The sequence below is a fragment of the uncultured Mucilaginibacter sp. genome (assembly GCF_937859865.1).
Taxonomy (GTDB): Bacteria; Bacteroidota; Bacteroidia; order Sphingobacteriales; family Sphingobacteriaceae; genus Mucilaginibacter_A.
In genome coordinates, this window is record NZ_CALMAT010000003.1 from 14,477 (window position 1) to 72,147 (window position 57,671).

Below are 57,671 nucleotides of genomic sequence, written 5' to 3' on the forward strand. Positions count from 1 at the left end.
GTGTAAGCAGATCGAACGTTTGGAAGTTTGCAAACAGGATCATGATGCCGATGAGCAAGCCAATATCACCAATCCGGTTCATGATAAAAGCTTTTTTATTGGCCTGAACTGCTTTTTCTCGCGTAAACCAAAAACCGATGAGCAGATAGGAAGCAAAGCCGACCAATTCCCAGAAAGCGTACATCAACAACAAGTTATCAACCACCACCAAAGCCAGCATTGCGAAGCAAAAAAAGCTGAGGTAACGGAAATAGCGGCGGAACTTTTGGTCGCCTGCCATATAAGCCAAAGAATAAAAATGTACGGCCAGAGCGATTCCAGAGACTAAAACCAGCATCAACACCGAAAGGTTATTGAGCAGTAAACCGGCAAAGATTTTTACGGTGCCGATTTGAAACCATAAAACCTGTTGGTGCAAAGGTTCCTGGTTCCAAATTTTTGAAAAGAGAACAGCCGAGCTAATCAAACTCAGCAAAACACAAACGGTGGCCAGCCAGCCTTCTGCTTTGCCCGATGCTGTTTTTAGCACTAAAAAATTGGTGGTAAAAGCAGCAAAAGGCAACAGCACGGCAATTAACGCAAGCTGGATTTCGAGCGTATGATTTTGTAAAGTGTTGATCTGTTCCAAATATCTAATCTTTTAATTCGTCAATTTTACCGGGATCAATGGTTTTGAACCGACGGTAAACGTTCAAAATAATGGCCAATGCAACCGCAGTTGCAGCAGCGGCGAGAACGATGGCAAACAAAGCAAAAATTTGTCCGCTGTTGTGGTAGCGGTCGTATTTCCCGAAAGCAACCAGGTTGATTACGCCTGCATTGATGATAAATTCAATCCCAATCAAAACCTGGATCGCGTTACTTTTGGTCAAAACCATGTACAAACCGGCGGCAAATAAACACGCGCCAATCAGCATAAAAGTTTGCAGGTTAATCAAAAGAGCGCTCCTTTCTGGCCAAATGTGCGGCACCAATCAGCGCCATCATCAGCAAAATGGAAATGGCTTCAAAAGGCAGCAAAAAAGTAGTCATTAAATTGGTGCCGATGTTGGTAACGGTGTTATCTTGGGGACGAAAAGTATTATTAGTTGCCTGCAAAATCCATCCCAATTGATCGGGTTTGAGTTTGAAAATAGCATTCACCAATACAATCAAAAACGCTGCTGCCACCAGCAATGCCGGAAACTGTTTCAAAGTAAAAACCGGATGCCGACTCTCCTCCAACTTTTCCAGCGTTTCTTTGCTTGACAGCATAAACGTGAACAGCATCAGCACCAAAACGCCACCCACATAAATCACAATTTGGGTTACGGCCACAAAATCCGCCAGGGCAAAAACGTACAGGCCGGCAACGGCAAAAAGCGTTACAAAAAACATAAAAACCGAGCGTACCAGGTTTTGGCTTGCTGCCACAAACCAGGCCGAAGCAACCGTTGTTAAACCCAAAAAAATAAATATGCCTTGCTCCATGCTTCTTTTACCCCTATTTTTTTTGTGCGGCCGCTTGTTTGGCGGCCAACTTTTCGGCCTGCTGCTTTTCTAAAGCCAAGCGTTTTTCTTCTGCTTCGGCTTCGCTCATCGGCGAAAAACGGTAAGTCAGCAAATCCAAATCCTGCACGCTTTTATCGTATTGATTGGTCATCGTGATACATTCCGTTGGGCAAACTGTGGTGCACAAACCGCAGTACAGGCATTTGGCCATGTTGATGTCGAACTTAGCGGCGTACAAACGTTTGGTTGTGCCGTCGGAAGTTTGGCCGATGGCTTCCGTTGATTTGATGGATTCGATTTCGATACAATTAACCGGACAAATTTTGGCGCACAAATCGCAGACAATACAATCGTCCATTTCCACAAAAAGCTGGTAACGGCCAACTTCCGGAATGGGCAATTTTTGGTGCGGATATTGGATGGTAACATTCCCCTCCTGCTGTTTAAAATAATTATCTGATTGAATGCCAACCACTTCCCTGCTGTTTTTAGCAGCCAAAAAATGTTTCAGGGTAAGGTTGAAACCTTTTCCTGCTGATTTAATTCCGTTGATGATATTGTTGAACATTTTGATTTTTTAATTTTTGATTTGCGTAGAGACGTTGCATGCAACGTCTCTACGCCTGCAACGTCTCTACACCTACAACGTCCCTACATTAACCACAACCGCCAAATTCCTGAAATCAACATACACAAAAATGCAAGCGGCGTTAAAACTTTCCAGCATAAATCCATCAACTGGTCAACCCGGAAACGCGGCAACGTCCAACGAACCCACATTTGCAAACCAATTAAAAGTAATGATTTCAGAAAAATCCAGCCAATTCCCCAGATATTTCCGGTTGTCCAATCGGCCAGTTTTACGGCTCCAATGTTTGGCAAAGGCGTATTCCAGGCACCGAGAAACAGGATGACGCCAACCATTGATACCAAAAACATCATTGAATATTCGGCCAGAAAAACCAGTGCAAAACGTATTCCGGTGTATTCGGTATGAAAACCGGCAACCAATTCCGATTCTGCTTCCGGGATATCAAACGGCGCACGGTTGCTTTCGGCCAAGGAAGCGATAAAGTAAATCACAAAAGCAACGATCAAATGCGGTGCGCGAAAAATGTTCCAAGCCAAAATTCCGCCTACTTCTTTTACCGGTATAAATCCTAAAAACTTTACGTTTTCTGCGGAAAGGATGCCTTGCTGTTTGGAAATCTCCTGTAAATCCAAACTTTGCGAAATCATGATGACAGAAATAATGGCAAAACCAGCCGGGATTTCATAAGAAACAATTTGTGCCACTGAACGCATGGCCCCAAGCAAAGCATATTTGTTGTTCGATCCCCATCCAGCCATTAAAATACCAACGGTTTCGATGGAAAGTACGGCCAGAATATAAAAAATCCCAACATTGATACTGGCCGGAATTAAACCCGGTGCCCAAGGCAAAGCGGCAAAACCTAAATAAACGGCAACAAAAATGATGATCGGAGCTAAAGCAAAAAGGATTTTATCAGCAGCCAACGGCGTGATCAGTTCTTTTTGCAGCATCTTTAGCATATCCGCAAAAACCTGTAACGAACCATATTTTCCGGTTTCCATCGGCCCCAACCGGTCTTGTATAAACGCGGAAACTTTGCGCTCAGCATAAACGCCAAACGTGGTAAACAGCGCCACAAAAGTAAACAGCGCCAGGGCAACCAAAATGTTGAGGAGGTAATGGTTCAAAACAAATAATTTACTAAGCCTACAAACTTACTTATTTAGAACGATTGCGGGAAGCAAAGGATTTGAGCGTGTAATCTTAATCCCAAATTTGACGAAGGTTTAACCCGATTTGCTGACCGAAAAACAACTGCGTGCTTTTTTCAAAAGAATCGGTATAATCAGAAACGTAAAAACGGTGCGGTGCTGGTTCTTCGTCGTTTAACAAATCCATTTGCTGCAGTTCTTGCCGGAGATGACGGGCAACAATTTCAGTATTATCAACGATGGTTATTTTGGGATGATAATAAGCTGCAATCTCGTTTCGGATTAATGGATAATGCGTGCAACCTAAAATCAAACTGTCAATTCCCTGCAAAACAGGGTCGGAAAGATAAGTGTGGATGAGCGTGTTGCTGATCTGATCGTTAAAAAAACCTTCTTCAATCATCGGCACCAGCAAAGGTGTGGCGAGGGAATGCACGTTTAATTCCGGCTTTTTCTGTTGAAGTTTTTGCGCGTAGATATTGGATTTGATGGTTGCACGCGTAGCAATCACACCGATATTTTGAAAATGATTAGCGGCGGTCATAAAATCCACCACCGGATCAATTACGCTGTAAATTGGGATTTGGTTCCCCAAAAACAGTTTCAAATCCTGGTAAGCCAAAGAAGATGCGGTGTTGCAGGCAATCACAATAGCTTTGCAACCTTCGTCCATTAAAAACTTGGCGATTTTTAGAGAGTAATATTTGATGGCTTCCGGCGATTTATCGCCGTAAGGCAAGTGCGCGGTATCGCCAAAATAAACCAATGCTTCTTTTGGCATCAATTTATTGATGGCGTTGGCAACGGTCAATCCGCCAATTCCCGAATCAAAAACACCGATGGGCTGATTTGCTGGCATCCGGCTAAAATAAAAAAAGCGGTGTCTTATTTAGCTAAAGACACCGCTTTTTAGTGGATAAAAGAAGTATGTTACTTTAAACCTAATCTTGCTTTCACGGCAGCCATCATATTGTCAGCTTCCGGGGAAACGATCAAGTCTTGATTAGTTGTATCAAGAACATAAGCATAACCTTTTTCTTTGGCTACAGCTTGTACAGCAGCACGAGCTTTATCCAATAATGGTTTTGATAATTGCTGCGTTTTGTCGCTAACTTGTTGTTGTGCTTTTGCCTGAAAATCCTGCAAACGTTTGTTCTGATCTTGCAGTTCGGCTTCTTTAGCGGTACGTGCAGCATCCGTCATGGTTGCTTTTTTAGCATCATAACCTTGCGCATTCGCCTGTAACTCATTGTTCAAAGCTGTTAATTGATCAACAAAAGTTTTTTGGTAGTCTTGAATTTGTTTTTGCACATTTTTAGTGTCAGGCATTTGATCAATTAATTGATTGAATGCAATGTGGCCAATTTTAGATTGTGCCTGGGCAACATTTCCTGCAAAAAATAAACAGCCGGCAACTAAAGCAACTTTAAATAGTTTTTTCATTTTTGTTATTGAGGGTGATTTTTATATACTGTTTTTATAAGGTGTTTTTTGTTATTGGGCAAATACGCCTGGTTTTAAACCCAAACGGGTAATTACGGCAGCACTTTTATCATAACGCGGATTTGCGTAAAGCATTATCACTTCGCTGTTTTTATCAAAAATCATATCCAAGTTTTCACTTTCGGCAATAGCTTGAACGGCTTTTGCAATTCGGTCTTGGATTGGTTTGACCAATGCTGTACTGCGTTGCGCCAGTTCGCCGTCTGGCCCGAATTTTTGGCGTTGAAAATCTTTTGCTGCTTTTTCTTTGTCAATAATTTCGTTCTCGCGGCGTTTCTTCATATCTGCCGTCATCAGCACCTGGTCGGCCTGGTAAGCTTTGTACATCCGGTCAATTTCCTGAAAACGGGCATCGGTTTCTTTTTGCCACTGATCTGAAATTGCAGCCAACTGCTTTTGCGAAGACGCGTATTCGGGCACGTGCTTCAAAATATATTCAGAATCAACATAAGCAAAACGCTGTGCAAACGCGGCTGTTACGGCAAGCACAGGGATCAATAATGTTAAAAATAATTTCTTCATACTGCAAAACTACGTAAAATTATGATTTTGAAATCTTACGGAAACCAATTTGATTTAGTGTTCAGGGTTGAATTAAAAACAATTAGCTGACAATGCTTAGTTAAAACTTCCACTTAAACTTTGTGCAATGGAAAAGTGGAAATGGCCTTTGTTGGCCGATGGCAAACCAGGGATTGCATCGAAACCATAACCATAATCCAAACCCAGCAAACCAAATATCGGCAGGAATATCCGTGCGCCAACGCCGGCCGAACGCCTCACGTTAAAAGGTGCAAAGTCATTAAACGAGTTCCAGGTATTTCCGCCTTCGGTAAATGCTAACAAAAATATAGTTGCCGACTGGCTTGCAATAACCGGATGACGCAATTCTAACTGAAATTTATCAAAAATCGGGCTTCCGGAATTACTGGCAATATTAACATTAGAACCTAATGGCACAATATCAAAGTTTTCATATCCCCGCAAACCGATAATTTCAGACCCTTGCAAAAACTGGAAGCTTTGCATACCATCGCCACCCAGTTTAAAACGCTCGAAAGGCGATTGCCCGACTACTTTATTGTAAGAGCTTAAAAAACCAAATTGTGTCTGGGCTTTCAAAACCAGCTTGCCATAAACCTTCTGGAACCACTGCGCCTCGAACTTGGCTTTGTAATACTCTACAAAATGATAACGTTCTTCGGGTGTTGCAATGGCATAATTAACATTGTTAAACAAAGAATATGGTGGTGTAAATTGAGCGGTTAACCTGATGTTAGAACCAGAGGTCGGATATATCGGTGCATCTAACGAATAACGGCTGAATGTTTCGGTCAATTTAATGTTGATAGATTTTCCGTTAGAAAACAGATAACCCGGATATTCGGTTAAGTTATAATGGTCAAAGCTCAGCGTATGGCTTAAGTTAAAATAATCATCGGGCCATTTTAACTGCTTGCCAATTGTTGCCGAAATACCATTGATGGTAATGCCATAATAACCTACATCACCTTTTTTACGTTGAAAACCAATCACATTAGAACCGTTTGATTGCAACTGTGTGTAAGCTGTTATACCAAAGTTAACCGGCTTTTTACCGCCAAACCAAGGCTCAGAATAAGTAAAAGAAAAATTCTGGTAGTTTTTGCCGTTTGCCTGGCCACGCAAACTTAACTTCTCGCCATCGCCTTTTGGCAATGGTTTGTAAGCTTTTAAGTTAAAAATATTGCGCAACGAAAAGTTGTTGAATGTTAAACCCAACGTTCCGACAATACTGCCACCGCCAAAACCACCGGAAAGCTCGATCTGATCAGAAGGTTTTTCTACCACATTGTACAAAATATCCACTGTCCCATCGTTCGGGTTGATGTTGGTTGGCCTTGGGTCAATCTTTTGCTCATCGAAATTACCTAACTGCGTAATGGCTTGTGTACTTCTTATAATGGCTTCTTTTGAGAATTTTTGGCCAGGTTTGGTGCGGATTTCCCTGCGGATTACCTTATCGTTGGTTACTTCGTTCCCTTTGATTACCACATTGTTGATCGTATATTGCGGGCCTTCGTAAACACGCAAGTCCACATCAACGGTATCGTTGTGGATACGTTTTTGAACGGGGTCAGTTTGATAAGTCAGATAACCGTCGTTCAAATAAAGCGAAGAAATATCATCACCGTTTGGCGAACCGCTTAAGCGCTTGTTCAGTTCCTCTTCGCTAAAAACATCACCTTTTTTAATCCTTAAAAGTGTGTTTAAAATCTTGCTTGGATACTTGGCATTTCCTGACCATACGATATCACCAAAATAATACTTCGGGCCTTCGTAAACTTTGATTTTGATGTTTACCGTTTTGTCGTCGTGTTTCCAAACCGAATCGCTTAAAACCTCGGCATCGCGATAGCCGTTGGCCTGCATTTTGGCAACCAGGGTTTGCTTGTCTTCTTCGTATTTGTCCCGCAAAAACTTTTTGGAACCAAAAACATTATACCCTTTTTTCTCTCTGGTTTTTTTGAGGTACTTTTTTAGCTTGGCATCTTTAAAAGCACTGTTTCCTGTAAAAACAATACTGTTTACCTTAACTTTAGTCTTTTTATCTACAAAAGCATCCAGGATGAGGCTGTTTGCTTCGCCATTGTCCTTGCGTTGTTTAATGTCAACTGTTGCGTTGAGGTAGCCTTTTTCGGCAAAATGCTTTTTGATGATCGCCGTAGTTGTATTAATCAGGTTTTCGTTTACAATTTTACCCGTTTTGTCTTTCAGTTTTTTCTGTATGTCTTCCACCTCGCCTTTGCGCAAACCTTTTATATTCAGTTTAGACAGCCGCGGACGTTCTTTTACATTGATCTCAAAATTGATGGTATCGTTGCGCAACGTATATAATAATTTCACATCGTCAAACAATCCTTGCAACCACAGGTTTTTAATCACATTAGAGGTTGCATCACCCGGAACGGTTATTTTATCGCCTTTGTTAAGTTGGGAGATTTTGATCAACACATCTTTGTCCAGGTACTGCGATCCGGTAACGGTAACTGTACCAACGGTCAATTCTTTCGGGTTAAGATAACTCAGGCTATCAGCAGGCAAAATTGGTGTAGCCGTTTGCTGTCGGCCTGCCTGTGCCAAAGCAACAGAGGATATTGCACAAAAAATTATAGCTAAAAAGTACCTGTTCATTCGTAGGATTTGGAGGCTAAAGTAATTTAAACAGTTGTTAAAAAGTGTTAAACATTAAAATTTAGTTCACTTGCTCGCTTGTCTTGCCAAAACGACGTTCGCGGGTTTGGTAATCTAAAACGGCTTCAAACAAATCTTCTTTGCGGTAGTCGGGCCATAACTTGGCTGTGAAATAAAGTTCGGCATAAGCAATTTGCCATAACAAATAGTTGCTGATCCGGTATTCGCCGCTCGTCCTGATCAGCAGTTCCGGGTCAGGCATTTCCGATGTATGGAGTTCTTTTGCAAACAGTTCTTCACTGATGTCTGCTGCTTTCAGTTCGCCTTTTTCCACCTTTTCGGCCAGTTTGCGGGCAGCGCCCACAATTTCCCTTCTCGAACTATAACTTAGGGCCAATGTTAAAACCAAACCAGTATTGGCAGAAGTTTTATCAATTGCATTTTGCAGTTCCTGGTGGCACTTTCCGGGCAGCATGTCCAGATCGCCGATGGCATTTAAACGCACATTGTTTTCCATCAGTTTCTTGATTTCTTTGTTGATGGTGGAGATTAGCAGTTCCATAATGGCGGTAACCTCGTATTTCGGCCGGTTCCAGTTTTCCGAAGAAAAAGTATATAAAGTTAAATAAGCAATGCCCAGTTCGCCCGCGCCTTCTACCACATCGCGCACCGCCAAAACACCGTTGTGGTGGCCAAATACGCGCAATTTGCCTTTGCCTTTTGCCCATCGCCCGTTGCCGTCCATAATAATGGCCACGTGTTTGGGCAATTTTGCTTTATCTATTTGTGCTCTGAAATCCATTGATCAGTTTCGTGCATTTAATATTGCAGGCCAATTTTTTATGTTCAGGTTGAAGTTTGCCAAACTGTTTTTTTTGATAAAAAATTCAGGCTGCAAAGGTAAAATTAATCTTTAAATTATGGTGTCCGGGACGATTATCATTTTGAAACCGAAATTGAATTTGTCCGATGCTTCTTTTACCATATAAAATCATTGCGCTGCAACTAAACATTATTGCCTCAACAATTTGAATTTGACCGATGCTTCTTTTACCATATAAAAATTATTGCGCTGCAACTAAATATTATTGCCTCAACTACTTTTTGCCCAACAATTTTAAATTTGGCCAATGCTTCTTTTACCATATAAAAATTATGGCGACACAACCGGACATTTTTGACTTAAAAAAGTGTACGAAAGCGTAAGCCCGGTAATCATATAAGTGTCCCGCCGAAAATTTCCGCGTTGCGAACCGGGCGAACCGATGTAAACGCCGGTTTTTTCTCCGGAGCGGTCTGTTAAAACCCTTGAATCAACATTAACCAAACCTGCTTTATCGGGATAATAACTGCTCACATCATCCAGATAGTTGGTAAAAGCCGTGCGGTAGCCCAGCTCGATACCCAAATTCCAGCTTCCCGAAAAATTAACTTTTACACCAACGCCGTAAGGAACACTTAAAGCATTGTACGGATATTCTTTTTGCTGGCCTTCTGTTTTTAATGGCCGAAGCACGTACGTATCGCCTTTGTAAACGGCTTTCGGGTTATAGTTTACCAAGGCCACACCGCCAAAAATATATGGTGTCCATCTTTTAAGGCTAATGCCCGAATAGTAATTAAAAAAGTTAAGCTCGCCGGTGAGCGATACTTCGTTTATCGGCGAAAAAAAGCTGAGGTTGCGGTTGCGCAGTTGTGGGTTGGACGACAAGCTGTCGGCACCGCGGATTTTACCATAAGTATAACCGAGTTTGGCAGAAAAATAACCGTTAAAGTTTCGTTTTACAAAAACACCGGCCGAAAAATCGGTAAATTTAAAAGGGTTCACCTCGTTAAAATCACCCATGTAGCCAGATGAACCTGCAAAAATCCCCGGTTCCCAGGTTTGGGCAAAACAGGCCGAAGAAAGCAGCAGTAAAAGAAGCAAACCATAAAGTTTACGCATCCGTATCAAATTCAGTAATTGCGGGCATCCAGTCCCCACATTAATTTGTTCCTTAACGTGGATAAATAACTTTCATTATTTAAGCGGACGAGATTAAAACCATAACCCGCTTTTCGGATGGTAAAAACGCTCGGACTATCAATGGTCTCTGTTTTAGAATCGCAGGAAACCAAGTAGTTTGTGCTTCGGGTTTCTACTTTAAAAGTAAGCGTGTGGTCATCAGATATTATGATGGGGCGTACATTTAGGTTATGCGGAGAAATAGGCGTGATCACGAAATTGCCGGATTGCGGAAAAACGATTGGGCCGCCGCAGCTTAAAGAATAAGCCGTAGAACCCGTTGGCGTAGAAACAATAATGCCATCGCCCCAGTAAGAATTCAGAAACTCATCGTTTAAAAAAGCATGAATGGTGATCATGGCCGCATTGTCGCGCTTGTGGATGGTAATATCGTTTAAGGCAATATTGATGTTTTTAAAAACCGGTGGGTTTGATTCTAACTCTAACAGCACCCTTTCGTCTAGCGTAAACTGCTTGTTAACCAAAGCTTTAATGGCTTCTTCAATATCGTTTTTGTTGACGCTGGCCAAAAACCCCAAGCGGCCAAAATTGATACCGATAACCGGGATTTTTGAATCCCGGATGAGGTCTACCGTTCCTAATATCGTTCCGTCTCCGCCTAGTGTCAGCATGACATCTACTAGGCCATTGATGTCTTCGTAACTGCTAAAGTGGGCGTAGTTTTTTGAAAAATCCGGTTGCTCTGCTATAAAATAATACAGATCAACATGTACAAAAACTTCCGAGCCATATTTTTCCAGGCAATCAAAAACCTGTTTGATAAACGGAAGTACCGATTGGTTGAAAGGTTTGCCGTAAACTGCAATCTTCATTTTTAAAATTATAGGTTGATGAAATTCATCAGTAATTCGTAGCGGTTCATAGAATCGTCATCAACCTGGGCCTGGTTAAATACTGCTTTTATGGTGTAATCGTAGCGGATAAAACTGGCCTGGATAGCAGAAATGTCTTTTTTATTGATTTTTAAAGTAACTTCCAAACGGGTAGAATCAGCAAAAGAGCGGGTGTACGAACTCAATATCTGTGCTTTGTCCGATTCTACAATCTGTGCCATTTGTGCCAGTGAATTGTCGCGGTTGTTCATCTCCAAAACAATGATGGCGCCCGGCTCGTTGGCTGCAGTAAGGCTGGCAAAATAACGGTTTAAAGCATGGATATTGATAAGGCCGAGATAATTGCTTTTTTGATCGAGCACTGGCAAAATGCTTAATTGCTGTGCGCTGAACATCCGGACAACATCATAAACATGCTGGTTTTCGCGCACAAAAGTTTGTGCTTTTAGGATGGATAACGTATTAACGGTACGTTCTTCATCGGTAATTTCGATCAAATCATCTTCGGCAATCAGCCCTAAAAACAAATCGCCATCCACAACCGGCAGTTCGCTTACCCTGAATTCTTCCAGCAGTAAATTTACTTTTTCAACCGTATCGGTAAGTTTAACCGGCGGGATGATATCAGAAATCAGTTCGGCAGCAACCATATTAAACTTTAATTTTTTTCAAAAAATCTTTTAACAACCGGTTAAATTCCTGCGGCTGCTCCATCATTGGCACATGCCCGCAATGGTCAACCCAGGTAAGTTCGGCATTGGGTAGCAAGTGGCTAAATTCTACCGCAACTTCCGGCGGCGTAATTTTATCACTTTTGCCCCAAATTAAAGCAACTGGAATTTTAATCTTATGTAAATCTTTTGCCATGTTATGCCGGATCGCTGATTTTGCCATCGCCAACAAACGGATGATTTTATGCCGGTCGTTCACGGTTGCATAAACTTCATCTACCAGCTCTTTGCTTGCTGTTTTTGGGTCATAAAAAGTATGCTCTACCCTTTCTTTAATAAACGCGTAACTCTCTCTTTTAGGAAAAGAACCACCAAAAGCATTTTCGTACAAACCAGAACTTCCGGCCAGCACCATACCTTTTAGCCTTTCAGGATGAGACATGGCATAAATAAGCGCCACATGCCCTCCCAAAGAATTTCCCAAAACACAAAAATTTTCCAGCTCTTTAAACTTCACAAACTTATGGACGAATTTAGAAAGTGTTTTTACACCCAGGGTTAACAAAGGCAATTCATAAATAGGCAGCATCGGAATGATTACGCGGTAACCTTTACTAAATTCTTTAATCACATGTTCCCAATTACTTAACTCACCCATCAAACCGTGCAGCAACAACAGAACATTACCTTTGCCTTCTTCTATATATTTAAAACCTTTTTCTTCTTTTACCACAAAGTCCATAAACGTGTTTTGAAAATAATGCTGTTATCGGAAAAAATAAAAACCAAAAAAGGCTAACCGTATAAAACCTGTTGTAACGGCTATAAAATTAGCTTTTTTAAAATGGCTTTCTACCAGTAACTCTAATTATATTATTGCAACAGCTGCTTCACAATTTCAGAAATTGTTTTGCCATCGGCCTTTCCGGCCAGTTCTTTGTTGGCAGTGCCCATGATCTTGCCCATATCTTTTACCGAAGTTGCGCCTGTTTTTTTGATCACCTCCTGCAAATAGGCCGCAATTTCTTCCCGCCCCATTTGCTGCGGCAAATACACTTCGATCACCTGCATTTCTTCTTTTTCGATCCGGTACAAATCGTCGCGGTTTTGCGACTGGTAAATTTCTGCGGATTCTTTGCGCTGCTTAATCAGCTTTTGCAACACTTTCAGTTCGGTTTCTTCGGAGATATTTTCGGATGCGCCTTTTTCTGTTCTGGCCAGCAACAAAGCCGATTTAATGGCCCGCAAGCCGCGCAGCCTGGCCTCCTCTTTTGCCAGCATAGCTTTTTTTATATCCTGGTCTATGGTTTCTATTAACATGCTTCTTTTATCGGTATTTTTTTAGTGTTGATGTGTTTTATTTGATTGCTCCAAATCACCCGCTCCCCGCTCGTTCTCTTTTCCCGCTCCCCGCTCTTTTCTCTCCGTTCCCCTACTTCCTCACAATCGTAACCGCATTTGCCTGCGCGGTTGGCATAATGGTCAAATCGTTGATGTTGACGTGTGCCGGGCGCGAAACGATAAAGTAAATGGTTTCGGCAATATCCATCGCAGCCAGCGGCGTAAAACCTTGGTAAACTTTTTTTGCCCTTTCAGCATCGCCATTAAACCGGACGTTGGAAAATTCGGTTTCCACGGCACCGGGATTAATGGCCGAAACTTTAATGCCATGTTGCACCAAATCCAGCCGCATCCCTTTATTCAGTGCATCAACTGCATGTTTGGTAGCGCAATAAACATTGCCGTTGGGATAAACTTCTTTTCCGGCAATTGAACCTAAATTTACAATATGCCCGCGGCCATTTGCAATCATCCAGTTGGAAACAATTTTGCTGGTGTACAGCAAACCTTTGATATTGGTGTCAATCATCAAATCCCAATCGTTCGTATCGCCGGCATTGATCGGTTCCAAACCTTTGCTCAAACCAGCGTTGTTGATCAGCACATCAACTTTTTTCCAGGCTTCGGGCAATTGCTCTAAATTTTGGATAACCGAAGCTTTGTTGCGGATGTCGAAATTGGCCACGGCAACTTCCGTATTGTATTGCACATTTAAAGCGTTGGCCAGTTTTTCCAGCTTTTCTGCACGGCGGCCGGTCAGGATCAAATTAAAACCTTCGCGGGCAAAAACGTGTGCACAAGCTTCGCCAATGCCAGAACTGGCGCCCGTTATCAATGCAATTTTATTCATATAAAAGAAGTATTAACCAAAGCACAAATAAATGCTTTTGAGCCGAAATTGTGTTTTTTAATTTTTATTCAAAGATCAAACTAAACACAATAGTATGCAGGTATAGTTTTTCGAGCGGGCTGGCGTAAGGATGGTTTTCGGGATATAAAACGCTGCCAAATGAGTTGGACAGTTTGATTTCGGGCGAAAGTTTGAAATATTCCAGGTAAATATCGCAACCAAAACCGGCGACATAAGAAGAAAAGTTGGGCACGTTTTTAAGCTTTCTTTCCAGTGGGGCCAAATCTGCTTCATTAGTTTTACTTTGATTGCCAATGCCGTAAGCATATTTTACGCCGCCTAAAACGTAAGCCCGAAAGTTGCCCAAACGGTTGGATTTCAGTTTGAGTTCGAGCGGAAACTCAGCTTGCGTTGTCGAAACCACCTGGTTTTTGTCGGGCGCCAAATCCTGTGTCCGGTATTGATAGCTCATTGTTCGATCAGCAAAAACCAAAGTTGGCGTTAGGCGTACTTCAAAATTATCCGTTATGCTATACCGTGCCAAAAAACCCAGGGCAAAACCGGCTGTGCCAGGCGAAGTAATGCTGTTTAAAGAGTCGGTTACGTTGCGGTTCGTTCCCTGGTCGTAATACGGCGTGCGCCAATCCGGCTTTTTTAAAATTTTGTAGGAAGAGTTGACGTACTGAAAAGTGTAGCCGAAAGAAAAAGCGTTTTGGTCTGCACCGCCTGCCCAGGCCTGCACCACGCGCTGTGCAAAAATAGGGGAAGCCAAAAAAAACATGCCTAAAAACAGTATGTACTTAATCTTCATTTAACGCCGGTGTAAACAGAACAAATCCCAAACGCCAGTGGCCGTTGTTTGGTATTTTTGAAACCTACTTTCTGCATCAGGCCGGTAAAACGTTCGCCATCCGGAAACGCGGCAACAGATTCGGGCAGGTAACTGTAAGCGCGGGCATCTTTAGAAAAAACTTTGCCGATAAAAGGCGTGATATAATTGAAGTAAAAATTGTACAAATGTTTAACCGGGAAGATTCTCGGTTTGGAAAACTCTAAAATAACCGCTTTTCCGTTTGGTTTTAACACGCGGAACATATCGGCCAGCCCGGCTTCCAAATTCTCAAAATTACGAACGCCGTAAGCAACGGTAACGGCATCGAAAGTATCTGTATCAAACAACAACTTTTCCGAATCGCCCAAACGCACTTCGAACTTATCAGCCATGCTTCTTTTACCGATCTTTTTTTGGGCGATGTTGAGCATGCCTTGCGAAATATCCACACCAATTATTTTTTTTGGGTTGAGGATTTTGATGGCTTCAAAAGCAAAATCTCCGGTTCCGGTTGCTACATCCAAAATCAGTTGCGGTTGGTCTTTTTTCAGTTCGTTGATCGCAATTTTCCGCCAGATAATATCAATCCCAACAGATAAAAAATGGTTCAGGAAATCGTAAGTCTTGGAAATATTGTTGAACATATCCGCCACTTGTTCTTTCTTGGTGGCCTGGTTTTGGTAAGGCGTAATCGTTTTGTTCATGCTGATGTTTCAAAGATGCAAAAAAATAGGTGCTAAAAGAAGCATCGGTTAAACGGCAAGTGAAAGCAAACCTTCCACATCAAGCCGTTCAGTAAACACCTTAACGTCTCCGTTTTCGTCCCTTGGCCACAATTCCCGCGGCCGGTCCCAGTATAGTTCCACGCCGTTTTTGTCGGGATCGTCCAGGTAAATAGCTTCCGAAACACCGTGGTCAGAAAGCCCGGTAAGCGGATATTTGGCATCAACCAAACGTTTTAAAATCGTTGCCAGGTCTTTTCTTTCCGGATACAAAATTGCCGTGTGGTACAATCCCGGCGCCCTTTCCGGTGCCGGAGGCGAATTTTTACTATGCCACGTATTTAAACCAATGTGGTGATGATAACCGCCAGCAGAAACAAAAGCAGCCTGGTCGCCATACATAGTCATTAGTTCAAAACCAAGCAATCCAGAGTAAAAATCTAACGAACGCTGCAAATTGCTTACTTTTAAATGTATATGCCCAATGCGTGTTTGGGCCGGGATTTGATATTCCATGAGTTTAATCTTTTAAATATATGTTTAAACATCAAATTTTAAGCCACAAAACCTTTATCTTTGTTTTATGATTGTCAAATCTGCCGAATTTATTTGCAGCAACACGCAAATGTCCAAACTGCCGCCGCCTGTAAAACCAGAATATGCTTTTATCGGCCGTTCCAACGTCGGCAAATCTTCTTTGATTAATATGCTGACGGGCAAAAAAGGTTTGGCCAAAACTTCGCAAACGCCTGGCAAAACGCAATTAATTAATCATTTTTTAATTAATGAGAATTGGTATCTGGTTGATTTGCCAGGTTACGGTTACGCGCGGATTTCGAAAAGCAAAAAGGAAGAATGGAACAAGTACATCCGCAATTACTTGGAAAAACGGGAAAACCTGCAATGCGTTTTTGTATTGATTGACAGCCGGTTGGAACCTCAAAAAATTGATTTGGAGTTTTGCGCTGCGCTGGGCGAACGCGGCATTCCTTTCGTCATCGCTTTTACCAAAGCCGATAAACAGGGTAAAGTAAAAACGGATCAAAACGTGGACAAATTTCGGCGTGCGATGTTGACCTTGTTTGAAGAAGTGCCGCAACATTTTATTACTTCTGCCGAATTGCAAACCGGCCGAGACGAAATTTTAAATTTTATTGGCGAGATCAACCAAAAGTTTGATGTAAAAGACGTTTCAATTTACCAGCCGGATCAAGATTAGTTTCCCTTTCAAATGAAAAAATATTTTTCCCTCGTTACTTTTTCGCATACTATTTTTGCCATGCCTTTTGCCTTTATTGGCTTTTTTCTGGCAGTTACTACCACTAACCATGTTTTCTCAGCTTTAAAATTAGCGTTAATGCTGCTGTGTATGGTTTTTGCCCGAAGCGCGGCGATGGCTTTTAACCGTTATTTAGACCGGGATATTGATGCCAAAAACCCGCGGACCAAAGCACGCGATATTCCGGCTGGCCGAATTTCGGCAAAAGCAGCTTTAACTTTTACCATTGCCAATTGCCTGCTTTTTATGCTGACGACTTGGTTTATCAACCCGCTTTGTTTTTATTTATCGCCAGTTGCCTTGCTCGTAATTTTGGGTTATAGTGCCACAAAACGTTTTACTTTTTTATGCCATTTGGTGTTGGGTTTGGGTTTGGGCCTCGCTCCGATTGGTGCTTATTTAGTGGTTACCGGAGCATTTGCAATATTACCAATTTTGTTTTCAGCGTCAGTTTTGTGTTGGGTTAGTGGTTTTGATATTATCTACGCCTTACAGGACGAAGATTTCGACCGCGAAGAAAAGCTGCATTCTATTCCAGCCCGTTTAGGTAAAGTCAACGCGCTCAACCTTTCTACTTTTTTGCATGTTTTATCGGCCATATTTGTAATCCAGCCAATCTTTTTGACACCGGTTGGCTGGCCTTATTATGTCGGTTTATTGGTTTTTTGTTCGATGCTAATCTATCAGCACAGTTTGGTAAAACCACACGATTTGAGCCGGGTCAACTTTGCTTTTATGACGACTAACGGCATTGCCAGCGTTGTTTTTGCTGTATTTTTTTTAATAGACAGGTTATGGATTCGATGATCTTTTTACAAAAACAAAATGCTTCTTTTACCACCTATTTTTCATTGTCAAAATTAAACCAACCGCTCGTCCCAAAAATAATTCTCTGTCCTCACCAAACTTACTTTCTCCAAAAAATCAGGGTGTTTGGTGCTGATCAAATAATTGTATTCCTGAGAAATAACAGCAGAAGGAACCTTTAAAACCAGCGATTGCCTGCTTTTGTACCAATCACTGCCGATTTGCTGCAATTTTGAATATGCACTGACGCTTCTCCAATTCTCCGGCAAATTATTTTGTAGAACAGCAGTAAAAAGTTTTTCTTCATCCGCAACAGAAATAATCAGCATTCGGTAAGCAAAAGCCGGAGCAATATTATTTCGATGAACAACCAATTCCAACGTAGAAAGCGAGCGCGAACTTCCGGTATAAACCACAAATTCGTCGGGATTGTTCCATCGGTTTGCGGCACCGGAAGCGGTTAATCTTTTGGAAAATGCTTCTTTTACAATCCTAAAAACTTCCATCTATTTAGGCATTGTCTCCATATTCCATTCCTGTAAGCCGGTCATCAATAAATTTCATCCCACTTCCCGTATTCATAAAAGTGATTGGCGCCTTTTTATCAAAGTAAAAGTTGTCTCCTTCCAGCCATTGCAAAAAGTTTTTAATACTGCCAAAAACTTCGGCTCCGTGCCTAATTAGAGATAATATGATTAGCGCGTGTTCCTTAATACTATCCTTAATCTGCGCACCGGGTTTGGTATAGGTACGATAAGTTTTTACGCTGATATCAAGCCAACCTGCAATTTTTTCATCGGTAAAAGAAGTAATGTCTTTTATCGCTTTAAAATGTTGGTAATTAGCTTTATTACTTTGAATCAAACCTAAAGTAGCAGCCGGGTCAATTTTGGAAGGAATATAACTCAGCATTGGTTCTTCAAATGTTCCCATATTCAAATTTAGTAATTTTCCCTTTTGCAAAAAGTAACTTTCCCTTTTTTGTTTTTCAAAATTCTTGATACTTCTTTTACCGCCTATAATTCTGATAAATTGTATTTGCTAATTTTGCAGCTTAATTCTGCCTGAATATGATCCTCAAAAAAGAAAAGAAATATATCCCCGAAAACTTAGAGATTAAGTGGGAAAACCTGGAACCGATTTTTATCGAACTGCAAAATCGTGCCATCCATTCGGTTGAAGATCTGGAACAATGGCTGCGCGACCGGAGCGAACTGGAAGCGGCGTTGGAAGAAGATTTTGCCTGGCGCTACATCCGCATGACTTGCGATACCACCAACGAAGAACTACTGCAAAGTTTCCAATATTTTGCAACCGAAATCGAACCGAAAATTGCGCCGTTAAACAACGATTTGAACAAAAAGCTGATGGATTCTCCTTTTAAAGATCAATTGAACGAAGAAAAGTATTTCATTTTGCTGCGCGGGATTAAGAAATCGTTGGAATTGTTCCGCGAAGAAAACATCCCGCTGCAAACCGAATTGCAGGTTGAACAGCAAAAATATCAATCTATCACCGGCGGGATGTCGGTTTTTATTGACGAAAAAGAATATACGCTGGAGCAAGCCGCTGTCTTTTTAAAAGACCTGAACCGTGAGAAACGCCAGCAGGTTTGGGAGAAAATCACGTTCCGCCGTTTGCAGGACAAAGATCAATTGGATACTCTTTTTAACCACCTAAAAACAGTACGTCATCAGGTTGCTTTAAATGCCGGCTTCGAGAACTTTCGTGATTATATGTTCCAAGCTTTAGGCCGGTTTGATTATACGCCGCACGATTGCTACAAATTCCACGAAGCGATTGAAACTGAAATTGTCCCGATTTTGCACGAACAGGCCGAAAAACGCAAAGCAGCTTTGGGTTTGGAAACGTTAAAACCATGGGACACGGAAGTTGATATTTCAGGAAAACCAGCTTTAAAACCTTTTTACAGCGGCGAAGAACTGATCGGAAAATCCATCCGTTGTTTAAACAACATCAACCCAGATTTGGGCGAAAAGCTGAACACGATGCGCGAATACGGTTTGTTTGATGTGGAAAGCCGAAAAGGCAAAGCACCGGGCGGTTACAATTATCCGTTGGCCGAAACCGGTGCACCTTTTATCTTTATGAATTCGGCGGGAACTTTTCGTGATCTAACCACAATGGTGCATGAAGGCGGACACGCAATCCATACTTTTTTAACTGCCGATTTAGAGCTGAACGATTTTAAACATTGCCCAAGTGAAGTGGCTGAGTTGGCTTCGATGTCAATGGAACTGATTTCCATGGATAACTGGAATGTTTATTTTGAAAACGAAGAAGATTTGAAACGCGCCAAACGCGACCAGCTTTTTGATGTTTTAAAAACGCTTCCCTGGGTTGCCGTGGTTGATCAGTTTCAGCATTGGATTTATACCAATCCGGATCATACTTCGGAACAAAGAACCGAAGCCTGGACGCAAATTTACGAGCAGTTTGGAGCCGGTTTTGTAGATTGGAGCGAACACCGCGAAGCCGAACAAAACCTGTGGCAAAAGCAGTTGCATATTTTTGAAGTGCCTTTTTATTATATTGAATATGGCATGGCGCAATTGGGCGCAATTGCGGTTTGGAAAAATTACAAAGAAAACCCCGAAAAAGGTTTGCAGCAATATTTGGATGCATTGAAGTTAGGCTACACCAAAACCATCAAAGAAATTTACGAAACGGCCGGCATCAAATTTGATTTTAGTGCCGAATACGTAAAAGAACTGGCCGCTTTTGTAAAAGCAGAAATGGACAAAATTTAACAATCACCAATTTTTACCCGGTAAAAACAGTATGTCAGTTTTCTTAACCAATACTGTTTTTATCGGTGTTTTTTCAGTATTGCCTTGGATATTTTTATACGAAAAACAAACCCTCAACCCAAAAAATTATGGCTTCAACAGCATCAGCATCCATCGAAACCCAAAACGGCGAACTTGTTTTTACCGGAACGGCTACCAGCGTTTCTATCTTTTTTAACTATTTGAAAGCCGGCCGCAACACCGAAACTTTTTTGGAAGATTATCCGAAAGTTAAACTGCAACAAGTTTTGGATGTACTGGAAACGGCAGAGCAACAGTTAAATAACTTAGGCTGATTGGCTTTTGCTGCTTCCAAAAATCCCCCTGTCCCACTTGGGCGATTGCAGGAATGGATGTCGGTCAATCCAAAAGAGCCAAATTGAAGTAACTACAATTCCCAAAGCAGAACCGGCGGTTACGTCAATCAAAAAATGTTCGCTCAAATACATGCGCGAGTAGGCAATTAAAACGGCAAAAATGAGCATGAACGACCCCCACCATTTCTTTTTGGCCACATAAGTTAAAACCAAAGCGGCAGTAAAGGCAGAAACCGAATGGCCAGACGGAAAGCTGTTGGTATCCAGTATTGTTACGCCTTTTACCAAATAAATCCCGCTTAGTTTTTTGGCAAAAAACAAGTGCGGTCGTGGCGCTTTTACCAAATGTTTGATGGTTTGAGAAATGATAAAGCTGATGATATAACTTGTCGCCAGCAAAAACCCTTTTCTAAAATTAATCAAAAAAACGATGATGGCGATGATGGTACAGCCCAAACTATCGCCCAAATTAGTGAGGTTTTCAAAAAAAACATCGGCAAAAGCAGTATGGATATGGTTGATGGCAAAATAAATTTCTTCTTTGCTAAAAACCAGCATCAACAAAACACAAAACGCCAGCAAAACCATATATGGATACAAAAGCGAACTGATTTTATGCAAAAATTCGGATAACTTAACTTTCATTCGTTCAATTTAAAGCTTTCAAACTTTTATTGTAGTTATTTTTTGATAAGTTTGGTCAAAGTGTAAACGCAATAATACGGTAAATGAACAAAAGTATATTCCGCAAAAAATCAGTTTCTAAATTATTGGAAGATCTTGCTTCCGGTTATGGCGACAGTGAACACGCAGCCGGCGGAGGAAAATTAAATAAAGTACTGCGTACCAAAGATTTAACCTTTATGGGCATTGCGGCCGTTATTGGCGCAGGCATTTTTTCGACCATCGGCGTGGCTTCTTACAACGGCGGCCCGGGCGTTTCAATTTTGTTTGTGATTACGGCCGTTACCTGCGGTTTTTCGGCTTTGTGCTATGCCGAATTTGCTTCGCGGATACCGGTTTCGGGCAGTGCCTACACGTATGCTTATGCTTCTTTTGGCGAGCTGATTGCCTGGATCATCGGTTGGGATTTGCTGATGGAATACGCCATCGGAAACATTGCGGTGGCCATTTCCTGGAGCAAATATTTTACCAATTTGATGGAAGGTTTCCACATCCATATTCCCGGCTTTTTAACCATGGATTATTTGTCGGCTTTTCGCGGGTTTGAGCAGTTGCAAAAACTAAAAGTAGGCGGCGGCGCGGTTGATGAAAACGTACGTTTGGCAGCATCAGCTTGGAGCAGCGCGCCGCAAATTGGCAGTTTAAAAATCATTGCGGATATTCCTGCTTTGTTTATTGTTTTCATCATCACCTGGCTGGTTTATACCGGCATTAAGGAAACCAAAAAAGCAACCAATGCAATGGTGATGCTGAAAATTGCCGTGGTTCTGGGCGTCATTGTTCTTGGTTTTTTTTATGTAAAACCGGTCAACTGGAGCCCGTTTATGCCCAATGGTTTTGCTGGTGTGATGAAAGGCGTTTCGGGCGTGTTTTTTGCTTATATTGGTTTTGATGCGATTTCTACAACAGCCGAAGAATGCGAAAATCCGCAGCGTGATTTGCCCCGCGGCATGATCTATTCGCTCATTATTTGTACCGTTTTATACATTTTAATTGCGCTGGTGCTAACCGGAATGGTGAATTACAAGGAGTTGCAGGTAGAAGACCCGCTGGCTTTTGTTTTCGCACGCATCGGTTTAAAAAACATCAGTTATGTCATTTCCATCAGTGCGGTTATTGCCACAGCAAGTGTTTTGCTGATTTTCCAGATGGGCCAGCCGCGTATTTGGATGAGCATGAGCCGCGATGGTTTGCTGCCGAAAGCTTTTTCGCGCATCCATCCAAAATACCAAACGCCTTCTTTTGCAACGATAGTTACCGGTTTTGTGGTAGCTGTTCCGGCTTTGTTTTTGAATTTGACGGAAGTAACCGATCTAACCAGCATCGGTACTTTGTTTGCTTTTGTGCTGGTTTGCGGCGGCGTTTTGCTGCTGCCAAAAGAAGACAAAGCATCGGAAGGCGAACATAAAAAGTTCAAAATTCCTTATGTCAACTCCAAATACATTGTGCCGGTTTTGTTTTTGGTTGGCTTGGTGGTGATGTGGAAACCATTTGTCGCCCTGTTCCACTACACCGGCGATCACGATAAATTACCATATTTTCTGTTTATCGGGCTTTCTGCCGTCATCACTGTTTTGTCGTTTCTTAAAAATTTGTCGCTGATACCTGTTTTAGGTTTGATAAGCTGCTTTTATTTGATGACCGAACTGGGCTACACCAACTGGTTGCGGTTTTTGATTTGGCTGGTCATCGGTTTGGTTATTTATTTTACGTACAGCTATCGGCACAGCAAATTAAACACGGCAGCATAGATTGGCAATGCTTCTTTTACCACACAAATTTTAGTGTGGTAAAAGAAGTATTCGTATTTTTTTTAATGTATTGGCCGATGCTTCTTTTAGCGCACAAATTTTAGTGTGATAAAAGAAGCATCGGCTTTTGTTAGTGGATTTGTATCCTTTTGATGTTGACAGGTTCTGCTTCGGCCAGCAAAAGCGGAACTTTTTCTACCGTTACAAAACTCAAATCGAGGCCGAAACCGCGTTCTTCGGATAAACTCAGTTCTTTCAACAACAAATAATACTCCATTGTGAACTGCTCATAAAAAGAAAGGTTGTGCGACCTGGAAAGGATTTTTTCCAACACGATAAACCTGAAATCGCCTACTATTTTGTGCCGGTTTAACGAGATGTATTTGCTGGTAATGTCGGCTTCTCCGTTTTTAACCAAATCTTCCACCACTTTTCTAAATAAAATATTGATGCGCTGCTCTACCCGGAAACCCAGTTTAAAATCAATCCGGATCAATTTTCCCGGCACCAAAAATTCTACTTTGTAATCGCACATGTGGGGTTCGTCCATCACATCAACATGCACCAGCCAATAAATATCGGCACGCTTTGGCTGTTTTTGCAGAATGGAATAAATGATCTTGGATTCGATTTCGGAACTAAAATTGGCACTGGTAAGATAAACCAATTGCGATGCAAATTTCGGTACAGATTCGTCTTCGCTCAACTCTTTGATGATCTCGTAATAATCGCTCAGTTCCACAAATTTGATATACCGGTTCCTGATTTTTCGTGCCGAATGCCAGGCCCACATCACCGAAAACAACAAAAACCCGATCATCACCGTAAACCAGCCGCCATGAACAAACTTGGCTAAATTACTAGCCAAAAATGTCCCTTCGATCAATACATAAACGGTAAAGAAAGTATAAACAAGGTAACTCGGATATTTTTTGCGTTTTAGGTAAACGGAGACTAATATGGTGGTCATCAGCATCGCAATGGTGATGCTTAAACCATAAGCCGATTCCATTCTTTCCGATCTCCTAAAAATGGCAACAACCGTTAAACAACCAGCCCAAAGCAGCCAGTTGACGCTTGGAATATACAATTGCCCTTTTTGGTTAGTGGGATAATTGATTTTGATCTTTGGCCATAAATTTAACCTTACCGCTTCTGAAATCAATGTAAACGAACCGGAGATCAAGGCCTGGCTGGCAATAATAGCAGCCATTGTGGCAATGCCAATGCCAAAAATCAAAAACCAGGAAGGCATAATTTCATAAAAAGGGTTTTGCGTGCCCAACTTTAAATTCTCGTGCTGCAACAACCAGACAGCCTGCCCCAGATAATTTAAAACAAGACAGGTTTTAACATAAACCCAGCTTACGCGGATATTTTCCCGGCCAGTATGGCCCAGGTCAGAATAAAGCGCTTCGGCACCGGTTGTACACAAAAACACAGCGCCCAAAATAATAAAGGCGTTAGGGTTATGTACCAAAAGCAAATAGGCATAATAAGGGTTAAGCGCTTTAAAAATGCCCGGCATCTGGATGATATAAGAAATACCCAGCACGGCCATCATGGTAAACCAAATAACCATAATCGGCCCAAATGCCTTGCCCACCACAGAGGTGCCAAACTGCTGGATCAAAAACAAAGCAGTGATAATGGCAACCACAATATAAATAGTGGGCAGCCCTTTGTAAATAATATCCAAACCTTGTATGGCCGAAGAAATGGTGATTGGCGGCGTGATAATACCATCGGCCAGCAAGGCGCAACCACCAACTACGGCTGGTACAATTAACCATTTGGCTTTTTTTCGAACCAAAGAAAACAAGGAAAAAATGCCGCCTTCGCCTTTATTATCGGCTTGTAAAGTAATCACGACATATTTTAAAGTAGTTTGCAGGGTAAGTGTCCAAAAAATGCAAGACATTCCACCTAAAATAAGTATGTTTGAAATGGGCTGACTGTTTACAATGGCCGTAAAAACATACAAAGGCGATGTTCCAATATCACCATATATAATCCCTAAACTTATTAAAAAACCGGCAGCAGAAAACTTGTGGAGATTTTTATGGTTCACGCTTTATGGGTAAATCAAACAATAATGTAACATGTGCAGAATATATAAGTATAATACAAGGCCCGCTTTAAATATGGCACGAATTTAGACATTTTTATATATGTTAATTATTGTTAAATTAATACTGTTTTTATCGGTGTAATTTTTAGTGCATTAGTAAATCTATACTTTTGGTTAGGATTTTTATACATGAAACACAACTACCCTATTTTAAGCCCTATCATTGTATTGCTGACTGCGGTGCTGTTAATGAGTTTTGTGTGGCAAAAAAGTGTTTTGCCAAAAGTTAAGTTTGACAGCATCCCTTCAAAATTTCAAACCAAAACTGAACATACATCTTATCTAAAAAACGGTTTAAAAGTAACTTTGCCTGCTATTAAACCTACTCAATACCAGGCTACTGCCAATAAACAAACCTCAGACAAGGTAGAAAACGAAAAACTGCTTTCGGATGTCAGCATCTACCCAAACCCGATTACGGACAAGCTTAACCTAACTTACAACGTCAGAAAAAACACCACCGTTTCCATCAAAATTATGGATGTTTTGGGCAATGAGGTGTTGACATTATTATCGCAACGTGTAGAAGCCGGCGAGCAAAAAAATACTTTCCAGATCAGTAGCAGGCTTTCCAGTGGTTTTTATTTTGTACGAATGATCGTAGGCACAGAATCTGTTATTAAGCGCATTTCTGTACTGTAACAGCTATTTTATAACAAAAGCGCTACTGTTTTATAACGGTGGCGCTTTTTTATTTTTTAGTTTTGAAAAAAATTACCCGAATGAAAATCATCGCAATTGGCCGGAATTATGCCGAACACGCCAAAGAATTGAATAACCCAATACCTGCGGCACCAGTTATTTTTTTGAAACCTGATACCGCTATTTTAAAAGACAATAAGCCTTTTTACCATCCGGATTTTTCGGAAGACATCCACCACGAAATAGAAATTGTGCTGAAAGTAAGCAAGGAAGGCAAAAATATCAGCGAAAAATTTGCCGCCACTTATTATGATGAAATTGGTCTGGGCATTGATTTTACCGCCCGGGACATTCAGCAAAAACACAAAGAAAAAGGCTTGCCCTGGGAATTGGCCAAAGGGTTTGACAATTCTGCACCAATCAGCAATTTTGTGCCGAAAACCCAGTTCCCGGATATTTACCAGATCAGTTTTCATTTGGATGTGAACCAGGAAACGCGGCAAACCGGAAACACAAAAGACCTGCTTTTTTCTTTCGAACAGATCATTGTGTTTGTTTCTCAATACATTACATTAAAAAAAGGCGATTTGATATTTACCGGAACCCCGGCAGGCGTTTCGCGCGTAAAAGCAGGCGATCATTTAGAAGGCTACTTGGAAAACGAGAAGCTGCTTGATTTTTTTGTCCGCTGATATGCCAAGATATTTTCTACCTGTTTTTTGTTTTTTATTGAGTTTTTGTACGAATTTAAAAGCACAAATTTTTACTGAAAACAGCAGTTTTCCCCAAAGCATTTACCGTTATCCGCCAGCTTATTTTCGTTATCCTTTGGATTTGCCGCCCAGTACGGCCGGTTCTTTTGCCGAATTGCGGGCCAATCATTTTCATTCGGGATTGGATTTTAAAACCAATCAACGTACAGGTTATCCAATCCATGTCGTTGCCGATGGTTATGTTTCTCGGCTGCGCGTGCAGTATGGCGGTTTTGGTTTGGCGGTTTACATCAACCATCCAAACGGTTTTACTTCGGTTTACGGGCATTTGGAAAGATTAACGCCAGAGTTGGCCAAGATCATCAAAGATTATCAATACAAAAACCAGGTTTGGGACGCCGATTTTGTGCTTCAGCCAAACCAGGCACCATTGCAAAAAGGCGATGTTTTTGCCTGGTCGGGCAATGCTGGCGCTTCTGCCGGCCCGCATTTGCATTTCGAGATCAGGGACACAAAATCCGAACAAACCATCAACCCTCAATTGTTTGGCTTAACTATTCCTGATCATGTTTCGCCAAATATTTATGCCATTGCAGCTTATCACCTCGATGGAAAACCATTTAGTGAGAATACGGCCAAACAGTTTATTCCGGTTGTTGGCAGCGCAGGAAATTACCGGCTAAAAGAAGCATCGCCCGTCCGTTTGAGCGGACAATGTGCTTTTGGTATCACCACAAACGATATGAACAGCACTTCGATGAACCACAACGGCATTTACTCGATCCAATTAAATGCCGATGGCAAAACTGTTTTTGTTTTTACGGTTGACCGTTTTGCTTTTGATCAAACACATGCCATCAATTCGCATATTGATTATCCAGCTTTTTTAACTTATGGCCGATGGATACAAAAAAGCTTTATTGACCCCGGCAACCAGATCGGTTTGTACAACGGAACCCAAAACCGCGGTTTGATTGATTTTAACGATGACGCCATCCACGATTTGGAATATGTAGTTAAAGATATTGCCGGCAACACATCTGTTCTTAAGTTCCAGGTAAAATCTTCGCCGCCTTCGCTATCAGCAGAAACCATTTCAACAAAAGGCACTTTTTTTAAGTACGACCAGCCAAATACTTTTTCTACCGATCAGGTTAAAGTTGTTCTTCCTGCCGGAGATTTGTACGATAATTTAGATTTTGTTTACGCCGCTTTGTCCAAAAAAGCTACTGGTTATTCTGCGGTCCATCGTATCCATAACCGTTTTACACCGTTGCACGATAGTTTTGAATTATGGATAAAACCGGATGTTTCTTTAGGAACTAATACCAACAAAGCAGTGATTGTAAATACCGGCGGAGGCGCGCAGCCCAGCGTTTTTCAGGATGGTTTTGTTAAAGCCAACGTACGCAGCTTTGGCGATTATTATGTTGCTTTGGATACCATCGCGCCAACGATTTCGCCCGTCAACATCACCGAAGGGAAAAACATGGCGGGAAGCACGAACCTAAGTTTCAGAATTGGCGATAATTTATCCGGGATTAAAAGTTATAATGCTTACTTAGATGGTCAATGGGTTTTACTGGAACACGATTACAAATCGAAACTGTTCCGCTATTTTTTTGATGAACATTGTCCTTCCGGGAAACACAAATTGGATCTAATTGCGGTTGATATGAAAGACAATTTGAAAAAGCTGACACTAAATTTTTACCGATAAAAGAAGCATTTGAAATTATGGCAACCAAAAACACGGTTTTAAAAGAAGGCAACAAAGCACCGGATTTTACCGCAAAAGACCAAAATGGAAAAACCGTTTCGTTAACCGGTTTTTTGGACAAAACGTTGATCTTGTACTTTTATCCAAAAGACGATACGCCGGGCTGCACGGCCGAAGCTTGCAGTTTTCGCGATAATTACGAATCGTTGTTGCAGCAAGGTTATAATGTAGTTGGCGTGAGTACGGACGATGAGAAAGCACACAAAAAGTTTGAAAACAAATACAGTTTGCCTTTTCCGTTGATTGCTGATACGGACCATAAAATTGTGGAAAGCTACGGCGTTTGGGTAGAGAAAAACATGTATGGAAAATTGTATATGGGCACCGCACGGACTACTTTTTTGATTGATAAAAACAGCATCATCCAAAAAATTATTGAAAAAGTAGATACCAAAAACTCTTCACAGCAAGTGTTGGATTTGCTGGCTTAGCTTTAAAAAATCAATACAAATGTTCCGCCGATAATTAGCCCGGCACCAAGCAATGTTTTTGTGGTCAATGGTTCGCCCAAAAATATGGCTGAAAGCAAAATGGCCAATGCCACGCTTAATTTATCAACCGGCGCCACTTGCGATACTTCGCCCAGTTGCAACGCTTTAAAGTAAAAAATCCAGGACAGGCCGGTTGCACAGCCCGAAAGCAGCAGGAAAACCCAGTTGTGCGGCGTTAGTTGTTGCGCTTGTTTTGCGCTTCCTTTAAACAAAACAATGCCCCAGGCAATAAACAAAATCACAACGGTACGGATAGCGGTTGCCAAATCAGAATTAACATTTTTAATCCCGATCTTGGCAAAAATAGCTGTCAAGGCTGCAAAAACTGCGGAAAGTAAGGCGTAGATCCACCACATAGTTTATATTTTTTTGTTGTTTGATACTTCTTTTAACACCTAAAAATGAAGCAGTTTGTTTTGAATGATGTAAAGTTGTGCCGATATTATTCTTAATCAAATAATAATTAAGGGTATAAAAGGTTAAGTTTGTTTAATAAAATCCGATAAACCAAACATAATTGTTAGATGTCCACACAGATTGAAGATACCGAGATACTCGAAAAGTTTCAAAACGAAAAAACACGCAATGAGGCTTTTAATCTGTTGCTGAAAAAATATCAGCAAAAAATATACTGGCACGTACGCCGTATGGTGATTGACCATGACGATGCAGACGATTTGGTGCAGGAAATTTTTGTAAAAGTTTGGAAAAACCTGCTTGGCTTTCGCAACGATGCGCAGCTTTATACTTGGATGTACCGCATTGCCACCAACGAGTGCATCACATTTTTGAACCGTAAAAAACTCAAAAATAATATTTCTTTTGATGACGTGGCTTACGAACTATCAGAATCGCTGACCGAATCTGCTTATTTTGACGGCGATAAAGCGCAGCGAAAATTGCAGCAAGCCATACTTACTCTGCCTGAAAAACAAAGGTTGGTATTTAATTTGAAGTACTTTGACGAGATGAAATACGAAGAAATGTCGGAGGTTTTGGGTACCAGCGTTGGCGCTTTAAAATCTTCTTTTCATTTGGCCGTTAAAAAGATTGAAGCTTATTTGCTGGCAGAAGATTAATCGAAAACTATTTTAAACCTTTTCAAAGAAACTGATTCTATCCTTGTGTGATGAGTGATAATACTGAAAATATGGACTGGTTAAACGATTCTCCTGCTTTAAAAGCACAAAGCAGGAAAAACCCGTTCCTGGTCCCCGATCATTTTTTCGAGGAACAGCAGGAACATATCCATTCGGCTATTTATGCAGATGGGCTGAAGCAAAAAACCTCGTCTGCCGGTTTTACGGTTCCGGATGGTTATTTTGAAAATATGCAGGGGCAAATTCTTTCGGTTGTTAAATTGGAAGAAATGCGCGCTGCAAACCCGATGGCTGCAAAATCAGATGCGTTTTTTGACGAGCAGCAAAGCGTTATTGCTGCCCGTATCAAAATAAACGAATATGCAGCATTGGGGAGCGGTTTTACCGTTCCTGATAATTATTTTAATGATTTGTCAAACCGGATCACCGAAAAAACAGGCATAAAAGAAGCATTGCAACCGGCAGCAAAAGTACGCAACCTGTTTACCCGCGCCGCTTGGAAATATGCGACGGCGGCTTGTATTGCAGTGGCAGTGGCAACGGGCTTTTATGTAAAACAATACCAGGCGGCTCACAACATACAAACCCAGCTTTCTAATTTGCCGGATGCGGATATCGAAAATTATTTAAAAATTAATGCCGATACTTACGATAATCACATTATTTTAGAAAACAGTACTTCTGATGCTGGGTTATCAGATATTAAAAACGACCAAACGGGTATCGACAGCAACGAGACCAACAACTTTTAAAAGTTGTGTTATGAATTCAAGAAATTTAACAATGATCAAAATATACGGCACCGGCCTTTTGTTGCTGCTTTTGTTTGGCAAAACCGAATGGAGCCATGCACAAAACTTCCGTGTTCCTTCCCGTGGCAACCAGGACGTGAGGAGCAATTTCAGCAACAGTAATATTGATAATTCGGTCGGCATGCACAAGATACAATCCATTAAAATGGATTATATTTCGGATAATTTGCACCTTTCTTCTGATGAAGCAGATAAATTTTGGCCGGTGTATAACCAATATCAAAACGAACTGAACGTGGTTTTGCACCAAAAACGTCAAAACATGCTCAATTCGAGCAAAAACCCGCAAGACATTGTGAACGATAACTTAGATTACGACTCTAAGATTTTAAACATTAAAAAACATTACAAAGATGAATTTGCCCGGATTTTGCCTTCGGATAAACTGGCGCAATTTTATAAAAGCGAACGCTCTTTTAATGAGGAAATGATCAAAAGGCTGAAATATCAAAAAGGCAACGATGGGAATTAAACTTTACTAAAACATAGGTAAAAGGCTTTTAACACTTGTTAAAAGCCTTTTGTATTTTTGCACATGCTCACCCAAAAACAGCTTTTTTTGCTGAATGTTGCCCAAACCTCCAACTCACCACGATTATTAGAAATTGAGCGAGCCGAAGGACTGTATCTGTACGACGGCGAAGGCAAAGCGTACATGGATTTGGTTTCAGGTTTTGCCGTAAGCAACACTGGCCACCGTCATCCGGAAGTGGTACAAGCCATTAAAAACCAGGTTGATTTGTATATGCATTTGAGTGTTTACGGCGAGTTTGTGCAAACGCCGCAGGTAAAGCTGGCGCAAAAAATCACCTCGCTCCTGCCGCAAACGCTCAACTCGGTTTACTTTGTTAACTCGGGCACGGAAGCAACCGAAGGCGCCATGAAATTAGCTAAACGTTTTACTGGCCGACACGAAATTATTGCCTATAAAAACAGCTATCACGGCAGTTCGCAAGGTGCGTTGAGTTTGATGGGAAATGAAGAATTTAAGCAAGCTTATCGCCCGTTACTTCCGGGAGTTAAATTCATCAACTTTAACCAACAACAAGATTTAGCACAAATTACAACGGAAACCGCGGCCGTCATTATAGAAACGATTCAGGGAGAAGCTGGAGTGCGCGTTCCTGATTTGGATTACATGCTTCTTTTACGGCATAAATGTTGGCAAACCGGCACGTTATTAATTATGGACGAGATACAAAGCGGTTTGGGCCGAACAGGGAAACTGTTTGCTTTTGAGCATTTCAACATCGTTCCTGATATTTTGCTGACTGCAAAAGCATTCGGTGGCGGTATGCCTTTGGGCGCTTTTATCGCACCAAAACACATCATGGATGCGTTGAAAGAAAACCCAATTTTAGGTCACATTACTACTTTTGGCGGCCATCCAGTTTGCTGCGCGGCTGGTTTAGCTTCGCTAGAAGTAATTTTGGAAGAAGATTTAATGAAAACCGTTCCGGAAAAAGAAAACTTGTTCCGAAAATTGCTTCAACATTACGAAATCAAAGAAATTAGAGGAAAAGGTTTAATGCTTTCCATTCAACTCAGCAGTTTTGCACAAGTAGAAAATGTCAGCAAACGGTGTATAGAAAACGGTGTGATTGTAGATTGGTTTTTACATTGCGAAACCGCTTTGCGCATTGCTCCGCCGCTGATTATTACTTTGGAAGAGATCGAAAAGGCTTGTAAAGTAATTTTGGAAGCAATTGAATTTTGCTCTTGATACTGTTTTTATGCCGATAAAAACAGTATCACGCCATTTTGTTCCTTTTGATTAAATATGCTTTTAAAACTTGATCATAACCGTCGTGCAAATTCGCATCCACCAAATCAATGTGATATTGCGCGCACTTCAACTCCAAATTATGGCGGTATTTATTTAAAGCTGAACGGTAACCTTCACGGATTTCGTTGGGATGAATTTTCATTTCAGCACCGCTTTCCAAATCCACAAAATGATACGGCCGGTTTTCAAAATTAAACTCCAACTCTTTTTGATGATCGGAAATGTTAAAGATCACGACCTCGTGTTTGCTGTGTTTTAAATGTTGCAAGGCTGCAAACAAGTTAGCCGATTTTTGTTCGTCCAACGCATTTTCCAGCATATCACTAAAAATAACAATCAACGAACGTTTGTGAACCTGACCGGCCAGTTGATGCAAAACGGTTGAAATTTCGGTAGCTTGTTTGCTCTTTTTATCCTGCAAAACTTTTTCCAATTGCGCAAAAAGGTAAAAAAGATGCGCCGAAGTTGATTTGGCCGGACTGATAAAATTGACTTCACCAGAAAACAAACACAAACCAAAAGCGTCGCGCTGTTTTTTAAACAGATACATTAAAGAAGCTGCAGCATAAACGCCAAATTCCAACTTGCTTAAACCTTTTTCTGGAAAGTTCATGCTGGAAGAAGTATCCAAAACTAAAAAACAGCGGAGGTTGGTTTCTTCTTCAAACTGTTTCACAAACAATTTATCGGTTCTGGCCATCAGTTTCCAATCCACATTGCGCACCGATTCGCCATTGTTATAAGCGCGATGCTCAGCAAATTCCACTGAGAACCCATGAAACGGACTTTGGTGCAAACCGGTTATAAAACCTTCTACCACTTGCTTGGCCAGCAGTTCGAGGTTGGCAAATTGTTGGATTTCCTGGTTGAGGCTTAAAGCGTTACTCATTGTATAAAGCTAACAATTTCAATTTGTCAATCTGAATTTAACCTAATAAAAAAGTATTCATTGTATAAAGCCTTGATCCCTTAACCTTTCAATTATCGCTTGCTCATCAAATGTTTCAAACTCGGATTTAAGGTATATCTCTGCTAAAAAACTATTTCCTTGGTATTATAAACATAAGTAACAACCCTTGCACCTCCACTTTTTCCTTTATTTGAACTTGAGATATTTAACCTGATTTTATACAAATTAGTTCGGACTTGAATGCCTGTTCGTGGCTCTCGTTCGAGCTGATTGATTAATTCTAAAATATCGTCCCGAATACCCTTATGCTTCTTAGCAATCCTTTTTAAAGAGTGATCAAAATCAAGCGTGTACTTTACTTCAAAGTTCATTTAAAAGGTCTCTTGCGTTCTTAAGTTCGATTTCACCTCTTTCCCATCTTTTAATGTCTGTAAGGGAACCTTTTAAAGACTCAAAAATTTGCTTTTCCTTTTTGTTCAATGGCCTTGGTTTACTTACAGCATCGCCCGAACTTTGAACATGGTAATCTATATCCAATGCTTTCAAAATTGCTTTCAGCGCTTTTTCAGATTTTTTATCTTCTGTGTTGATTGTGAACGTTGTCATAATCACAAATTTAATTAATTTTTCTGCTGAAATAGATATGCTAAAAGAAGCATCTTCAAAAATCAACCCCACAAAAAAACCCGGCTTATATAAGCCAGGTTTTTTATATGATAAAAGAAGTATTATACCAATTGTTTGTTCAGTTTGTCTGCTAAAACAGATTTTGGAACAGCACCAATTTGCTTGTCCACAATTTCGCCGTTCTTAAAAAACAACAAAGCCGGGATGTTACGAATGCCAAATTTCATGGAAATGCCCGGGTTGTTATCTACGTTTACTTTTCCAACTACGGCTTTATCGCCAAAGTCTTTTGAAATTTCTTCAACTACCGGTCCAACCATACGGCACGGTCCGCACCATTCTGCCCAAAAGTCAACCAAAACGGGTTTATCTGATTTTAACACAACTTCATCGAAGTTGGCATCTGTGATTTCTAAAGCCATAATATTTATGTTTAATAATGTTCTAACAAATATAGATAATCAATTTACTTGCCACGTTCCCGTTATGACAAGTTGACATTTTATAAACTATTAAATTGAAATGCTACTCCTCGTCAGGTAAAATTCCTAACTGAAAGCACAAAGCTTCAATAATTTCTTTTTGTTTTTCTTGATCGGTTATTTCACCATAAAATCCAGACAAACGCTTTTTATCTACGGCTCGAATCTGATGGCAAAGAACTATAGACTCATTAACTAAACCGTAATTACCACCAGCTAACGTTTGCTTCGTTAGGATAAATATTTCTGTTAGGTTTTCGGCTGGTTAAAGGAATGACGTTTACAATGTTTAGACCTTCATTTACCGAATTTTCACTAATAATCAAAACCGGCCTTGATTTTCCTTGCTCTGAGCCAACTACCGGATCGAGATTAGCTCTGTAAATAGACCAACGCTTAAACATTTATATTTCGAAATCTATTGCTTCAAAATCATCACTTATTTCTTTAACATCATTTAAATATAAAGGATCAGATGCCGCTTGTTTCATAAAATTAATTTTTTCAACCTTGGTCAATTTTTTCTCGTTTTTTTGATTTTGTTTTAACGCTGCTATGCACAATTCCGCAATCTCAATTAATTCAGGATTTGGAATATATCCATTTTTAACACTTTCCTTCACGATAACTTTAATATCCTCAATTGGAATTTCACTGGAACTACTTGGACTAAACCCACCATTTGAAGTTGGATAACTATTTTTTAACGAAACAGCATTTTCATTCCAAGTTGCTTTTCCAAACTCTATTTTATGTCCATTGCCTAATTCTATTGTTCTTTCAACTTTCATACAAACTATTTAAAAAACAATTACTAATTTAATTGAGGTTGATTTTTAGTCAATTCTTTAACACTATCAATAAATTCATCAGCAGGATTTACCTTAAAATTTCTTGAAGGCATTTCAATCGCAATTGCTTCTTCCTTATCTTTCACCTGAAAACGCAACATGCAATTTTTTACTGCATATTTTTGATTATTGGCTTCTACCAAACCTTGCAAATCGTTTAGCAATTGGTCAGACAGTTCGTTTAAATTTAGGCTAATCGTGATTGATTTGGTTAACTTGTCGCGCAATTCTGAAAGCAAAACCATCTGCGAAATCCGCAAATCCCAATTGTCTTTTTGCCTGAATTTCTCTTCAATGGTTCCTCTAATTTGCAAAAAATAACCGTCGAACATCAGGTTTTTAAACTTGATGTAATCCTCGCCAAACAAAGCAAACTCGTACGAATCGTTGTAATCTTCTAACACAAAAGTGCCGAAAGGATTTCCAGTTTTAGTCATTTTATGCTGAACGTTGGACAACAATCCGCCAACGCAAAGATCAGCTTTTCGTTTTAACTCGTTAAAAGCAGCAATAACTTCATCGCCGCCTTCGCGGTTCTTCATTTGCTGGATCAGCTTTAAATCCTTTACCGTAGCGTTGCAAAACTTCTCCAACTCGAACTTGTAATTATCCAGCGGATGGCCGGTTAAATAAATGCCGATCAAATCTTTTTCGTATTTCAACTTCTCAATCAGCGGATATTCCTCGCCGTCGGGCATCGAAGGTTCGGGTATAAAAGAAGCATTGGAGCCACCAAACAACGAAACCTGCGAACTGCTTTGCATGTTCTGGTAATCGTTGCCGTATTTGATCAGCCGTTCCAAACCCGTCAAAATGCCGTTTTCGGTCTTTAAAAAAAATTGGGAACGTTTTAAACCGAAACTATCAAAAGCCCCGCTGTAAACTAAATTTTCGCAAGATTTTTTGTTGACAGAACGCGTGTTAGAACGACGGGCAAAATCATAAATGGTTCGGTACGGGCCATTGGCATCACGTTCTTCAATGATACTTTCCACCGCTTTTTCGCCTACGCCTTTTATACCGGCCAACCCAAAACGGATTTCGCCTTTCTGGTTTACAGTGAAAGTATTGAAAGATTCGTTCACATCCGGACCCAAAACCGGAATACCCATTTGCCGGCATTCGTCCATAAAAAAGGTGATCTTTTCAATGTTGTTTTGGTTATTTAAAACCGCGGCCATGTATTCGGCTGGATAATGCGCCTTTAAATAAGCCGTTTGATAAGCCACAAAAGCGTAGCAGGTAGAATGCGATTTATTGAAAGCATACTGTGCAAATGCCTTCCAGTCGTTCCAGATTTTGGTGAGCTTATCTTTAGGATGACCTTTTGCCGTTGCACCTTCGGTAAATTGCGCTTCCATTTTGTTCAGGATCTCGATCTGCTTTTTGCCCATCGCTTTACGCAAAACGTCGGCATCGCCTTTGCTAAAACCGGCCAACTTTTGCGATAAAAGCATCACCTGTTCTTGGTAAACCGTGATGCCGTAAGTTTCAGCCAAATACTCTTCCATATCGGGCAAATCGTAACTGATTGGCTCCAAACCGTGCTTCCGTTTAATAAAATTCGGAATATATTCCATCGGTCCCGGACGGTAAAGCGCGTTCATGGCAATCAAATCCTCAAACTTATCGGGCTTCAGTTCTCGCATGTACATTTGCATCCCGTCGCTTTCAAACTGAAAAGTGCCGTTGGTTTTTCCTTCCTGATACAACTCGTAGGTTTTGGCATCATCCAAAGGAATCTCATCAATCGAAATATCAATGTGGTGGTTCAGTTTGATCATCCGCAGCGCATCTTTCAGGATCGTTAGTGTTTTTAGCCCTAAAAAATCCATTTTGATAACGCCTGCATCTTCCACCACTTTTCCGTCAAACTGTGTAACCAGCAAGGTTGATTCTTTGGAAGTGGCAACCGGCAAAATATTGGTCAGGTCTTCCGGCGCGATGATAATCCCTGCCGCATGAACGCCCGTGTTCCTGACCGAACCTTCCAGCTTCTCTGCTTCTTTTAGCACCTTAGATTTGAGGTCGTTCCCTCGAAGTATTTCCTGCAATTCTGGAACCTGTTCGATTGCTTTTTTAAGCGTGATGCCAAGTGTTTCGGGCACTAACTTTTTAATCGTATTTACTTCGGATAACGGCATGTTTAAAGCGCGCCCAACATCCTGAATGCTGGTTCGTGCCGCCATCGAGCCATAAGTGATAATTTGCGCAACCTGATTTTGTCCGTATTTATCAACCACATAATCAATCACTTTTTGGCGGCCTTCATCGTCAAAATCCGTATCAATATCGGGCATGGATTTACGGTCCGGGTTGAGGAAACGCTCGAACAACAGATTGTATTTAATCGGATCAATATTGGTAATACCGATGCAATAAGCCACCGCAGAACCGGCCGCCGAACCACGGCCCGGACCAACAAAAACGCCCAAATTCCGGCCAGCTTTGATAAAATCGGCCACGATTAAAAAGTATCCGGCAAAACCCATCGTTTTGATCGTGAACAACTCGAAATCCAACCGTTCCTGTACTTCTGTGCCGATTTCGTGGTAACGTTCTTTCGCGCCTTTAAAAGTTAAATCTTTCAGGTATTCCCACTGGTTTAACACATCCGCTTCTGCGCCATGATGGATTTTAAATTCCGGCGGAACCGGGAAATTCGGCAACAAAATATCACGCTTTAGTTTCAGCGTTTCTACTTTATCTACAATTTCGTTGGTGTTATCCAACGATTCGGGAACATCATGAAAAAGTTGTCCCATCTCCGCTTGGGATTTGAAATAAAACTGATCGTTGGGGAAACCAAAACGATAGCCTTTTCCGCCTTCTTCATCCGTGGCAATCGGCGTGCTTTGCATATCGCCGGTATTTACGCACAATAAAATATCATGTGCATTGGCATCCTGCTGATCCACATAATGCGAATCGTTGGAGCATATTACTTTTACCGCATGTTTTTTAGCGAAGGAAGTAAGTACGTTGTTGATCTTGATCTGTTCCGGAATGTCATGTCGCTGCAGTTCGATGTAATAATCCTCGCCAAATAAATCCAGCCACCATTTAAATTCGGCTTCTGCTTCGGCCTCGCTGTTTTTCAAAATCGCTTGCGGAACAGATGCACCGATACAACAAGTGGTGGCGATTAAACCTTTGTGGTATTTTAGGATCAATTCTTTATCAATGCGCGGCCACTTGCTGTACAAGCCTTCCATGTAGCCAAGGGAACACAATTTGATAAGGTTTTTGTAACCTTCGGCATTTTTGGCAAGTAATAACTGGTGGCAGCGTACGTCTTTTTTGTCTTTTGTAAATTGTTTTTTATGGCGGTCATCCACAACATAGAACTCGCAGCCCACAATAGGTTTAACATTGTGTTTGGCAGCTTCGGCAACAAATTTGAAAACGCCGAACATATTTCCATGATCGGTTATCGCCATGGCTTTCATGCCATCGGCAGCAGCTTTTTTAAAAAGTTTGGTAACATCCGCGGCGCCATCCAGCAAAGAAAACTGGGTGTGAACGTGTAAATGAGAAAAATCAGGCATAAAAGAAGTATCTAATGCAAATTTACAAAAACTATATTTGCGATAATAAAATGTGGAAAAGCGACCCAAAAAATGACAATTATGTTCAGGGCCCGTTTAGGTTTATACCAGAAGAAATGTTAATGCTTCTTTTACCCTATAAAAATTGGTGCAGGCACCAGCCTAAACAAACCAGAAACTGGACGCTCACCAATTTTTAGCCGATAAAAGAAGCATGGAAACTTCAACAAGTAAATTATAAACAGGCAATTGTTTTTTTAGAAAAATAATTTTGGGTACTTTGGTAAGGTTTCTCACGGGTACGTTTACGCTTGATAGGACAATGTTTAATCAACAATAAAAATTTTGGAAAAATACGGACGCATATTTCTTAAGGTTGTACTCTGGCTGATAGTAAGTGTGATTGCGCTTATATTATTGGTGGTGGTTTTGATACAAGTTCCTGCCGTTCAAAACTTTGCAAAAGATAAAGCCGTTAGCTTTTTGGAAGGGAAAATCCACACACCGGTACGCATCGGCCACATTTCTTTGGGTTTGCCCAAGTTGCTGGTTTTAGAAGATGTTTATTTTGAAGACCAGAAAAAAGACACGCTGCTGGCCGGCGAAAAGCTAAAGGTTGACATCAGTTTGTTAAAAATTTTGAACAACCAGATCGAGATAAACGAAGTTAATTTACAAGGCATCACGTCGCACATCAACCGAACGATGCCGGACAGTGCTTTTAACTTTACTTATATCATCAAAGCTTTTGCAAGCGACCAGAAGAAGCCAAAATCAACCGATACGGCTTCGATGAAGTTTTCGATCAGCAAAATCAACCTCGACCGTATCCATATTAAATACAACGATGCCGTTTCGGGCAATGATGTTGCTTTTAATTTAGGCCATTTTGATACCAACATCAAAGATTTTGATTTGGATAAGATGAAATTTACCGTTCCGAAAATTACGCTTTCGGATGTAAATGCACGCGTCATCCAACACCAAATTGCGGCGGCGGCCACTGCGGCTGCAACGGATACGGCTGCTTCCAAACCATTAAATTACGATTTGAAGTTGGGCGAAATTGATTTAAACCGGATTAAGGTTGATTATCAAAACGAATCCAACGCTTTAAAAACCAAAGTTGATTTGGGCAAACTTTTGGTTGATTTGGACAGCATTGATATGAAAAACCAGCGCGTGGTGATCCGAAATATCGAATTGAACCAAACCAAAGCCGCCATGGCAACCGGCCGGCCTGCAACAGCGGCCACCATAAAAACCACGGTAAAAGAAGCATCGAAAAAAGCAGTTGACAAAGACACGACCACAAAAACCGCTGCCGAAGAAAAAGGCTGGACGGTTAAATTAGGGAAAGTAGCTTTTGCCAATAACGATATCCAGTTTGACAACAACGCCTCAAAACCGATTGCCCGCGGTATTGATTACATGCACCTGAATTTAAAAGGCTTGAACGTTGATGCAGATGATATTTTGTACAGTCCGACTACGATTTCCGGCAAGATCAACCAATTTGCTTTTAGCGAGAAAAGCGGCGTGCAGGTTAGAAATTTTCACACCACATTTTTATACGGACAAAAACAGTCTTTCCTGAAAAACCTGTATCTGGAAACTCCCGGAACGGTTATCCGTGATTTTATTGATGTGAAATATCCTTCTATTTCCAGCCTCAGCAACAATTTGGGCGAGCTGCAGTTGAGCGCTAATTTTGCAAACAGCAAACTGGCTTTTAAAGATGTACTGGCTTTTGTGCCAACTTTGGCCACTACGCCGCCATTTAAAGGAAATGCAAATGCGAGTTTAAACGTAAACGGAAAGGTCAGCGGCAAGGTAAACGATTTGACGATTCAAAACCTAAGCGTTTCGGGATTAGGGCAAACTAAAATTGCAGCTTCGGCACATTTAAAAGGTTTGCCGGATGTGGACAAAGCTTTTTTTGACCTCGACATCAAAGATTTTACTACAACTGGCCGCGATATTGCCAAGCTGGCACCGGCAGGTTCTATCCCAACCAGCGTACGACTTCCTGAGTCTTTAGGCCTAAAAGGCACCTTTAAAGGAAGCATCAAAAACTTTACGACCAACATGGCTTTGCGTTCCAGTTATGGCAATATCCATGCAATTGCCGGGATGAAAAGCGGCAGCAAAAAAGGCAGCGAAGTTTATAACGCCGATGTGAAAATGGACAATTTTAATGTTGGGCGGTTGATCAAACAGGAAAAGACTGTTGGACGCTTAACCTTGAATGCCAAAGTAAAAGGTTCTGGCACGAGTGTAAAAAATGCCAATGCAACTTTATCAGCAAATTTAATCCGTGCTGATGTGAAAGGTTATGTTTACCGGAATTTGATTTTAACAGGCAATGCACACAATGGCTTAATCAATACTGTAGCCAGGATGAAAGACCCGAACATCAACTTTGCGCTGAATGCCAAAGTGAACATGGCCAACAAATATCCTGCGGTAAATGCCACTTTGAATTTAGACAGCATCAATTTGCAGCGACTGCATTTCTCAAGCACACCGCTTCGTTTACATGGTAAAATTGTGGCTGATGTCCCTACCGCTGACCCGGATTATCTGAATGGAAATATCCAATTGACCAACTTGCTGATCGTACAGGGAACGCAGCGCATTCAATTAGATTCGGTTGGTATTATTTCGACTGCCAATGCCGATAGTTCTTCGTTAAGGATCAAATCTCAGATACTAACTGCCCGAATGAGCGGCAAGTATAAGCTGACCGAAGTTGGAACGGCTTTGCAGGCAACTATCAACAAATACTATAATACTGGTGCTTCTTTTACCAAGGTAAAATTTGCGCCAGAAAACTTTACATTCCAAGCTGTTATCACCAAAACACCTTTGTTAACGCAGTTTGTACCTGATCTGAAACAATTAGACCCAGTTAAATTAACAGGGCGTTTTAACAGTGATGCCGGGGATTTGGTAATAAATGGTGCAGTGCCAAATACGGTTTATGGCACTAACCAGATCAGCAATTTAAAGCTGGCGATCAACACAGGCAATAATGCTTTGAACTATAGTTTTGGTGTAGATAAAATTGCAACTTCGTCTATCCAATTGTTAAATACCAGCATCAGCGGCAACGCACAAAACAACCTGCTTTCTGTAAATGTCAGCATAAAAGATAAGGGCTTAAAAGAGCAATACCGCATTGCAGGCGTGTTGAAAGCTTTGACAAACCAGTACGAATTTAGCCTGTTGCAAAACGGATTGGTGTTGGATTATGACCCTTGGACGGTGAACGCCGGTAATGCACTACAATTTGGCGGAAAAGGTATTTTGGCCCGAAACTTTAACATCACCAGCAATAACCAAACTTTAAGCGTAAATACAACAAACCAGAAACTAAACGGCCCGCTTGCCATTACTTTCCAAAACTTTAAAATAGAAACCTTAACCCAAATTGCAGAAAAAGATTCATTGAAAGTTGGCGGAAGAATAAACGGAAATGCACTGGTGAGCAATTTTGCAGCAAGCCCGGTTTTCACTTCTGATCTGAACATCCGCGATTTCAATTTTAAAGCAGATACCCTGGGCGACATTGCCATCAAAGTAAACAACCAGCAAGCCAATACTTATGCTGCAAATGTGTCCATTACCGGGAAAGGCAATGAAGTAAGGCTCGCCGGTTTGTACCATACCAACCAGCCGGACAACAACATTGACTTGAACCTCGATATTGTAAAGCTAAACATGAAGAGTATTGAAGGCTATACATTAGGGTATTTGCGCAATACAACGGGGGCTATCAATGGCCAGGTTAAAATTGCTGGTTCGTCTTCCGCCCCAAATGTCAACGGCGATATCAACTTTAATAAAGTTGGTTTTAATGTAGCCATGCTCAACTCGTATTTTAGCTTGGATAATGAAAAGATCAATTTCAACCGGGACGGTATAACTTTTAATGATTTTACCCTGGTTGATTCTACCGGAAATAAAGCAACTATCAACGGCTCTGTTTACACCAAAACTTTTACCGATTTTAAATTTGGCCTCGATATCAACACGGATAATTTCAGGCTGATCAATTCTACTCGCGAAGACAATCAATTGTATTACGGCAGACTTTTCTTAAACAGCCGCATCAAAATACGCGGCGATATGAGCAAACCGGTAGTTGATGCCAATTTAACGGTGAACGACCAGACGAACCTGACTGTTGTATTGCCGCAAAGCGACCCGGGAGTGGAAGACCGGAAAGGCGTGGTAGAGTTTGTAAACAAAAATGCACCAAAATTAGATTCAATTTTGCTGGCCAAACAACGCGACTCTGTCAGCAAGTCCGATATTACTGGAATGGATGTTTCTGCCAATGTTACGATTAATAAAAATGCCAACTTCAACATCGTTATTGATGAAAGCAACGGTGATATTGTGCACATAAAAGGGGCAGCACAACTGAATGCAGGTATTGACCCAAGTGGTAAAATTAATTTAACCGGTACTTATATTGTTAATACAGGTTCGTACAACTTATCGTATGCAACAGTACAACGAAACTTCACTTTTAAACAAGGCAGCACCATTACCTGGACGGGCGACCCGACCAGTGCCAACATTGATTTAACTGCGGTAAACGTGGCCAATGTACCACCGATTGATTTGGTGGAGGACCAGTTGAGTTCTGAAACCGAAAAAACAATGTACAAACAAAAATTGCCATTCAATGTAAACCTGAATTTGAAAGACGAGTTGATGAAACCAACCATCAGCTTTGATATTGTACTGCCCGACAGCAGCTACAGCGTGTCTTCTGATGTTATCAATACGGTGGATGCGCGTTTGGCACAAATCAGACAAGACCCGAACGAGTTGAACAAGCAGGTTTTGGGCGTGCTTGTTTTAGGACACTTTATTGGTGATAACCCATTGCAAAGTTCGGGCGGAAGCAGTGGTGTGGAAGGTATTGTGCGGAACAGTGTCAGCGGTTTGTTGTCAGATCAGTTGAACAAGCTGGTTGGAAACTCAATAGCCGGTGTTGATTTAAACTTTGGCCTGACTTCCGGAGAAGATTACTCAACCGGAACTGCACAGAACCGTACCGATTTAAACGTTGCTTTATCCAAACGCTTTTTGAATGACCGCCTGTCTGTTTCTGTTGGCAATAATTTTAATTTGGAAGGGCAAAACCAGCCCGGACAAAAAGCCAGTACCATCGCTGGTAACGTAAATGTAGGCTACAAACTAACCAAAGACGGCCGCTTCTCTTTAAGAGCTTACCGCCGAGACGAATACATTGTAATACAAGGCCAAGTGGTAGAAACAGGCGTTGGTTTTTCCTTTACCGTTGATTACAACCAGTTTAAAAACATCTTTAAAACTTCAGAACAGCTTAAAGAAATGCGCCGCCAGCAAAAACAGGACAAGAAGGACAAGAAAGCACAAACTTCAAAATAAACCTATGACCAGAGCTCTAATATATTTATTGTTAATTTCTATTTTTCTAAGTGCCTGCAGCAATACCAAATACTTAACCGGTGCGCAAAAGCTGTATGTGGGCGGCAAAGTAAATATCACTAACAAAGACTTAAAGAAAAATGACAAAAAAGCTTTGGCCGGAGAATTAACAGGTTTGCTTCGCCCAAAACCTAATTCAACAATTTTCGGTTTAAGGCCGAAATTATACATCTACAACATTACCAGAACAACTAAGAAAAAAGGGCTGAAACATTATTTAAACACAAAATTTGGCGAGCCGCCTATTTTGGCAAGTGCAGTTGACCTTACCAAAAACACCAATATTATTGTTAACCGTTTACAGAACGAAGGTTATTTCCAGGCTCAGGCCACAGGCGATACTATCAGTAAAGCAAAAAAAACCACTGCGGTTTATACCGTAAACACTGGCCCGGCCTATACCATCAAAACCCTTAGTTTTCCAACAGAAAAAGACAATTTGGATACCGCCATTGCAGGAATAGCAAAGCAGTCTTTGTTAAAAGTTGGCGATAAGTATAACCTGGATGTGATCAAAGCCGAACGGGAAAGAATTGATGCCAATTTGAAAGAAAAAGGCTTCTATTATTTTGCCCCGGAGGACCTGAAAGCAAGAGTTGACAGCACTGATGTAGGCAACCATCAGGTTGATATGTCGATCATTGTTATAAATACAACACCTGGCAAAGCGCGCAATATTTATAAAATCAACAACATTTACGTTTATCCAAACTATTCTTTACGAGACACATCTTTAATGCTCGACCAAGCGGTTAAGTACAACAATTATTATGTGATACAAAAAAAGCAAACCATTAAACCTTTTGTATTCAAAAATACCGTACAATTGCTGCCGGGTGGAGTTTACAACCGTGCGGACCATAACAAATCTTTAAGCCGTTTTATCAATTTAGGCCCTTTTAAATATGTAAAAAACAGGTTTGAAGATGTCTCCACTGATTCGCCGAGGTTAAATGTTTATTATTTCCTGACCCAGTTTCCGCGTAAATCTTTATCAGTTGATGTTTTGGCCCGAACTACATCCGCCAATTATAACGGCACGCAACTCAACTTAAACTTCCGCAACAGAAATACTTTCAGAGGGGCAGAACTGTTAACATTGACCCTTTTTGGAAGTACCGATGCACAAGTTTCCGGGCAATATGGCGGCGGCCATCCCCTGTCCCAGGTTGGTTTTCAAGCCTCTTTGTCCTGGCCGCGTTTCATCAGCCCTTTCAATTTCAAAAACGACAATGCCTATATTCCCCGCACCAACTTTTCCGTGGGCTACTCCATTGTAAACCGCAGCGGCTTGTACAATTTAAATTCCTTTAACGGTTCTTTTGGCTACCAATGGCGAGAAAGTACACATCGCTCGCACGAGTTAAATTTAATTACAGTTACTTATGTAAAACCAGCCAAAGTAGATACCGCTTATACCAACAATATTGCAGTTACCGGCAACCCGGCTTTAAGACACGTTATTGACCCGCAGTTTACTTTCGGCCCGTCTTACAGTTATACGTACACCAACACCACCGAAACTTATCGTACCAATACCGTTTATTATAACAGCCGCATCAGCTTTTCCGGAAATATTATTGGCTTGGCAAGCGGAGCGGATACGCTGGGCGGAAAAATAAAAAGGATATTTAATACGCCTTACAATCAATACATTAAGCTGGAAAACGAGATCAGGTTTTTTCATAAAGTAAGCACAAACAGCCAGATTGCAGCACGCTTAATAGCAAGTGCCGGTTTGCCTTATGGCAACTCCACCATTTTGCCTTACAGCCAGCAATTTTTTATTGGCGGTCCAAATAGTTTGCGCGGGTTTAGGGCGAGGTCTATTGGTCCGGGAAATGTTGACCCAGGGCAGTATATTCAAAATGTAGGCAACAACAATACATTTTTAGCCGATCAATCAGGCGATATAAAGCTGGAAGGGAACTTAGAATACCGGCCAAAACTATTCAGCATTGTTTATGGTGCCTTGTTTGCCGATGCCGGTAATGTTTGGAATACAAAACCGCATTATCCGGGCGGAAGTTTTGGCAAAAATTTTCTAAATCAATTGGCTGCCGATGTTGGCTTCGGTTTACGGTTTGATGCCAGCGTTTTGGTGTTGCGTACCGATTTAGGTTTCCCAGTAATGAGACCTTATACTTCAATAAACAGTAGTTTAAATACCAACAAACCAGTTTTCAACCTGGCTATCGGTTATCCGTTTTAATCTAAACTGAATTTTACCCGATAAAAAAAGCATGGCCAATTAAATTAAGCCATGCTTCTTTTATCGGTACTTTTTTGGTGAATATTAGGCAATAAAATCTACCAAGTCAGCCGTAAGTTTTTCTTTTTCGGTGATAAACAAACCATGCGGTGCGCCTTTATAAATTATAAATTTTGCATCCGGTAATAATTTTGAAGCTTGCTCTCCGGAAGTTTTAATCGGAACAGTTTGATCATCATCACCATGAATAATCAGCGTTGGCACTTTAACAGTGCTCACCTCCGCACGAAAATCTGTTGAAGAAAAAGCTTTCATACAATCAATCGTTGCTTTTCCGCTTCCCGTTAAAGCCAGCATTTGTGTCCAGTCCAGCATTTCCGAACTTACCACGGGTTTCAATAAACTGTCGTTGTAAAACTGTTTTCCAAACGCTGCCAAAAACTTCGGACGGTCATCGCGCAACTGTGTTTCAAACTCGTCAAACATTTTTTGCGGAACGCCTTCCGGGTTGTCATCCGTTTTCAGCAAATACGGAATGATCGAACTTACCAAAACAATTTTTGCAATCCGTTCGCTTCCATACAAACTTAAATAACGGATTACTTCTCCCCCGCCCATTGAAAAACCAACTAAAGTTACTTCGTTTAGGTCAAGCTCGTCCAGCAAAGCTTTTAAATCACTGGCCAACGTGCTGTAATCGTAATTTCCCCAGGGTTTGTCAGATTTTCCAAAACCACGGCGGTCATAAGCAATCACCCGAAAGCCATGTGCAGGCAACTCGTTCAATTGATATTCCCAGGAATCGCTTGTTAATGGCCAGCCATGGATCAGCACAACTGGTTTTCCCTGGCCTAAATCCTGATAAAAAATTTTAACAGGAGTTTCATTATTGTTTTTTGATTCTAGAAACGGCATTTTAATTTGATTTAATTGTTTGTTATAACTTGAATTTTAAAACTGTTGTTTTTAACAAGCATGAAATAATTTTATGCCGGTAAAAGAAGCATTGCCAATATTGGTTTAACCCTCAAATTAAAATTCTAAGTATTAGTTTTGGCAGATACTAATTTTACATGCCTAAAAAAAGCATCCCCCTGGAATTGATTGATCTGAACGGAAACGGTTTTCACGCACTAGTAAATGTAACCGTGTTTAACAAAACTTTTAAATTGGTTTTAGATACTGGCGCATCAAAAACAGCTTTTGATAAAACACTGCTCCTGGAACAAATACATGAAAAAGAGCTGATTAATTCCGGCCATTTAACCACTGGTTTAGGCACCAACAACATGGAATCTTTTATGACTACGATTACTGATTTCTACATTGGCAAGTTTCACATTCCTGAAATTGAAGTTGCTGTTTTGGATCTTTCCGCCATTAATATCGCTTACGAAAAGTTAGCCGTCGGGCCGGTGTTAGGTGTTTTAGGAGGCGATGTATTGGTGGAATTTAGGGCTGTGATTGATTATGAGAAGGGGAAGTTGAGTTTGAAAAGTGAGTAGTTTTTAGGTGATAAAAGAAGTATAATGGATTTAGAAGTTCTAAACGCTGAAAACGTTGTTTACAACTTCCAGTCAAATAATCAGTCATTATAATGCCCTTTTAAAGATAAGATACTTAAAATAGAAAGTTCCCGCTTGGTAATATTTCATAAATTAATCAGTGTTCATTATTTATTCGCCTCGACCATTTTCCTGATAGCTCATACTTTAGTGCTTCTGGCTTACCGATTCCTATGAAAGGATTTTTAATTATATCAGCAATCAGTTCGTGAATCTTTTTTTGAATTTGTTTATTGCCGGATTTATTCCAAAAATCTAAATCTTTAATTGCCCTGCTGGAATAAATTATTTCCATAAATCTTCCAGCGCAATCTTGGTTCCTTTACCTTCTGCTATTTCTTTGCTGCCTTCTAATATTTTGGCAACAAATTCAGGGTTATATTTAGTTTTTTCTTCTTTTTGAAAAGCAACATTTAAAGCCTTTAAAACAGCTTCAACTGTAGCCATTTGCTTTTGATTTTTTGGACGGACAATTAAAGTTTCCATAACACAAATTTAAGATAATTCTATTTCTTTTATTACAATTAGCAAGGCGATATTTTACGCAATACAAAGCAGTAGTTAATTACGAAAAATGTAGACTTGTTTTGAAAAGTATGGAATGCCTTACAGTCAATTCACTTTATGTAAATTTCACTAAAATAACTATTCACGATTGGCAAATTCGTCTTTTTAAACTAAAAATTTTTAACTCATTTAATGCTTCTTTTACCACCTAAATTTCAACATCAAACAAAAAAACCCTGCTCCAATTAAGGAACAGGGTTTCATACTTCTTTTACCACTATAATTTACACATCAATCTTCGCATACTTCGCATTTTTCTCGATAAACTCGCGTCGTGGCGCAACTTCATCGCCCATCAGCATTGAGAAAGTATGATCGCAGGCTGCAGCGTTATCAATGGTAACTTGGCGCAAGGTGCGTGTGTCTGGGTTCATGGTGGTGTCCCACAATTGTACGTCGTTCATTTCGCCCAAACCTTTGTAACGCTGCACGTGTACGCTGTCTTCCTTGCCGCCGCCTTTTAAACGTTGGATGGCCGCATCGCGTTGCGTATCGTTCCAGCAATATTGCGCTTCTTTGCCTTTTTTAACCTGGTATAATGGCGGCGTGGCAATGTAAATGTAACCGGCTTCCACCAATTCTTTCATGTAACGGAAAAAGAAAGTGAGGATTAAGGTAGTGATATGCGAACCGTCCACATCGGCATCCGTCATGATTACAATTTTATGGTAACGCAACTTAACAATGTTCAACGCTTTGTCATCTTCCGGCGTACCGATGCTTACACCAAGCGCGGTAAACATGTTCTTGATCTCTTCGTTTTCGTAGATCTTGTATTCCATCGCTTTCTCCACGTTCAGGATTTTGCCCCGTAAAGGAAGTATGGCCTGGTATTCGCGGTTGCGGCCTTGCTTGGCTGTTCCGCCTGCCGAATCGCCCTCCACCAAAAACAACTCGCACTTTCCCGGATCACTATCGGCACAATCGGCCAGTTTTCCCGGCAAACCAGTCCCGCTCATCACGTTTTTACGCTGCACCATTTCGCGTGCTTTTCGGGCAGCAGAACGGGCCGTAGCAGCCATGATTACTTTGTTCACAATTAAACGTGCTTCCCTCGGGTTTTCTTCCAAATAATTTCCCAGGATTTCGCCAACAGCCTGGTTTACTGCACCGCTAACTTCATTATTGCCTAACTTGGTTTTGGTTTGTCCTTCAAATTGCGGCTCCTGCACTTTTACCGAAATTACGGCCGTTAATCCTTCACGAAAATCATCACCGGTAATATCAATTTTTACATTTTTTAATAAGCCGGATTTATCCGCATACGATTTTAAAGTCCTGGTCAAACCCATCCTAAATCCCGCAACGTGTGTTCCGCCTTCAATGGTGTTGATGTTGTTGACGTAAGAGTGTACATTTTCCGAATACGTATCATTGTATTGCAGTGCCAACTCTATCGGGATTCCCTGCTTGTTGCCATCTACATAAATGGGTTCGGGAATGATGGAATTTCGCGTTCCGTCTAAATATTTAACAAACTCTTTTAAGCCGCCTTCTGAATAAAACTCTTCGTAAGGGTGCAAACCGGTTTCATCAGTTTCCCGTTCATCGGTAATCGAAAGCCGGATTCCTTTATTCAAATAAGCCAGTTCGCGTAAACGGCCGGCAATCGTTTCGTATTTGTATTCTGTGGATAAAGTAAAAATCTCGGGATCGGGCGTAAAAATAATTGTTGTTCCGCGGTTCTCCGTTTCGCCAATTTCCTTTACGGGATACATCGGTTTGCCGCGCTCGTATTCCTGGGTAAAAACTTTTCCTTCGCGATAAACCAAGGCTTTTAAATGGGTAGAAAGTGCATTTACGCAACTTACACCTACACCATGCAAGCCACCCGAAACTTTATAAGTGTCTTTGTCAAATTTACCGCCGGCGTGCAGAACCGTCATCACTACTTCGAGTGCCGAGCGTTGTTCTTTTTGGTGAAAACCGGTTGGGATACCTCGGCCGTTATCACTTACCAAAATAGAATTTCCTTCCTGGATCACTACTTTTATCGTATCGCAATGGCCGGCCAGTGCTTCGTCAATCGAATTGTCAACCACTTCATAAACCAAATGGTGCAAACCTTTTACGCCGGTATCGCCGATATACATGGAAGGCCGTTTCCGTACTGCTTCCAAACCTTCCAAAACCTGGATGTTATCTGCTGAATAATTGGACCGGTCTTCTACTAATTCTTTTATTTCACTCATAAATTTGGATCAAACATTAACCTTCAAAGATACGATTTTTAGCCTATATAAATGCTCTTTTTGCCAACAAAAGCAGTACTTGGAAAGCTGGTTTTTAAAAGATTAGGATACTTGCAGCGAAAGATTATCTTTGTCAAAATTTTTTAAAAAACCATGAAAATAACGGTATCCCGGTTGATATTAGGAATAGCAGTATCCGCAATGGCAGCAGCCTGTAACCAAACGCCAAAAACCAATAGCAGCACTGTTTCTGCCGAGAAAAACACCACTTCGGTTTCATCGGCAAAACAAGAGATTGTGTATGTAAATTCTGATTCGTTGCTGAACAAATACGATTATTTTAAAGATATGAGCAACCGCCTGGAAGACAAAGGCAAAAAAGCGCAGGTTGATGTTTCTTCTAAAGGGCAGGCGTTTCAGCGTGAAGTGGCCGAATATCAAAAAGGCGCTGCTACTTTAAGTGCCGACCAACGTGCCGCAACCGAACAACGTTTAGCGCGTAAACAGCAGGAACTGCAAACGTATAACCAAAATGCAAGCGCACAAATCCAGCAGGAACAAGCGGCAGAAAATGCAAAATTGTACGATAAAATTGCCGACTTTTTAAAAGGTTACGCCAAAGACAAAGGCTATAAACTGATTTTAACTTATTCTAAAGCCAACCCAACTGTTTTGTTTGGCGATGAAAGCTTAAACGTAACTAATGATGTTGTGAAAATTTTGAACGAGAACTACAAAAAAGACAAAAAGTAATTATACCAATCAAAAAATTTAAGTACAAAAACCCCGGCCAAACCGGGGTTTTTTAATGTGTAAAAATAGTGGACGGGCAACAAAACCATGAAAAGTTTATGCGGATGGCCATTCAGCTTTCCGAGCAAAACGTAGAACAGCGGCAAGGCGGCCCGTTTGGTGCCGTGATTGTGAAAGACGGAATGGTGGTTGCGCGAAGTGCGAACAAAGTAGTTCCGCAAAAAGACCCAACGGCACATGCCGAAGTTTCGGCCATTCGTTTGGCTTGCAAAGAGTTGGACACGCACAATCTGGAAGGCTGCGTTATTTATACCAGTTGTGAGCCTTGCCCGATGTGCCTTGGCGCCATTTATTGGGCACATTTAGATGCCATTTATTACGCCAATACCAAAGCAGATGCAGCAGCAATAGCATTTGATGACCAGTTTATTTACGATGAAATTGACCGGCCATTATCCGAACGGAAACTTCCGGCGGTACAATTGCTTCGAGACGAAGCTTTGGGCGCTTTTAAAAAATGGACAGCATCAGATTTGAATATCCATTATTAATACTTCTTTTACCGGCATAAAATCATTCATCAATTTTTATACGATAAAAGAAGCATTGGTTAAAATCAAGGTTTATCAAAAAAACCATCCTGAAGGTCGTCAATATCGCGGCGGTCTTTTTTTGTGGGCCGGCCTGCGCCTTGGTCGCGCCGAATCATTGGCGATTGAAAAACAGATTTATAGCCATACGTTTGTTCTACCGGCGTTTGGTCTTCATAAAACTGAACAGCGGTTTTCGCGTCTGAACGGTTTTCCAGCAAACCAGTAACTTTTAAAACTTTCTTTTCTATGCCTTTACTTACCTGGTAGGTTTCTCCAACCTTCACTTCGTGCGATGGTTTTATATTTTGACCATCCAGCTTTACTTTGCCGGCTTTACACGCATCTGCGGCCATGGTTCGTGTTTTAAATATCCGGATGGCCCATAAATATTTATCAATCCGTAACTTCTCTTTTTCTGCCATACTTCAAGATTAACAATGCTAAAACTGATTTATTGTTTAGATCAGTTTAGAATTAGCTGCCTTCATACGCATTAATACAATTTCCGTAGAAACGAACAACATTTAAAGACGCGATCGGAAGCATTGATAAAGATAAATTTTATTAAATGTGTAATTTAGCGCAACATTTCTTTTACAGTTTTAATAAACTTTTAAAATAAAAGCGTGTTTGATACTTTTATACCAAATTATACGCCTTTATTTTCTACCGAAACCAATTATACGTAAAACCGCATTTACTTTTTTATTTTATGAAAAATTCTGTTTTTACCTACAATGACGAACTGATTAAAATATCAGTTTTAAACGAAGTTGAAAAAGATGACATGAGCATTGAAGCTGATGTATTGATTGATGACGAAGACAATTACAAAATCTATAAAAAGAACGGGGTTAGTGTACCGGCGGAGAAAAGCTCGCGTTTAGATCCGTCGCTTTTGTCATTAATTAATAAATGTATTTAGCGCACGAAAGTTTTTTGGCCTTAGAGCCTGTTTAAATTTATATCATAAAATTTTACAATGCTTCTTTTATGCCTATAAATTTGGTGTGCCCGAATATTTTAAGGGTACAAAAACCACAAAAAGACAATGAATTTTATGTGGTAAAAGAAGCATGGCAAATAAAATAAGGTTAACAAAATTTAAACAAGCTCTTAGTTTATTTCTAAAAACAACCTGTTCCAAACACAAGGCCATCGCCATTTCAGTTTAAACAGATTGTGCCTGCTTGCCGGTTTTAAAACCTCAATTTTTGTTATGTTTGCCAAAGCGCAACTTATGCTGCTTGTGCCATTGGTAAAATTAAACTCAAAATTCTACAACAAAAATTAAGCTTGATACCGAGATGTATAATGATGTAAAGAAACTGATCGAAGATGCCTGGATTGACCGTACTTTACTGGAATCCAAAGAACATATTACGGCTATTGAAGATGTGATTGACGATTTGGACAAAGGAAAACTGCGCGTAGCCGAAATGATAACCGGCCGCTGGCACATCAATGATTGGATCAAAAAAGCAGTGATCCTATATTTTCCGATCCGCGATATGGCCGAAATAAAAGTTGGACCGTTTGTGTTCCACGATAAAATGAAACTTAAAACCAATTACAAAGAAACTGGTGTCCGTGTCGTTCCGCATGGCATTGCCCGTTATGGCGCTTACTTGGCCAAAGGTGTTATTATGATGCCTTCTTACGTCAACATTGGCGCTTATGTGGATGAAGGTACGATGGTAGATACCTGGGCAACCGTTGGTTCTTGCGCTCAAATTGGCAAAAACGTGCATTTAAGCGGCGGCGTTGGCATTGGCGGCGTGCTGGAACCGGTTCAGGCAGCGCCGGTAATTATCGAAGACAATTGTTTCATCGGTTCGCGCGCCATTGTAGTGGAAGGCGTACATCTGGAACACGAAGTTGTTTTAGGCGCCAACGTGGTTTTAACAGCTTCCACCAAAATTATTGATGTAACCAAAGAAACACCGACAGAATATAAAAGCTTTGTGCCGGCACGTTCGGTTGTGATCCCTGGTTCTTACACTAAAAAATTTCCTGCGGGAGAATACCAGGTTCCTTGTGCGTTGATTATTGGCCGCAGAAAAGAATCAACCGACAAAAAAACATCGTTAAACAATGCTTTAAGAGAGCATAATGTAGCCGTTTAGTTTTTTAGGTTCATGGATAATAGTTAATAGATAGTAAAAGCGGACAGGTCAGCAATAATTTATCAACCATGAGCCCATGAACTATTATCCATGAACAATCAACTTCTTAAAATCGCTTTCGATGCCAAACGTGCTTTTTTAAATAAAACCGGATTGGGCAACTACAGCCGGACAACAATTCGGGCTTTGGCAAGGCATGTTCTGCAAAACGAATATTTTTTATACACGCCAACAGTTGGGGAAGAAACAAGGCCGTTATTTTTGTTTAGCTTAAATAACATACAAGTTAAAACGCCTGCTATCGCAATTTTTAAATCTTTTTGGCGAAGTAAAGGCATTATCAAAGATTTAAAGCGCGATAAAATTCAGCTTTACCACGGTTTGAGCCAGGAGCTGCCGATCGGTATCAAAAAAAGTGGTATAAAAACAGTAGTTACCATCCACGATTTGATCTATCTGAAATATCCAAAATACTTTGACTGGATTGACCGGAAAATTTATGAATGGAAAGCCAGGAATGCCTGTGAAAATGCGGATTTGGTGATTGCCGTAAGCGAACAAACCAAAGCAGATTTAATCAGTTTTTTCAACATCAACCCTGAAAAAATAAAAGTTGTTTATCAAGGATGGAATTCAGATTTCACGCTAAAAGAAGTTGATGCGCTAAAACAATCAGTCCAAAAACGGTATCAGCTTCCGCAAAAATTTATATTGAACGTTGGCACGATAGAAACCCGAAAAAACCTGCTGCTGGTGGTAAAAGCTTTAAAAAATATTCCGGCTGATGTTTCTTTGGTTGTTATCGGGCGCGAAACCGAATATGCCGAAAAGGTCAAAAAACTGGTGGTAAAAGAAGCATTGCAAAAGCGCGTCATTTTTTTAAAAAACATTTCTTTTTACGATTTGCCATCTATCTATCATCTCGCACAGGTTTTTGTTTATCCCTCACGTTACGAAGGTTTTGGTATCCCGGTTTTGGAAGCTTTAACTTCGGGCACACCAGTTGTTGCGGCAACAGGTTCTTGTTTGGAAGAAGCCGGCGGGCCAGATAGCTTTTATGTTGATCCGGACGACGCAGTTGGCCTTGCAGAAAAAGTAAATTTGATTTTGCAAAACGATCAGCTTAGATTAAAAATGAAAGCACAAGGTTTTGAATATGCAAAACGTTTTCGGGAAGAAAACATTGCAAAAAATTTGATGGACGTGTATCTGCAAGTATTAAATAATGCTTAGGGACGAAGTTGCCAAAGCACTAAAAATAGTACAGGAAGGCGGCATCATCCTCTATCCGACCGACACGATTTGGGGAATTGGCTGCGATGCGACCAATACCGAAGCCGTCAAAAAAATTTACCAATTGAAGCAGCGCGAAGAAAGCAAAAGTATGATCATTTTGCTGGACAACGACAACAAGCTTTTGAGTTATGTACGCGAAGTGCCGGATATTGCTTATGATTTGATCGAATTTGCCGAAAATCCGCTCACGTTAATCCTTTCTGGTGCCAAAAATATTTCTCCGGCTTTAATCAATGCCGATGGCAGCATTGGCATCCGCGTAGTAAAGCACGAACTTTGCCAGCAATTGATCCAGCGTTTGCGCAAACCGCTGGTTTCTACTTCAGCCAATATCAGCGGCAAACCATCGCCAAAAAACTTTAGTGAAGTTTCTCCCGAAATTATTGAAGGTGTGGATTATGTGGTTGATTTAGAACAGCACGACTTGCAGCAAAAAAAACCATCCACCATTATGAAACTGGAAGCCGACGGTCGTTTTAGCTTTATCAGAAAGTAATAATCACTATTTTTGCACGCTAAAAGAAGCATCTGCAAAACTATTGATGCTTCTTTTATCCATATAAAATTGGTACGCAAAATTGATGAAACAACATCTGCAGCATCCGGTATTTCAAATTATTTCGAACGTTGCTTCCGGCAAACAAGTTCAAGCATTTGTGATCGGCGGCTACGTGCGAGATTTGTTTTTGAAACGCCTTTCTGCTGATATTGACGTTGTTGTTTTAGGAAACGGAATCGCTTTTGCCGAAGAAGTTGCGCAAAAACTCAAGGTAAAAGTTTCGGTTTTTAAAAATTTTGGCACGGCAAGTTTGAAATACAAAAACTTAGATTTAGAGTTTGTTGGCGCGCGAAAAGAATCATATCGGGCAGAATCACGCAAACCAATTGTAGAAGACGGCACTTTGGAAGACGACCAAAACCGCCGCGATTTTACCATCAACGCTTTGGCCATTGCTTTAAATGAAGAAGATTTTGGCGAGCTGATTGATCCTTTTCAAGGTGTAAATGATTTGGAAAACAAGCTGATCCGTACGCCTTTAGATGCTGAAATCACTTTTTCTGATGACCCGCTGCGGATGATGCGTGCCGTCCGTTTTGCTGCCCAGTTAAGTTTTACCATTGATCCGGCAGCGTTGGAAGCGATCAAAACAAACCGCGAACGGATTAAAATTGTATCGCAGGAACGGATTACAGACGAACTGAACAAAATCATTGCTTCGCCAAAACCTTCTGTTGGTTTCAACTATCTTTTTGATACCGGATTGCTGCAACTCATCTTCCCGCAAATGGTGGTATTGCAAGGCGTAGAAATTGTGAACGGACAAGGCCATAAAGACAATTTTTACCACACCTTGCAAGTGCTGGATAATATTTCGGAAAACACAACTGATTTGTGGTTGCGTTGGGCTGCAATTTTGCACGATATTGCCAAACCAGCAACCAAACGTTTTGAGCCTGGCCACGGCTGGACTTTTCACGGCCACGAAGATAAAGGTGCGCGGATGGTGCCAAAAATATTTGCCCAGTTAAAACTTCCGCTCAACGAAAAGTTAAAATTAGTGCAGAAATTAGTACAGTTGCACATGCGCCCCATTGTTTTGGCGCAAGAAATTGTAACGGATTCGGCGGTGCGGCGTTTACTTTTTGATGCAGGCGATGACATTGAAGGCTTGATGCTGCTTTGCAACGCCGATGTTACCACTAAAAATGAGTATAAAGTAAAAAAATACCGCAACAATTTTGAACGCGTTAAGCAGAAATTGAAAGATGTGGAAGAGCGCGATCGCATCCGCAACTGGCAACCGCCTGTTAGCGGCGAAGATATTATGGAAACCTTTGGCATTAAGGCCGGAAGGGAAGTTGGCATCATTAAAAGCAGCATACGCGATGCGATTTTGGAAGGCGAAATTTTTAACTCCCGGCCCGAAGCTTTAAAACTGATGATTAAAAAAGGGGAAGATATTGGCTTAAAAGTTGTAGCAAAAATTTTAAATTAACGAACGATTAATCATTATAAAAAATATCAGGAATGGCAGTTTACAGGTTTAAAGTGAGTTTTGAAGATTACGATGACGTTGTCAGAGAAGTTGAAATTCAATCTAAACAAACATTTGAAGATTTACACCGCATTATCCAGCAGTCAACCGGTTACAACCCCGAGGCTTCTTCC

General features: G+C 40.9%; 61 protein-coding genes (1 of these 61 cut by a window edge). 24 read left to right on the forward strand and 37 right to left on the reverse strand.

All coding sequences use genetic code 11. The annotated features are described in order from the left end of the window. The 19 genes from Q0192_RS00095 to Q0192_RS00185 form a co-directional block, all read right to left on the reverse strand. On the reverse strand, positions 1-628 hold a 628-nt coding region (locus tag Q0192_RS00095; protein WP_299284218.1), incomplete at its 3' end, for a proton-conducting transporter membrane subunit. A gap of 4 nt (positions 629-632) precedes the next feature. Further along, on the reverse strand, positions 633-938 hold the full coding sequence (gene nuoK / locus Q0192_RS00100; protein WP_299284221.1) for an NADH-quinone oxidoreductase subunit NuoK: 306 nt from the start codon (positions 936-938) through the stop codon (positions 633-635). Beyond that, positions 931-1,470: an NADH-quinone oxidoreductase subunit J gene (locus Q0192_RS00105; protein ID WP_299284225.1), complete on the reverse strand. Its 540-nt coding sequence runs from the start codon at positions 1,468-1,470 to the stop codon at positions 931-933. Before Q0192_RS00105 ends, nuoK begins: the two co-directional genes overlap by 8 nt. A 13-nt stretch (positions 1,471-1,483) precedes the next feature. Further along, positions 1,484-2,059: a 4Fe-4S binding protein gene (locus Q0192_RS00110; RefSeq protein WP_299284228.1), complete on the reverse strand. Its 576-nt coding sequence runs from the start codon at positions 2,057-2,059 to the stop codon at positions 1,484-1,486. A gap of 83 nt (positions 2,060-2,142) precedes the next feature. Continuing rightward, on the reverse strand, positions 2,143-3,213 hold the full coding sequence (gene nuoH / locus Q0192_RS00115; protein WP_299284231.1) for an NADH-quinone oxidoreductase subunit NuoH: 1,071 nt from the start codon (positions 3,211-3,213) through the stop codon (positions 2,143-2,145). Positions 3,214-3,289: 76 nt separating this feature from the next. Continuing rightward, on the reverse strand, positions 3,290-4,096 hold the full coding sequence (gene murI, locus Q0192_RS00120; RefSeq protein WP_299284234.1) for a glutamate racemase: 807 nt from the start codon (positions 4,094-4,096) through the stop codon (positions 3,290-3,292). A gap of 71 nt (positions 4,097-4,167) precedes the next feature. Next, positions 4,168-4,680 (reverse strand): OmpH family outer membrane protein, encoded by a 513-nt coding sequence (locus Q0192_RS00125; RefSeq protein ID WP_299284237.1) that lies wholly within the window; start codon positions 4,678-4,680, stop codon positions 4,168-4,170. 51 nt (positions 4,681-4,731) lie between these two features. Further along, positions 4,732-5,262, reverse strand: coding sequence for an OmpH family outer membrane protein (locus tag Q0192_RS00130; protein ID WP_299284240.1), 531 nt, complete (start codon positions 5,260-5,262; stop codon positions 4,732-4,734). 96 nt (positions 5,263-5,358) lie between these two features. Continuing rightward, complete coding sequence (gene bamA, locus Q0192_RS00135) at positions 5,359-7,914, reverse strand: outer membrane protein assembly factor BamA (RefSeq protein ID WP_299284243.1); 2,556 nt, start codon at positions 7,912-7,914, stop codon at positions 5,359-5,361. 61 nt (positions 7,915-7,975) lie between these two features. Then, a complete protein-coding gene (locus Q0192_RS00140) occupies positions 7,976-8,716 on the reverse strand; it encodes an isoprenyl transferase (protein WP_299284247.1) in 741 nt (246 codons plus the stop codon). 351 nt (positions 8,717-9,067) lie between these two features. Further along, positions 9,068-9,859, reverse strand: a complete 792-nt coding sequence (locus tag Q0192_RS00145) for a DUF6089 family protein (RefSeq protein ID WP_299284250.1) — start codon at positions 9,857-9,859, stop codon at positions 9,068-9,070. Between the two features lie 11 nt (positions 9,860-9,870). Next, a complete protein-coding gene (locus Q0192_RS00150) occupies positions 9,871-10,752 on the reverse strand; it encodes an NAD kinase (RefSeq protein WP_299284253.1) in 882 nt (293 codons plus the stop codon). Between the two features lie 8 nt (positions 10,753-10,760). Continuing rightward, on the reverse strand, positions 10,761-11,423 hold the full coding sequence (locus Q0192_RS00155) for a CBS domain-containing protein (protein ID WP_299284255.1): 663 nt from the start codon (positions 11,421-11,423) through the stop codon (positions 10,761-10,763). 1 nt (position 11,424) lies between these two features. Next, a complete protein-coding gene (locus Q0192_RS00160; RefSeq protein ID WP_299284258.1) occupies positions 11,425-12,186 on the reverse strand; it encodes an alpha/beta hydrolase in 762 nt (253 codons plus the stop codon). A 131-nt stretch (positions 12,187-12,317) separates the two neighbouring features. Then, positions 12,318-12,764, reverse strand: a complete 447-nt coding sequence (locus Q0192_RS00165; protein ID WP_299284261.1) for a GatB/YqeY domain-containing protein — start codon at positions 12,762-12,764, stop codon at positions 12,318-12,320. A gap of 112 nt (positions 12,765-12,876) precedes the next feature. Further along, positions 12,877-13,635 carry an SDR family NAD(P)-dependent oxidoreductase gene (locus Q0192_RS00170; protein ID WP_299284264.1) on the reverse strand — a complete coding sequence of 253 codons (759 nt, stop codon included), beginning with the start codon at positions 13,633-13,635 and terminating at the stop codon, positions 12,877-12,879. A 64-nt stretch (positions 13,636-13,699) separates the two neighbouring features. Continuing rightward, on the reverse strand, positions 13,700-14,446 hold the full coding sequence (locus tag Q0192_RS00175) for an outer membrane beta-barrel protein (RefSeq protein ID WP_299284267.1): 747 nt from the start codon (positions 14,444-14,446) through the stop codon (positions 13,700-13,702). Further along, positions 14,443-15,171, reverse strand: coding sequence for a bifunctional demethylmenaquinone methyltransferase/2-methoxy-6-polyprenyl-1,4-benzoquinol methylase UbiE (gene ubiE / locus Q0192_RS00180; RefSeq protein ID WP_299284270.1), 729 nt, complete (start codon positions 15,169-15,171; stop codon positions 14,443-14,445). Before ubiE ends, Q0192_RS00175 begins: the two co-directional genes overlap by 4 nt. A gap of 48 nt (positions 15,172-15,219) precedes the next feature. Next, entirely contained in the window at positions 15,220-15,705 is a 486-nt protein-coding gene (locus Q0192_RS00185; RefSeq protein WP_299284273.1) for a VOC family protein, read from the reverse strand. A 67-nt stretch (positions 15,706-15,772) separates the two neighbouring features. Between Q0192_RS00185 and yihA the strand changes: the two genes are divergently transcribed. Then, a complete protein-coding gene (yihA, locus tag Q0192_RS00190; RefSeq protein ID WP_299284276.1) occupies positions 15,773-16,408 on the forward strand; it encodes a ribosome biogenesis GTP-binding protein YihA/YsxC in 636 nt (211 codons plus the stop codon). Positions 16,409-16,420: 12 nt separating this feature from the next. Beyond that, complete coding sequence (locus tag Q0192_RS00195) at positions 16,421-17,275, forward strand: UbiA-like polyprenyltransferase (protein WP_299284278.1); 855 nt, start codon at positions 16,421-16,423, stop codon at positions 17,273-17,275. 53 nt (positions 17,276-17,328) lie between these two features. On the opposite strand, the gene Q0192_RS00200 is transcribed toward Q0192_RS00195, so the two are convergent. Then, positions 17,329-17,781 (reverse strand): RES family NAD+ phosphorylase, encoded by a 453-nt coding sequence (locus Q0192_RS00200; protein ID WP_299284280.1) that lies wholly within the window; start codon positions 17,779-17,781, stop codon positions 17,329-17,331. Positions 17,782-17,785: 4 nt separating this feature from the next. Further along, complete coding sequence (locus Q0192_RS00205) at positions 17,786-18,208, reverse strand: MbcA/ParS/Xre antitoxin family protein (RefSeq protein ID WP_299284283.1); 423 nt, start codon at positions 18,206-18,208, stop codon at positions 17,786-17,788. A gap of 137 nt (positions 18,209-18,345) precedes the next feature. On the opposite strand from Q0192_RS00205, the gene Q0192_RS00210 reads away from it, so the two are divergent. Beyond that, positions 18,346-20,046 (forward strand): M3 family oligoendopeptidase, encoded by a 1,701-nt coding sequence (locus Q0192_RS00210; RefSeq protein ID WP_299284286.1) that lies wholly within the window; start codon positions 18,346-18,348, stop codon positions 20,044-20,046. Positions 20,047-20,174: 128 nt separating this feature from the next. Continuing rightward, the gene (locus Q0192_RS00215) at positions 20,175-20,381 is read left to right on the forward strand and encodes a DUF433 domain-containing protein (RefSeq protein WP_299284289.1); all 207 of its coding nucleotides are present in this window, start codon (positions 20,175-20,177) and stop codon (positions 20,379-20,381) included. On the opposite strand, the gene Q0192_RS00220 is transcribed toward Q0192_RS00215, so the two are convergent. Further along, positions 20,373-21,047, reverse strand: a complete 675-nt coding sequence (locus Q0192_RS00220; RefSeq protein ID WP_299284292.1) for a phosphatase PAP2 family protein — start codon at positions 21,045-21,047, stop codon at positions 20,373-20,375. The genes Q0192_RS00215 and Q0192_RS00220 overlap by 9 nt on opposite strands. 83 nt (positions 21,048-21,130) lie before the next feature. Here Q0192_RS00220 and Q0192_RS00225 point away from each other — a divergent pair, with 83 nt between their 5' ends. Continuing rightward, positions 21,131-22,837 (forward strand): amino acid permease, encoded by a 1,707-nt coding sequence (locus Q0192_RS00225; protein ID WP_299284295.1) that lies wholly within the window; start codon positions 21,131-21,133, stop codon positions 22,835-22,837. Positions 22,838-22,967: 130 nt separating this feature from the next. On the opposite strand, the gene Q0192_RS00230 is transcribed toward Q0192_RS00225, so the two are convergent. Next, on the reverse strand, positions 22,968-24,908 hold the full coding sequence (locus tag Q0192_RS00230; RefSeq protein ID WP_299284298.1) for a KUP/HAK/KT family potassium transporter: 1,941 nt from the start codon (positions 24,906-24,908) through the stop codon (positions 22,968-22,970). 189 nt (positions 24,909-25,097) lie between these two features. On the opposite strand from Q0192_RS00230, the gene Q0192_RS00235 reads away from it, so the two are divergent. The 4 genes from Q0192_RS00235 to bcp all read left to right on the forward strand — a co-directional run bounded on the left by Q0192_RS00235 (position 25,098) and on the right by bcp (position 28,534). After that, positions 25,098-25,610, forward strand: coding sequence for a T9SS type A sorting domain-containing protein (locus tag Q0192_RS00235; protein WP_299284301.1), 513 nt, complete (start codon positions 25,098-25,100; stop codon positions 25,608-25,610). 80 nt (positions 25,611-25,690) lie between these two features. After that, a complete protein-coding gene (locus Q0192_RS00240) occupies positions 25,691-26,302 on the forward strand; it encodes a fumarylacetoacetate hydrolase family protein (RefSeq protein ID WP_299284304.1) in 612 nt (203 codons plus the stop codon). Positions 26,303-26,339: 37 nt separating this feature from the next. Further along, on the forward strand, positions 26,340-28,043 hold the full coding sequence (locus tag Q0192_RS00245; protein WP_299284306.1) for a M23 family metallopeptidase: 1,704 nt from the start codon (positions 26,340-26,342) through the stop codon (positions 28,041-28,043). Between the two features lie 17 nt (positions 28,044-28,060). After that, positions 28,061-28,534, forward strand: a complete 474-nt coding sequence (gene bcp, locus Q0192_RS00250; RefSeq protein WP_299284309.1) for a thioredoxin-dependent thiol peroxidase — start codon at positions 28,061-28,063, stop codon at positions 28,532-28,534. Positions 28,535-28,536: 2 nt separating this feature from the next. Here bcp and Q0192_RS00255 read toward each other — a convergent pair whose 3' ends face one another. Next, positions 28,537-28,950: an EamA family transporter gene (locus Q0192_RS00255; protein ID WP_299284312.1), complete on the reverse strand. Its 414-nt coding sequence runs from the start codon at positions 28,948-28,950 to the stop codon at positions 28,537-28,539. 168 nt (positions 28,951-29,118) lie between these two features. Here Q0192_RS00255 and Q0192_RS00260 point away from each other — a divergent pair, with 168 nt between their 5' ends. From Q0192_RS00260 to Q0192_RS00275, 4 genes are all read left to right on the forward strand, one after another. Continuing rightward, entirely contained in the window at positions 29,119-29,673 is a 555-nt protein-coding gene (locus Q0192_RS00260) for a sigma-70 family RNA polymerase sigma factor (RefSeq protein ID WP_299284315.1), read from the forward strand. Positions 29,674-29,723: 50 nt separating this feature from the next. Further along, positions 29,724-30,446 (forward strand): hypothetical protein, encoded by a 723-nt coding sequence (locus tag Q0192_RS00265; RefSeq protein WP_299284318.1) that lies wholly within the window; start codon positions 29,724-29,726, stop codon positions 30,444-30,446. A 31-nt stretch (positions 30,447-30,477) separates the two neighbouring features. Continuing rightward, positions 30,478-30,978: a hypothetical protein gene (locus Q0192_RS00270; protein ID WP_299284321.1), complete on the forward strand. Its 501-nt coding sequence runs from the start codon at positions 30,478-30,480 to the stop codon at positions 30,976-30,978. Between the two features lie 63 nt (positions 30,979-31,041). Beyond that, on the forward strand, positions 31,042-32,229 hold the full coding sequence (locus tag Q0192_RS00275) for an aspartate aminotransferase family protein (RefSeq protein WP_299284324.1): 1,188 nt from the start codon (positions 31,042-31,044) through the stop codon (positions 32,227-32,229). 28 nt (positions 32,230-32,257) lie between these two features. Here Q0192_RS00275 and Q0192_RS00280 read toward each other — a convergent pair whose 3' ends face one another. From Q0192_RS00280 to dnaE, 8 genes are all read right to left on the reverse strand, one after another. Continuing rightward, positions 32,258-33,181 carry a DUF58 domain-containing protein gene (locus tag Q0192_RS00280; RefSeq protein WP_299284327.1) on the reverse strand — a complete coding sequence of 308 codons (924 nt, stop codon included), beginning with the start codon at positions 33,179-33,181 and terminating at the stop codon, positions 32,258-32,260. Between the two features lie 143 nt (positions 33,182-33,324). After that, on the reverse strand, positions 33,325-33,573 hold the full coding sequence (locus tag Q0192_RS00285) for a hypothetical protein (RefSeq protein ID WP_299284330.1): 249 nt from the start codon (positions 33,571-33,573) through the stop codon (positions 33,325-33,327). Continuing rightward, positions 33,563-33,874: a hypothetical protein gene (locus Q0192_RS00290; RefSeq protein WP_299284333.1), complete on the reverse strand. Its 312-nt coding sequence runs from the start codon at positions 33,872-33,874 to the stop codon at positions 33,563-33,565. Before Q0192_RS00290 ends, Q0192_RS00285 begins: the two co-directional genes overlap by 11 nt. A 56-nt stretch (positions 33,875-33,930) precedes the next feature. Next, positions 33,931-34,251, reverse strand: a complete 321-nt coding sequence (gene trxA, locus Q0192_RS00295; RefSeq protein WP_299284336.1) for a thioredoxin — start codon at positions 34,249-34,251, stop codon at positions 33,931-33,933. 103 nt (positions 34,252-34,354) lie between these two features. Beyond that, positions 34,355-34,555 (reverse strand): type II toxin-antitoxin system PemK/MazF family toxin, encoded by a 201-nt coding sequence (locus tag Q0192_RS18690; protein WP_366518123.1) that lies wholly within the window; start codon positions 34,553-34,555, stop codon positions 34,355-34,357. Then, positions 34,518-34,715, reverse strand: a complete 198-nt coding sequence (locus Q0192_RS00300) for a type II toxin-antitoxin system PemK/MazF family toxin (RefSeq protein WP_299284339.1) — start codon at positions 34,713-34,715, stop codon at positions 34,518-34,520. Before Q0192_RS00300 ends, Q0192_RS18690 begins: the two co-directional genes overlap by 38 nt. After that, a complete protein-coding gene (locus Q0192_RS00305; RefSeq protein ID WP_299284342.1) occupies positions 34,716-35,102 on the reverse strand; it encodes a hypothetical protein in 387 nt (128 codons plus the stop codon). A gap of 23 nt (positions 35,103-35,125) precedes the next feature. Then, complete coding sequence (gene dnaE, locus Q0192_RS00310) at positions 35,126-38,710, reverse strand: DNA polymerase III subunit alpha (protein ID WP_299284345.1); 3,585 nt, start codon at positions 38,708-38,710, stop codon at positions 35,126-35,128. Positions 38,711-39,109: 399 nt separating this feature from the next. Between dnaE and Q0192_RS00315 the strand changes: the two genes are divergently transcribed. Together Q0192_RS00315 and Q0192_RS00320 are read left to right on the forward strand one after the other, a co-directional pair. Further along, on the forward strand, positions 39,110-44,137 hold the full coding sequence (locus Q0192_RS00315; RefSeq protein WP_299284347.1) for a translocation/assembly module TamB: 5,028 nt from the start codon (positions 39,110-39,112) through the stop codon (positions 44,135-44,137). A gap of 4 nt (positions 44,138-44,141) precedes the next feature. Next, entirely contained in the window at positions 44,142-46,409 is a 2,268-nt protein-coding gene (locus tag Q0192_RS00320) for a BamA/TamA family outer membrane protein (protein WP_299284349.1), read from the forward strand. Between the two features lie 84 nt (positions 46,410-46,493). On the opposite strand, the gene Q0192_RS00325 is transcribed toward Q0192_RS00320, so the two are convergent. Beyond that, positions 46,494-47,324, reverse strand: coding sequence for an alpha/beta hydrolase (locus Q0192_RS00325; RefSeq protein WP_299284351.1), 831 nt, complete (start codon positions 47,322-47,324; stop codon positions 46,494-46,496). A gap of 158 nt (positions 47,325-47,482) precedes the next feature. Between Q0192_RS00325 and Q0192_RS00330 the strand changes: the two genes are divergently transcribed. Beyond that, entirely contained in the window at positions 47,483-47,914 is a 432-nt protein-coding gene (locus Q0192_RS00330; protein WP_299284353.1) for an aspartyl protease family protein, read from the forward strand. A 157-nt stretch (positions 47,915-48,071) separates the two neighbouring features. On the opposite strand, the gene Q0192_RS00335 is transcribed toward Q0192_RS00330, so the two are convergent. From Q0192_RS00335 to gyrB, 3 genes are all read right to left on the reverse strand, one after another. Beyond that, positions 48,072-48,269, reverse strand: coding sequence for a Txe/YoeB family addiction module toxin (locus Q0192_RS00335; protein ID WP_299284355.1), 198 nt, complete (start codon positions 48,267-48,269; stop codon positions 48,072-48,074). Then, a complete protein-coding gene (locus tag Q0192_RS00340; RefSeq protein WP_299284358.1) occupies positions 48,260-48,460 on the reverse strand; it encodes a DUF2683 family protein in 201 nt (66 codons plus the stop codon). Before Q0192_RS00340 ends, Q0192_RS00335 begins: the two co-directional genes overlap by 10 nt. Positions 48,461-48,765: 305 nt before the next feature. Beyond that, entirely contained in the window at positions 48,766-50,733 is a 1,968-nt protein-coding gene (gene gyrB / locus Q0192_RS00345) for a DNA topoisomerase (ATP-hydrolyzing) subunit B (protein ID WP_299284361.1), read from the reverse strand. 153 nt (positions 50,734-50,886) lie between these two features. On the opposite strand from gyrB, the gene Q0192_RS00350 reads away from it, so the two are divergent. Then, positions 50,887-51,486, forward strand: a complete 600-nt coding sequence (locus Q0192_RS00350) for an OmpH family outer membrane protein (protein ID WP_299284364.1) — start codon at positions 50,887-50,889, stop codon at positions 51,484-51,486. A gap of 68 nt (positions 51,487-51,554) precedes the next feature. Beyond that, the gene (locus Q0192_RS00355; RefSeq protein ID WP_299284367.1) at positions 51,555-52,037 is read left to right on the forward strand and encodes a nucleoside deaminase; all 483 of its coding nucleotides are present in this window, start codon (positions 51,555-51,557) and stop codon (positions 52,035-52,037) included. 65 nt (positions 52,038-52,102) lie between these two features. On the opposite strand, the gene Q0192_RS00360 is transcribed toward Q0192_RS00355, so the two are convergent. Then, positions 52,103-52,501 carry an RNA-binding S4 domain-containing protein gene (locus Q0192_RS00360; protein ID WP_299284370.1) on the reverse strand — a complete coding sequence of 133 codons (399 nt, stop codon included), beginning with the start codon at positions 52,499-52,501 and terminating at the stop codon, positions 52,103-52,105. Between the two features lie 290 nt (positions 52,502-52,791). Between Q0192_RS00360 and Q0192_RS00365 the strand changes: the two genes are divergently transcribed. The 6 genes from Q0192_RS00365 to Q0192_RS00390 all read left to right on the forward strand — a co-directional run. After that, a complete protein-coding gene (locus Q0192_RS00365) occupies positions 52,792-53,004 on the forward strand; it encodes a hypothetical protein (RefSeq protein ID WP_299284373.1) in 213 nt (70 codons plus the stop codon). Positions 53,005-53,386: 382 nt separating this feature from the next. Next, on the forward strand, positions 53,387-54,205 hold the full coding sequence (locus Q0192_RS00370) for a 2,3,4,5-tetrahydropyridine-2,6-dicarboxylate N-succinyltransferase (protein WP_299284376.1): 819 nt from the start codon (positions 53,387-53,389) through the stop codon (positions 54,203-54,205). A 90-nt stretch (positions 54,206-54,295) separates the two neighbouring features. After that, positions 54,296-55,438 (forward strand): glycosyltransferase family 1 protein, encoded by a 1,143-nt coding sequence (locus Q0192_RS00375; protein WP_299284379.1) that lies wholly within the window; start codon positions 54,296-54,298, stop codon positions 55,436-55,438. Then, complete coding sequence (locus tag Q0192_RS00380; protein ID WP_299284382.1) at positions 55,431-55,997, forward strand: L-threonylcarbamoyladenylate synthase; 567 nt, start codon at positions 55,431-55,433, stop codon at positions 55,995-55,997. The genes Q0192_RS00375 and Q0192_RS00380 overlap by 8 nt, the downstream gene beginning before the upstream one ends. A gap of 85 nt (positions 55,998-56,082) precedes the next feature. Next, positions 56,083-57,498: an HD domain-containing protein gene (locus Q0192_RS00385; RefSeq protein WP_299284385.1), complete on the forward strand. Its 1,416-nt coding sequence runs from the start codon at positions 56,083-56,085 to the stop codon at positions 57,496-57,498. Positions 57,499-57,530: 32 nt separating this feature from the next. After that, positions 57,531-57,671: the start of a hypothetical protein gene (locus tag Q0192_RS00390; protein ID WP_299284388.1), read on the forward strand. The gene runs 498 nt beyond the window's last position; the window shows 141 of its 639 coding nt (coding positions 1-141); it begins with the start codon at positions 57,531-57,533; its stop codon lies beyond the right edge, outside the window.

Bases quoted from the DNA above. Each gene is read 5' to 3' on its own strand.
- Q0192_RS00105 (WP_299284225.1), bottom strand. From the start codon at position 1,470: ATGGAGCAAGGCATATTTATTTTTTTGGGTTTAACAACGGTTGCTTCG.
- Q0192_RS00110 (WP_299284228.1), bottom strand. From the start codon at position 2,059: ATGTTCAACAATATCATCAACGGAATTAAATCAGCAGGAAAAGGTTTC.
- murI (WP_299284234.1), bottom strand. From the start codon at position 4,096: ATGCCAGCAAATCAGCCCATCGGTGTTTTTGATTCGGGAATTGGCGGA.
- Q0192_RS00125 (WP_299284237.1), bottom strand. From the start codon at position 4,680: ATGAAAAAACTATTTAAAGTTGCTTTAGTTGCCGGCTGTTTATTTTTT.
- Q0192_RS00130 (WP_299284240.1), bottom strand. From the start codon at position 5,262: ATGAAGAAATTATTTTTAACATTATTGATCCCTGTGCTTGCCGTAACA.
- bamA (WP_299284243.1), bottom strand. From the start codon at position 7,914: ATGAACAGGTACTTTTTAGCTATAATTTTTTGTGCAATATCCTCTGTT.
- Q0192_RS00140 (WP_299284247.1), bottom strand. From the start codon at position 8,716: ATGGATTTCAGAGCACAAATAGATAAAGCAAAATTGCCCAAACACGTG.
- Q0192_RS00145 (WP_299284250.1), bottom strand. From the start codon at position 9,859: ATGCGTAAACTTTATGGTTTGCTTCTTTTACTGCTGCTTTCTTCGGCC.
- Q0192_RS00150 (WP_299284253.1), bottom strand. From the start codon at position 10,752: ATGAAGATTGCAGTTTACGGCAAACCTTTCAACCAATCGGTACTTCCG.
- Q0192_RS00155 (WP_299284255.1), bottom strand. From the start codon at position 11,423: ATGGTTGCTGCCGAACTGATTTCTGATATCATCCCGCCGGTTAAACTT.
- Q0192_RS00160 (WP_299284258.1), bottom strand. From the start codon at position 12,186: ATGGACTTTGTGGTAAAAGAAGAAAAAGGTTTTAAATATATAGAAGAA.
- Q0192_RS00165 (WP_299284261.1), bottom strand. From the start codon at position 12,764: ATGTTAATAGAAACCATAGACCAGGATATAAAAAAAGCTATGCTGGCA.
- Q0192_RS00170 (WP_299284264.1), bottom strand. From the start codon at position 13,635: ATGAATAAAATTGCATTGATAACGGGCGCCAGTTCTGGCATTGGCGAA.
- Q0192_RS00175 (WP_299284267.1), bottom strand. From the start codon at position 14,446: ATGAAGATTAAGTACATACTGTTTTTAGGCATGTTTTTTTTGGCTTCC.
- ubiE (WP_299284270.1), bottom strand. From the start codon at position 15,171: ATGAACAAAACGATTACGCCTTACCAAAACCAGGCCACCAAGAAAGAA.
- Q0192_RS00185 (WP_299284273.1), bottom strand. From the start codon at position 15,705: ATGGAATATCAAATCCCGGCCCAAACACGCATTGGGCATATACATTTA.
- yihA (WP_299284276.1), top strand. From the start codon at position 15,773: ATGATTGTCAAATCTGCCGAATTTATTTGCAGCAACACGCAAATGTCC.
- Q0192_RS00195 (WP_299284278.1), top strand. From the start codon at position 16,421: ATGAAAAAATATTTTTCCCTCGTTACTTTTTCGCATACTATTTTTGCC.
- Q0192_RS00200 (WP_299284280.1), bottom strand. From the start codon at position 17,781: ATGGAAGTTTTTAGGATTGTAAAAGAAGCATTTTCCAAAAGATTAACC.
- Q0192_RS00205 (WP_299284283.1), bottom strand. From the start codon at position 18,208: ATGGGAACATTTGAAGAACCAATGCTGAGTTATATTCCTTCCAAAATT.
- Q0192_RS00210 (WP_299284286.1), top strand. From the start codon at position 18,346: ATGATCCTCAAAAAAGAAAAGAAATATATCCCCGAAAACTTAGAGATT.
- Q0192_RS00215 (WP_299284289.1), top strand. From the start codon at position 20,175: ATGGCTTCAACAGCATCAGCATCCATCGAAACCCAAAACGGCGAACTT.
- Q0192_RS00220 (WP_299284292.1), bottom strand. From the start codon at position 21,047: ATGAAAGTTAAGTTATCCGAATTTTTGCATAAAATCAGTTCGCTTTTG.
- Q0192_RS00225 (WP_299284295.1), top strand. From the start codon at position 21,131: ATGAACAAAAGTATATTCCGCAAAAAATCAGTTTCTAAATTATTGGAA.
- Q0192_RS00235 (WP_299284301.1), top strand. From the start codon at position 25,098: ATGAAACACAACTACCCTATTTTAAGCCCTATCATTGTATTGCTGACT.
- Q0192_RS00240 (WP_299284304.1), top strand. From the start codon at position 25,691: ATGAAAATCATCGCAATTGGCCGGAATTATGCCGAACACGCCAAAGAA.
- bcp (WP_299284309.1), top strand. From the start codon at position 28,061: ATGGCAACCAAAAACACGGTTTTAAAAGAAGGCAACAAAGCACCGGAT.
- Q0192_RS00255 (WP_299284312.1), bottom strand. From the start codon at position 28,950: ATGTGGTGGATCTACGCCTTACTTTCCGCAGTTTTTGCAGCCTTGACA.
- Q0192_RS00260 (WP_299284315.1), top strand. From the start codon at position 29,119: ATGTCCACACAGATTGAAGATACCGAGATACTCGAAAAGTTTCAAAAC.
- Q0192_RS00265 (WP_299284318.1), top strand. From the start codon at position 29,724: ATGAGTGATAATACTGAAAATATGGACTGGTTAAACGATTCTCCTGCT.
- Q0192_RS00270 (WP_299284321.1), top strand. From the start codon at position 30,478: ATGATCAAAATATACGGCACCGGCCTTTTGTTGCTGCTTTTGTTTGGC.
- Q0192_RS00275 (WP_299284324.1), top strand. From the start codon at position 31,042: ATGCTCACCCAAAAACAGCTTTTTTTGCTGAATGTTGCCCAAACCTCC.
- Q0192_RS00280 (WP_299284327.1), bottom strand. From the start codon at position 33,181: ATGAGTAACGCTTTAAGCCTCAACCAGGAAATCCAACAATTTGCCAAC.
- Q0192_RS00285 (WP_299284330.1), bottom strand. From the start codon at position 33,573: ATGAACTTTGAAGTAAAGTACACGCTTGATTTTGATCACTCTTTAAAA.
- trxA (WP_299284336.1), bottom strand. From the start codon at position 34,251: ATGGCTTTAGAAATCACAGATGCCAACTTCGATGAAGTTGTGTTAAAA.
- Q0192_RS00300 (WP_299284339.1), bottom strand. From the start codon at position 34,715: ATGTTTAAGCGTTGGTCTATTTACAGAGCTAATCTCGATCCGGTAGTT.
- Q0192_RS00305 (WP_299284342.1), bottom strand. From the start codon at position 35,102: ATGAAAGTTGAAAGAACAATAGAATTAGGCAATGGACATAAAATAGAG.
- dnaE (WP_299284345.1), bottom strand. From the start codon at position 38,710: ATGCCTGATTTTTCTCATTTACACGTTCACACCCAGTTTTCTTTGCTG.
- Q0192_RS00320 (WP_299284349.1), top strand. From the start codon at position 44,142: ATGACCAGAGCTCTAATATATTTATTGTTAATTTCTATTTTTCTAAGT.
- Q0192_RS00325 (WP_299284351.1), bottom strand. From the start codon at position 47,324: ATGCCGTTTCTAGAATCAAAAAACAATAATGAAACTCCTGTTAAAATT.
- Q0192_RS00330 (WP_299284353.1), top strand. From the start codon at position 47,483: ATGCCTAAAAAAAGCATCCCCCTGGAATTGATTGATCTGAACGGAAAC.
- Q0192_RS00335 (WP_299284355.1), bottom strand. From the start codon at position 48,269: ATGGAAATAATTTATTCCAGCAGGGCAATTAAAGATTTAGATTTTTGG.
- Q0192_RS00340 (WP_299284358.1), bottom strand. From the start codon at position 48,460: ATGGAAACTTTAATTGTCCGTCCAAAAAATCAAAAGCAAATGGCTACA.
- gyrB (WP_299284361.1), bottom strand. From the start codon at position 50,733: ATGAGTGAAATAAAAGAATTAGTAGAAGACCGGTCCAATTATTCAGCA.
- Q0192_RS00350 (WP_299284364.1), top strand. From the start codon at position 50,887: ATGAAAATAACGGTATCCCGGTTGATATTAGGAATAGCAGTATCCGCA.
- Q0192_RS00360 (WP_299284370.1), bottom strand. From the start codon at position 52,501: ATGGCAGAAAAAGAGAAGTTACGGATTGATAAATATTTATGGGCCATC.
- Q0192_RS00365 (WP_299284373.1), top strand. From the start codon at position 52,792: ATGAAAAATTCTGTTTTTACCTACAATGACGAACTGATTAAAATATCA.
- Q0192_RS00370 (WP_299284376.1), top strand. From the start codon at position 53,387: ATGTATAATGATGTAAAGAAACTGATCGAAGATGCCTGGATTGACCGT.
- Q0192_RS00375 (WP_299284379.1), top strand. From the start codon at position 54,296: ATGAACAATCAACTTCTTAAAATCGCTTTCGATGCCAAACGTGCTTTT.
- Q0192_RS00380 (WP_299284382.1), top strand. From the start codon at position 55,431: ATGCTTAGGGACGAAGTTGCCAAAGCACTAAAAATAGTACAGGAAGGC.
- Q0192_RS00385 (WP_299284385.1), top strand. From the start codon at position 56,083: ATGAAACAACATCTGCAGCATCCGGTATTTCAAATTATTTCGAACGTT.